This window comes from Streptomyces sp. AJS327, assembly GCF_013450295.1.
Classification (GTDB): Bacteria; Actinomycetota; Actinomycetes; order Streptomycetales; family Streptomycetaceae; genus Streptomyces.
The window spans coordinates 465,001-522,671 of record NZ_SKBR01000004.1 but is presented as its reverse complement, the minus strand read 5'-3'; the positions used below and the strand labels follow the sequence as shown (position 1 = coordinate 522,671).

Below are 57,671 nucleotides of genomic sequence, written 5' to 3'. Positions count from 1 at the left end.
TCCCTGGCGCTGGCGAGCGCGGCGAGTGACACCCCGCTCCCGCAGAACCTGGTGGCGATCGGGGAGGTCGGCCTGGCCGGGGAGGTCCGCAGGGTGACGGGGGTGCAGCGCCGGCTGGCGGAGGCGGCCCGGCTGGGCTTCAGCCACGCGCTGGTGCCGGCGGATCCCGGGCGGATTCCGGAGGGGATGCGGGTGCTGGAGGTCGCGGACGTGGGAGAGGCCCTGCGGGTGCTGCCCGCTCGCACCGCGCGGGGCGGCTGACGCCGCCGGTAGACTTTGGCCTGGTCTCGCCCGTCAACACCCGCACGACCGAAGGAGTGCAGTGGCAGCCAACGACCGGGCAGCTGTTCCCGCCAGGGCCGGTGGGAGTCCCGGCGCCGGTAGCGAGCGCCTGATGCGCGCCTCCCTGAGCGCCGTCGCACCGGGTACCGCGCTGCGTGACGGCCTCGAACGCGTGTTGCGCGGCAACACCGGCGGACTCATCGTGCTGGGCATGGACCGCACGGTCGAGGCGCTGTGCACCGGCGGTTTCGTCCTGGACGTGGACTTCAGCGCGACCCGGCTGCGCGAACTGTGCAAGCTGGACGGTGCGCTGATCCTCGACCGGGACATCGCCAAGATCGTCCGTGCCGGGGTGCAGCTCGTCCCGGACGCCTCCATCGAGACCGAGGAGACCGGCACCCGGCACCGCACCGCGCAGCGGGTCTCGATCCAGACGGGGTTCCCCGTGGTGTCGGTCAGCCAGTCGATGCGGCTGATCGCGCTGTACGTCGACGGTCAGCGGCGGGTTCTGGAGGACTCCGCCGCGATCCTGTCCCGGGCCAACCAGGCGCTGGCCACGCTGGAGCGGTACAAGCTCCGGCTGGACGAGGTGGCGGGCACCCTCTCGGCCCTGGAGATCGAGGATCTGGTGACGGTCCGTGACGTCACCGCGGTCGCGCAACGACTGGAGATGGTGCGCCGCATCGCCACGGAGATCGCGGAGTACGTCGTGGAGTTGGGCACCGACGGCCGTCTGCTCTCCCTCCAGCTGGACGAGCTGATCGCCGGTGTCGAGCCGGAGCGTGAACTCGTCGTCCGGGACTACGTCCCGCAGACCGGCGGTTCCGGCCGCCGTACCCGCAGCGTGCCGGAGGCGCTCGGCGATCTCGACCGGCTGACCCACCCGGAGCTGCTGGAACTCCCCACCGTCGCGCGGGCCCTGGGGTACAGCGGCGCACCGGAGACGCTCGACTCGGCGGTGTCACCACGTGGCTTCCGGCTGCTGGCGAAGGTGCCGCGGCTGCCCGGCACCGTGATCGACCGGCTCGTGGAGCACTTCGGCGGGCTACAGAAGCTGCTGGCCGCGAGCGTCGACGACCTCCAGACCGTGGAGGGCGTGGGCGAGGCGCGGGCCCGCTCGGTGCGCGAGGGCCTCTCCCGACTCGCCGAGTCGTCCATCCTGGAGCGGTACGTCTGACGCTCTGACCGCACCGACGACCGCGCTCCCGGGCGGCGTCGGCGCGGGGGTCAGCCGCCGAGCGTGAAGGAGCCGCGGGCGGCGGACAGCCCCTTCGGTTTGGCCTTCACCTCGTACTTCCCGGCGGACACCGGGGACGGCGAGTCTCCGCACTTCGCGGGGCTGGCGACGCGGTGCCACTCGAAGGTGTGCCGCGTCTCGTCCTCCGCCGGGACCCGCACCCGGTACGGCGTGGCGTCGCTCGCGCAGTCGTCCGAGGCCCAGACCTTCCGGTCGTCGGAGTCGGTGACCGTCACGACGGTGGCCTCCGGCCCGAGGTCGATGAGGCAGGCCGCGTCGCCCGTGTTCTTGGCGGTGAGTTCCAGGGTGGGCCGCTCGTCCGCGTCGTACTTCTTCTTCACGCTGCGCAGGCTGAGGGTGACGTCCGGGGACTCGCAGGCGGGCAGGCCGCTGCCCGCCGGAACGCCCTTCCCGGAACCCCCGCCCGAACCGCCGCTCTCGCTGCCCGGGTTGGCCTCGGACCAGCCCGAACCGCCCTCGGTGCCCGAGCCCTTGCCGTCCGCGCCGTCCTCGTCGTCCGTGCCGGAGCCGCCCGAGCCGTCCTGGTCGCCGTCCTCCGCCTCGTCCCGGCCGCCGGGACGGTCGCTGATCGCGGGTCCGGAGTCGGACGGGCCGGGGGTGATGGTGCTGGGCGGGGCGTTGCCCCCGCCGCCCTGGCCCTGTTCGCCGGAGGTGTTCTCGTCTCCCCCGAAGCTGAAGGCCCAGACGACCAGGAGGACCAGGAGCACGAGGATGGCAACCGCGACGGTCCTCCGACGCCAGTAGATGGAGGAGGGAAGCGGCCCGATCGGATTGCGCAGAGATCCCACGCGGAAACCTTACGAGACGCCACGGGCCCGACAGACCCGTACCCGCCGCAGAACCGGTCATTGTTGTGATGAGCGGCGGTCGGGGTGCGGTTCGCTCCTCATCGCGCGTACGGTTCCTGCGAGTTCGTCAGTGGACATCCCGCTTATCCCGGATCGTTCGGTACGTCAGCACACGCGCTACTTCGTCCCGATCCCGTCCGGCGTCCCTCCGCCGCGGCGTGCTCCGGCTGGTTCCCGGCCCGTTCCGGTCCCCGCGCACCGGCCCGCGCGGGGGCCGCGGGGCCGGTCGGGCCCGTCGGCTGGTCCGTCCGCGCGGGGCGCGCGAGCCGCGCCGCGTGGCCGTTTCCCAGCCGGGGAACCACGTGCCAGGATCGGTCGTGCCATGACTGCCACCACCGAGAATCACCCCGCCGAGCAGACCGCGCTCGCGCTGCACACACCCGTCGTCGAATGGTTCGCGGAACACGCCCGCGACCTCCCGTGGCGCCGCCCCGAGGCGGGGGCGTGGGGGGTCATGGTCAGCGAGTTCATGCTCCAGCAGACCCCTGTCGCCCGTGTCCTCCCCGTCTACGAACAGTGGCTGCGACAGTGGCCACGCCCAGCCGACCTGGCCGCTGAGGCACCCGGCGAAGCCGTGCGCGCCTGGGGGCGGCTCGGCTACCCGCGCCGAGCGCTCCGGCTGCACGGCGCCGCCGCCGCCATAGCGGAACGGCACGGCGGCGACGTCCCGCGGGAGCACGCCCAGTTGCTCGCGCTGCCCGGCGTCGGCGAGTACACCGCCGCCGCCGTCGCCTCCTTCGCCTACGGACAGCGGCACGCCGTGCTGGACACCAACGTGCGCCGGGTGTTCGCCCGCGCCGTGTCCGGCCAGCAGTTCGCGCCGAACGCGACCACGGCCGCCGAGCGCAAGCTCGCCCGGGCGCTGCTCCCCGAGGACGAGGGGACGGCCGCCAGCTGGGCCGCGGCGACGATGGAGCTGGGCGCGTTGGTGTGCACGGCGCGCAGCCCGGAGTGCGGGCGCTGCCCGATCTCGGGGTCGTGCGCCTGGCGACTCGCGGGGTCGCCGGAGCACACCGGGCAGCCGCGCCGTACCCAGAGCTACGCGGGGACGGACCGGCAGGTCCGGGGCCGGCTGCTGGCCGTGCTGCGGGAGGCGACCGAACCCGTCTCGCAGTCCACGCTGGACCGGGTGTGGCACGAGCCGGTGCAGCGCGCCCGCGCGTTGGACGGGCTGGTCGCCGACGGTCTCGTCGAGCCGCTGGAGGGTGGGGCCTACCGGCTGCCGGGCTGAGGCTGGCTCCGGCGGTCCCTGACACCAGGCCGCTCGTCGTAGGTTCGCGGGGCGCTCCGGTTCACCGAGCCGGGGCGCCCCCTCGTGTGTCCGGTACCGTCCTCCCGGTCCCACCGCCCCACACACGGGCCGCTGTTACACGATCGATGGGTGTTCGACGGCGGACCGAGGGGTTACCGCAGACCGGCTCGCAACACCGTCCTCCTATGTTCTGCCGAGACGATCGGCTCGGAGCGGCGCGTGAACGAGGAGGCGGGCATGGCCACAGAGGTGCTGGATTTCGAGGAGTACGTCCGCACGCGCCACGACGTCCTGCTGCGCAGCGCCCGTCGGCTCATCTCGGACCCGGTTGACGCGCAGGACCTGTTGCAGACCGCGCTCGTGCGGACCTACGGGCACTGGGACGGCATCGCGGACAAGTCGCTGGCGGACGCCTATCTTCGCCGGGTGATGATCAACACCCGTACGGAGTGGTGGCGTTCGCGGCGGCTCCAGGAGGTGCCGACGGAGAACCTCCCCGAGGTCGACAGCGTCGAGGACGGCGCCGAGCAGCGCGCCAACCGGGCGCTGCTGATGGAGGTGCTGACGGTGCTCGCGCCGAAGCAGCGGAGCGTGGTGATCCTGCGGCACTGGGAGCAGATGAGCACCGAGGAGACCGCCCGCGCGCTGGGGATGTCACCGGGCACCGTGAAGAGCACCCTGCACCGCTCGCTGGCGCGGATGCGCGAGGAGTGGGAGCGGAGGGCAGTGGGGTGCGCCGTCTGACCGGGGCTCCGTCCCCGTCCGGACCGTGGCCCGCGGCGCGGCTGACGGCCGGTGTCGCGCTGCTGCTGGCGCTCTCGGGCTGCGCGGGCGGTTCCCACGGGGTGCGGGTGGAGGGCGGTCCGGCCTCGTCAGAGGGTCCGCGCGCCGAGGCGTCCGTGGTGTCGACGGCGCCGCCGGGCAGCCCCCGGTCGCGCTCGGCCGGGCCGGGCTCGGGTCCTGCGGTCACCGACGCGCTGCACCTGGTGCGGAGCGATCCGAAGGTCAGCTCGGAGGTCAAACGGCAGCTGCGCAAGCCGTGTTCGGGCGATCTGTGGCCGGTGAGCGTGGCGTTCGGACGGCTGACGGGAGAGGCGAAGCGGGACGCGGTGGTGAACGTGGTGTCGTGCTCCGACGGCCTGGGGCTGGGCAGCTACGTCTACCGCAAGGACCGCGGCGGCACCTACGAGAACGTCTTCACCCGCGAGGACCGCTCGGTCTTCGCGGAGACCGAGAAGGGCACGCTGATCGTCAGCAAGGCGGTGTACGTGGGCGACGACCCGATGTGCTGCCCGAGCGGCGAGGTGACGACGACGTACCAGTGGCGGGACGACAAGTTCCGCGCGCTGACCCGGCAGTACGCGGACCGCTCGCGGAAGCCCACGCAGTCGGAGAAGCCTCCGCGTGGGCAGCCGGGCGAGAAGCCGCGGCCGAGCACCACCCCCACCCCGCGCCCCGGGTCGGGGGCCGGCTCCGGCGGCTAGGCGCGAGGCGCCCGGGGCGGGCGGATGGGCGGGCGCCGTACCGGTTCGTCCGGCGCTCGGCCGGTTCGGCCGTCCCGTGCCGGTGTGGTTCCCGCGCGGCCGGGCAGGGAAGCCGACGGCCACCGGAACGGGGGTGGCCGGTCGCGGGCCGGTCCGGCCGGGCGGAGGGGCCCGCGCGGGTCCGGGGACGGCCGGGAGGCCCCGGGGACGGCGGGATGCGAGAGTCGGCCTGGGACACCGGCCGCCGGGGCGGACCCGCCCGGGACCACCCGCGGCCGGGCGGCGCCCGGCGGGACGACGTGCGATACGGGAGGCTGACACCGCACCATGGCCGACACCCATGTGCTGTTCGTCGAGGACGACGACGTGATCCGCGAGGCCACCCAGCTCACCCTGGAACGGGACGGCTTCACCGTGACCGCCGCGGGGGACGGACTGGCCGGTCTGGAGCGCTTCCGCGCCCACCGTCCGGACATCGCGCTGCTCGACGTGATGCTGCCGGGGCTGGACGGGGTGAGTCTGTGCCGCCGGATCCGGGACGAGTCCACTGTGCCGGTGATCATGGTGTCGGCGCGGGCCGACGCGATCGACGTGGTCCTCGGCCTGGAGGCCGGAGCCGACGACTACGTGACGAAGCCGTTCGACAGCACCGTGCTGATCGCCCGGATCCGGGCGGTGCTGCGCCGCTTCACGCACGCGGGCGGCGGGCGGGCCGGCGGTCCCGGGGAGGGCGGGGCCGAGTCTCCGCTGCGGTTCGGCGATCTGGAGGTCGACCCGGACGGCATGGAGGTGCTGCGGGGCGGGGAGCCGGTGGCCCTCACCCCGACGGAGATGCGGCTGCTGCTGGAGTTCTCCTCGGCGCCCGGCACCGTCCTCTCCCGTGATCGGCTGCTGGAGCGCGTCTGGGACTACGAGTGGGGCGGTGACACCCGCGTGGTGGACGTCCACGTCCAGCGGTTGCGCGGCAAGATCGGCCCGGACCGGATCGAGACGGTCCGCGGCTTCGGCTACAAGTTGCGGGGCTGACCCGGTGCGGCGTGCGGGCGGTGTCGGCTTCCGCCGGAGCGTGGGCATCCGGTGGAAGCTCAGCGCCGCGATCGCCGTCGTCAGCACGCTGGTGACGCTGGCGCTGAGCATCGTCGTGCACAGCGCCACCCGGCAGTCGATGATCGAGAACAGCCGGGACGTGCAGGACGAGCGGCTCCAGTTCGTCCACCGGGTGTACGACTCGACGGCGCGGGCCCCGTTCGGCGCCAAGGTCGACGACCCGAAGCTGCCGGACCCGTTGCGCAGGGCGGTGGAGAGCGGCGAGCGCGCCACCTACGTGCAGCAGACCGACGGGGCGCCGATCGTCTGGGCCGCGACGCCGCTGGGCGACGGCACCGTGCTGTCGCTGCGCACCCGGTTCACCGACAGCTACCCCGTGCTCGCCGACCTCGACCGGGCCCTGGTGATCGGCTCACTCTCCCTGGTGGTGGGCAGCTGCGCGCTGGCCGTCGCGCTCGGCGGCCAGCTCTCCCGGCGGCTGCGCAAGGCCGCGCAGGCCGCGGGGGAGGTGGCCGCGGGCGAGACCAGCGTCCGGGTGCGGGAGGCGGTCGGCGCCCGCGTGCGGGACGAGACGGACGAGCTGGCCGGTGCCGTCGACGCGATGGCCGACGCGCTCCAGGGGCGGCTGGAGGCCGAGCGCCGGGTGACCGCCGATATCGCGCACGAGCTGCGCACCCCCGTCACGGGGCTGCTCACCGCGGCCGAGCTGCTGCCGCCCGGGCGGCCGACCGAGCTGGTCCGGGACCGGGCGCAGGCGCTGCGGCAGTTGGTGGAGGACGTGCTGGAGGTGGCGCGGCTGGACGGGGTGGCCGAGCGGGCCGACCTCCAGGAGGTGCGGCTCGGGCTCTTCGTACCGCGCCGGGTGCGGGCGCACACCCCGGACGCGGTGGTACGGGTCACGGAGGACGCCACGGTGTGGACCGACCCCCGACGGCTGGAGCGGATCCTCGGCAACCTGCTGGGCAACGCGGCGCGCTACGGGCGTCCGCCGGTGGAGGTCACCGTCGACGGCCGCACCCTGCGGGTCCGGGACCACGGGCCCGGCTTCCCCGCCGCGCTGCTCGCGGACGGGCCGAGCCGCTTCCGGACCGGCAGCCGCGACCGCTCCGGCCGGGGGCACGGTCTGGGGCTGACCATCGCGGCCGGTCAGGCCCGGGTCCTGGGCGCCGAGCTGGCGCTGTACAACGCGGATGAGACGGGCGCCACCGCGAGCGGCGACCCGTCGCACGGCGCCAGCGACACCGCCGGGCCGGACACCCCCGGCGAGCCCGGGACGGACGGGACAGACAAGATCGACAAGGCGGACGGGACGGGCGGGGCGAGGCCAGATGGCGGGGCGGACGCGGACGGGCCGCCGACCGAGGACGGCGGCGGCGCGATCGCGGAGCTGCGGCTCCCGGTCACGGCGCCCAGCGAACCGCCGGGCACCCCGCCGGGCGGCGTCCCCATGATCCGCGACCCCGAGACCAGCTGACCCCGGTACCGGACCGCGAACCGCCGACCGGCACAGGCGCAGGCGCGACACAGCCACCGGCATACCGGACCGGCGAACGGCGCCGCCGTCCGGGCGGAGGGGCCGGGGGCCGGACACACGTCCGGCGGCCGTGGCAGAGCCTCGGCCGCCGGTGGACGGGGACACGATCCGGCGCCGTTGCCGGATCGTGGATCAGCGGAACGCCGGGGGGGCGGTTCGCCTGTGTTGTGTGGTGCGGAGTGGTCCGCGTCACCTCGGGACGCGTCCCGGAGCCGTGCGGCTCAGCGGGTCACAGCTTCACGCCGAGGTCCTTCAGCTGGGGCACCGGGTCCTTGCCGGAACCGTAGTCGGGGGTGGTCCGCAGCTCGAAGTGCAGGTGCGGCCCAGAGGAGTTACCGCTGTTGCCGGACTTACCGATCTCCTGGCCGGTCTTCACCTGCTCGCCCGCGCTGACCTTCACGGAGTCGAGGTGGGCGTACTGCGAGTACGTGCCGTTGTTGTGCTTGACCACGACGGCGTTGCCGTAAGCGGCACCGTCGCCACCGCCGTTACCGCCCGCCTTCACGACCGTGCCCTTGTGCACGGACTTCACGGGGGTACCGGTCGGCACACCGAAGTCCTGGCCGGAGTGGCCGCTCTGCCAGCGGTCACCGCTGTTGCCGAAGGAGGCGGTCAGCTCGTAGTCGCCGGATATCGGCGAGACCCAGGACTTGGCCTTGCGCTTCTCCGCGCGGTCGGCCCGCTCCTTCTTCTCCGCCGCACGCTCCTTGGCCTGCTTCCGGGCGTCGACGGCCTCGTTCTGCTGGTCGGACTGACCCTGCGTGGCGGCGGCGAGCTGCTTCGCGGTGCCGGTCGCGAAGGCGTCAACGCCCCCATCCCCACCGGCGGCGAGCGCCACGCCCGTGCCAACGGCCACCGAGAGCCCGAATCCGCTCGCGAGGACGGCGGCCTTGGTACGACGGTTCGTGGTGATCTTCGACATGTGGGTTCTACCTCCGATGTCTGGGTGACTCCCTGCTTCCGTTCTCAGGAAGTGGGGCCATTGGTAACCCCCACACATCCGGACCATCAAGCATGTGACGTACTATCCCGGGCAGTACTCACCACGACGGACATTGACCAATTTGTCCGTTATTGGAATCTCCTTCGGGAGAGGCGCCGCCGGTTCGCCTCGCCACCCCGATCCCGCGCCCTCCTAAACCCGTTCGTAGACCCGAGTTGATCTGTGCGGCAGGTCACCGGGGGCACCCCCGCGCGTGTGGCCCGGGCCACACCGAACGCCCCGGCCGGAGGCGGCACTTCGACCCTCGGTAACGGGAACGCCACCGCCACGGCAGCCCGTCCCCCCTCCCCCGTCGCCCTCCCGCCACCTCTCCCCCAGGCACCTCCCCTGGCGCCTCTCTCCCCCAGGCGGTCCTCCCGCCCCGCGTCCGGCCGCCCCGGACCGACGGGCCAGCGACCGATCAGCCCGAGCCCGGGCACCGGGCAGCCCGCGTCCAACGTCCGCGCCCGGGGGAAAGCCCGGGGAAAGGGGAGGAGGGAGAGGGCGAGCCGGGACGGAGAGACGGGAGTGAGAGGGAGCGGAGACGGGGCGCGAGGGAGGGGCTGGAGGCAGAAGGAGCGGAAGAGAGGGGAGAGGGAGCGGAGGGACGGAGAAGGGGGAAGGAGGGAAGGAGAAAGGGTGGAGGGAGGAGAAGGGGTGCGGGGAAGAAGGGGTGCGGGGTGGGTGGGGTGGTCGGTGCCGTGGGGCGACGGGCGGGAACGCCACGGGGTGAAGCCGACCGTGGGTGCGCGGACGGTTGGTGCCGTGGCCCTGGGGTGGCGTGGCCCTGGGTGGCGTGGGGCACATCCGGACGGTTCGGGGTCCGGGCCGGGTGGGTCCTGGCGGGTTCGGGCCGGGCGGGGAGGTCGGTGACACCCCATACACTGGGCGTGTGGTAACCACCGACTGGCAGAGCGATCTCAGGGCGCGCGGGTATCGACTCACCCCGCAACGCCAGCTCGTGCTGGAGGCTGTGGACGCGCTGGAGCACTCCACCCCGGAAGAGATCCTCGCGGAGGTCCGCCGCACCGCGAGCGGCGTCAACATCTCGACGGTCTACCGCACGCTGGAGCTGCTGGAGGAGCTGGGCCTGGTCTCCCACGCACACCTCGGGCACGGCGCCCCGACCTACCACCTGGCCGACCGCCACCACCACATGCACCTCGTCTGCCGGGACTGCACCGGGGTGATCGAGGCCGACCTCGCGCTGGCCGAGCCGTTCACCGCGAAGCTGCGGGAGACCTTCGGCTTCGAGACGGACATGAAGCACTTCGCGATCTTCGGCCGCTGCCGGAACTGCGCGGAGGGATCGGCCACCGCCGGTGGCTCCGCCGACCCCACGGCCACCCCGTCCACCGAGGGCTAGCGTCGGGTTCCGGCCGACTCCCGGCGGCGGCTCCGGGCGTTCCCACGGGGCGTGCCCCGGGGACGGCCGCCGGTCCCCCACCCGGAACGCATCCCTCCGCCCGTCGGTGACCAGGCCGGGGACGGGCTGTCCGCCGGTCCTCACCGACCGTCAACAGCAGGGGGCGGGCCGGTGGTTGAGACCGCCGGGCGGCGGGGGAGACGGACTGCCGAGCGCCGGCTACGGGGCGCCGACGGCGTCGTAGGCTGGTCGCATGTCCCTCAACAGCCCCCTCCTCTCGCTCCCGGGCGCCGTTCCCGCCGAAGGTCCGGACGAGGGTGTCGCCGCGCACTACGGCGACCTCTTCCGGGAGCAGCGCGCCCTGGCCGACGGCTCCGGTTTCGTCGACCTCTCCCACCGGGGAGTGGTCACCGTCTCCGGGGACGACCGGCTGTCCTGGCTGCATCTGCTGCTGACGCAGCACGTCAGCGAGCTGCCCGCCGGGCGGGCGACCGAAGCGCTGATCCTCTCGGCCAACGGGCACATCGAGCACGCGCTGTACCTGGTGGACGACGGCGACACGGTCTGGATCCACACCGAGCCGGGCGGCCAGTCCGCGCTGATCGCCTACCTGGAGAGCATGCGCTTCTTCTACCGGGTGGAGATCGCGGACCGTACGGCCGAGTACGCGGTGGTGTACCTGCCCGCGGGCTCCATCGCGGAGAACCCCCCGGAGGCGGTGGTCCGGGAGACGCCCGAGGGCCGGGAGCTGTTCCTGCCGCGCGCGGCGCTGCCCGGGTTCGCGGAGGCCAACGGTCCGGCGATCGGGGTGCTCGCGCACGAGGCGCTGCGGGTCGCGGCCCACCGCCCACGGCACGGCCGGGAGACCGACCACCGCACCATCCCGCACGAGCTGGGCTGGCTGGAAACGGCGGTCCATCTGAACAAGGGCTGCTACCGGGGCCAGGAGACGGTGGCGCGGGTCCACAACCTGGGGAAGCCGCCACGGCGGCTGGTCTTCCTGCACCTGGACGGCAGTGAGGTGCACATCCCGGCGCACGGCGACGGGGTGTGGCTGGCGGAGGACGGTCCGGAGGGGCGGAAGCTCGGCTTCGTCACCACCTCCGCCCGCCACCACGAGCTGGGCCCGATCGCGCTGGCGCTGATCAAGCGGAACGTGCCGGTCGACGCGCACCTGATCGCCGGTCCGGACGCGACGGCCGCGGCCCAGGAGACCGTCGTCCAGCCGTGACCTCGCCGGGCCCGCGCTCGGCCGCACGGCGACCGGGGGCCCGCCACCGGCACGGGACAGCCCCGAACGCCGTCCGGCCCGGAACCGGGACGCACCGGACCACGGAGCCCGGACCTCCGCCCGGCCCCCGGCTCCGCACCGGGCCGGGGCCGCCGCGTCGGCCGCTCCTCCGGCGCCACGTCCGGGGGCTCCAGCGCCCCGCGCCTCCTTGTTCCCGGGCTCGCGCGTCGTTCCCCGGGCTCCGCGCCTCCGGGGTCTCCGCTTCTCCGGGGCCACGCGCCTCCGGCCAGGCCCTCCGGGCGGTCCGGTTCAGACCTCCAGCTGGACGGTGAAGGGGCCGTCGTTCGTCAGCGACACCTTCATGTCGGCGCCGAACCGGCCGGTGGCCACCTCGGCGCCCGCCGCGCGCAGCCGGGCCACCACCTCGTCGACGAGCGGCTCCGCGATCTCGCCCGGCGCCGCCGCGCCCCAGGAGGGCCGACGGCCCTTGCGCGCGTCACCGTAGAGGGTGAACTGGCTGATCACGAGAAGCGGTGCCCCGATGTCCGAACAGGACTTCTCGCCGTCCAGAATCCGCAGCGACCAGAGCTTCCGCGCCAATCGCTCCGCCTGCTCCACGGTGTCCTCGTGGGCGACTCCGACCAGCACACACAGTCCCTCGCCGAAGATCTCCCCGACCGTCTCCCCGTCGACGGTGACCCGCGCCCCGTCGACCCTCTGAACCACTGCTCGCATGCGCCCCATCATGCCCGCCGTCCGGGTGGTGCGGCGGTGCGCGGTGCGGGCACACAGTGGCACCATGCGCTCACGCGGTACGGAATCACTCCAACCGCGACGAAAGCAGACCGTAGGGAAAGTAAGCACAGCAAGCGCTGGAAGTGCACATCAGCACAACAAGCGGCGTACGCCTGACAGCGCGGCAAGGGCCACATAGCGTGGCATAGGTCACCAAAGCCCGGCCCCACCGGCCCGGACCGGGGTTCGGGGGCGTTCCCAGCGCTCCGGAAACCCACCGTCCGGCGGCCGCCCGTCCTCCGAGGCGCGGCGGTCCTCCCCGGAACCGGGGCGGGTGGCGCGGGGTGGCGCGAGGCGTCGCCCGGTGTGGCGCCGCCCCGGCGGCGGGAGCGCCCCGTCCGTGTCGGGCGGAGCGTCGCGCGGTGGTGTGGCCTGGTGGCGCGCGGACGGCGGGCGGTCTCGGGTGCGGTGCACGTCCAGCGGTGGCTGGTGCGGATCCAGAGGGGACGAGGGGAAGACGCGTCATGAGCACAGCCGAAGCCGGTCCTTCGCGGCCAGGGGGTTGCCACCGGCATGGGACACCCGAGCGGGAGGAGGCGGGGCCGCTCGGCGAGCCCGTCCAGCCCCCGCTGCACGGGCTGAGTCTGCCGGAGCTGCGCTCGATGCGGCGCTTCGCCCAGCAGCAGGAGGCCGACCTCAGCTACGTGCGGCGGCTGCTCCAGGGCCGGATCGACATCCTCCGCGCCGAGCTGGAGCTTCGGACGGTGCCGGGTTCCCGCTTACTGGAGCTGCTACCGAAGATCCTTGCCGACGGGCCGTCCCGGCACCGCTCCTCGGCCCGCCACGTCACGCTCGGCACCCCGCGCAGCGCGGAGTGCCGGGAGCTGGCCGACGCCATGCTCTCCGAGGTGGAGCTGAGCGATCTCGCCGCCCGGACGGACTCCGAGTTGTACGAGGCGATGCGGCATCTGGTCCGCTGCGAGCGGCAGGTCTCCCAGCACCGGCACTCGCTCCAGCGGACGGCGGACGGCTGCGGCAAGGAGATCGCGCACCGCTACCGGGCCGGGGAGGCCCAGGTGGACGACCTGCTGCCGTGACTGTGCCGCGCGGCGCGCGGGCCGGTCGGCACCCCCGTGGCGCGCCGTCACGGGGTCCGGGCCCGGGCGCCGGGGGCCGCGCGCGGGTGCCCGACCCGGCCGGGGAGGCCCGGTGTGCTCTGGGGCCGGCGTACGCGCGGGGCTACCGTGAGACGTCCTCGTACCCACGGGAACGGCGGTGCCTCACCGGGTCCCGCCTCTCCCCCGTGGCCTCCGCTACCGGAAGGCTCCGATGCCCACCCCCGTCTCCTCGGATCCCGCCGTCTCCGCTCTCCACCCGAGCCCGCACCCGGTGCTCGCCGAGGTGGTGCGCTCCGGTTTCGTCGAGGGGCTGCACCGTGGCTCCCTGGTCGCGCTGGCCGCCGACGGCGGCGTCGAGTGGTCGCTCGGTGAGGTCGCGGTGCCCGTCTTCCCCCGCTCGACGAACAAGCCGGCCCAGGCCGCCGGGGTGCTGCGGGCCGGGCTGGACCTCGCCGGCGAGCGGCTCGCGCTGGCCGCGGCCAGCCACTCCGGGGAGCGGGTCCACCTGGACCTCGTGCACACCCTGCTGAGCGAGTACGGACTGACCCCGGACGACCTGCGGTGCCCGCCCGCGCTCCCGCTGGACCCGGAGGAGTCCGCGCGCTACCTGGCCGCCGGTCACTCCCCCGCCCGTACCGTCATGGACTGCTCCGGCAAGCACGCGGCGATGCTCGGCGCCTGCCGGGTGAGCGGCTGGCCGCTGGAGAGCTACCTGGAACCCGATCATCCGCTCCAGCGGCTGATCCGCACCACGGTGGAGAACGCGGCGGGTGAGCCCGTCGCCCACACCGGGGTGGACGGCTGCGGCGCCCCGCTGCTGGCCCTCTCGCTGACCGGGATCGCCCGGATGTTCCGTACCGTCGCGCTGGCCGCGCCGGAGACCCCGGAGGGGCGGGTGGCGCGGGCGATGCGGGAGCACCCGCTGTACGTGGCGGGGCGGCGGCGGCACGACACCTGGCTGATGCGGGCGCTGCCGGGCGCGCTGGCGAAGGTCGGCGCCGAGGCGGTGCAGGGGTTCGCGCTGCCGGACGGCCGGGCGCTCGCGCTGAAGCTGGACGACGGCGCGGGCCGGGCGCTCGGGCCGGTGCTGGCCCGGGCGCTGGCGCTGCTGGGGGTGGAGGACCCGGTGCTGGAGCGGGTGGCGGAGGCCCCGGTGCGGGGTGCGGACGGGGTGGTCGGGGCGGTGCGGGCCGCCTTCTGAACCGGGGCGGGGGACGAAACGGTCGGGCCTGGGGCCTGGGGCCTGGGGCGGAGGGAAAATCGCGCGCTTCGGGGCGGGACCGCTGCCTAGCATGCCCCCATGACGCTCGCTGTCCGCACCCTCTCCCCCTCCGACGACCTGCACGACTGGCTGCGTGCCGTGGGCACCGGGTTCCTCCGGGGCCCGGACGTCTCGCCGGAGGAGGTCGTCGCGCGCCGTCCCGGTATCGAACTGGCGCGCACCCAGGGCGCGTACGACGGCGCGCGGTGCGTCGGTACCTTCCGCACCATGCCGCAGCGGCTGACCGTCCCCGGGGGCGGCTCGGTCCCGTCGTGCGCCGTCACCAACGTCACCGTCTCCGCGACGCACCGGCGGCGGGGGCTGCTGAACCGGATGATGACGGGGGCGCTGGACGCCGCGAGGGAGCGAGGGGACGCCCTGGCCTCGCTGATCGCCGCCGAGTACCCGATCTACGGGCGGTACGGCTTCGGCCCGGCCGCCTGGTCCACCGAGTACGCGGTGGAGGTGGCGCGCACCGGGCTCGACAGCCGGTACGCGGGCCCGGACGACGGCGGCCGCGTCGACCTCCTCGATCCGGCCGATGTACCGCCGGTGGGCCGGGAGTTCCACGAACGGTTCAGCGCGCTGCCCGACCGTCAGGGCGTCGTCAGCCGGGACGAGCGGTGGTGGCTGCTGGACACGGGGGAACTCACCTACGAGCCGCCGGGGGGCCACCGCCCCTTCCACGCCGTCTACCGCGACGCGAACGGCACCCCGCAGGGCATGGTCAGCTACTCCTGCGAGAACCGCTGGGAGGCGAAGCTCCCGGAGAACATCTGCACCGTCCGCTGGCTGAACGCGGCCACACCGGCGGCCGAACGCGCGCTGTGGCACTTCGTGCTCGCGATGGACTGGATCGCCACGGTCCGCACCGGGCTGCGCGCCCCGGACGACGTGCTGCCGCTGCTGCTGCCCGACCCGCGCGCCGCCCGGATCATCACCCACGCCGACTTCCTCTGGCTGCGCCCGCTGGACGTTCCCGGGATGCTGGAGGCCCGCGCCTACCCGCTGGAGGCGGCGATCACCCTGGAGGTCGCCGACAAGGACGGCTACGCCGCAGGGCGGTTCCGGCTGGCGGCGGGGCCGGAGGGCGCCGAGTGCCGCCCCACCCGGGAGTCCGCCGATCTCTCCCTGGACGTGGGCGAGTTGGCGCCGCTCTACCTGGGCGACGAGTCGGCCGTCCGGCTGCTGTCCCTCGGGCGGCTGGCGGAGCACCGGCCGGGCGCGGCGGCCCGCGCGGATCTGCTGTTCCGTACCTCGCGCCGCCCCTGGTGCCCGGACGTCTTCTAGTCCCGCTCTCCGGCCCAGGCCGGCGCGCCCGGGCCCGCGCTCCGGAGCGGCCCCGCTCCGGTCCGGGCAGTACGGGCGGGGGCGCCCGGGTGCGCGGCGGCGTGCGCCACCCTCGTCGGCGGGGGTCGGCGGGTGGCCGCGTGGCCGGATCGCGGGGGCGGCGCGCGTCCGTAAGCTGGCGGCTCGTGATCGACAGCGCAGCGACGGAGGACGGTTCCGATGACCGACGCGCCCAGCCCACAGAGTGACGAGCCAGCGCACGACCCCGAGGTGCTGGAACTGGCCCAGCGGATCTTCGACCTGGCGCGGGACGGGGACACCGACACCGTCGCCGCCTACGTCGACGCGGGGGTCCCGGTGAACCTCACCAACGACCGGGGTGACTCGCTGGTCATGCTCGCCGCCTACCACGGTCACGCCGACACGGTGCGGGCGCTGCTGCGTCGCTCGGCGGACCCGGACCGGGCCAACGACCGTGGCCAGACGCCCCTCGCGGGCGCGGTCTTCAAGGGCGAGGACGAGGTGGTCCGGGTGCTGGTGGACGGCGGGGCCAGCCCCACCGCCGGTCAGCCCTCCGCGATCGACACGGCGCGGATGTTCGAGAAGCCGGAGCTGCTGCGGCTCTTCGACGCCCCCGAGGCGGACTGACCGCCCCGGCCCCGGCGCACCGGAGCCAACGACCCGCGAGGCAGGGCGTGTTGGAACACCTGGTGGCGGGGCGGGGTGGCGGGGCGGCAACGAGGAGGGGCGGCCCCACACGTCCGGCGCCACCGGAACCGCCGGGCCGCCGGAGACGTCCGGGCCACCGGAGCGATCAGGGACCGTCCGGACCGTCAGCGGGGACCGGCACCGGCCGGGGCCGTCACCACAGCGTCGTACAGGGGGAGTCGTGTTCAGCTCGTACCAGAGGAGTCTCCGCAGGCGGTACTCGCGCGCGCCGGTCATGGCGGCGCCCGCGCCCTGGCGGCCGGTGCTGGACCGCACCACTCCCATCGGGGGTCTGCTCGGCGTCGGCTTCGCGCTCCACCCCGACGACGGGCGGGACCTGGTGATGGTCGTCTCCAGCGACGGCCACGGGCTGTTCGACGCGCGCACCGGGGAGAAGCTCGCCCGGGACCGCGATCCCGACCCGGAGTCCAGCACCCCGGAGGACTCGCCCGAGCTGTGCTGTCCGGGGCTCGGCCCGGTCTCCGGCGTCCCGGTGCGGATCGCCGGGCTGTTCGGCGGTGGCCTGCACAGCTCCGCCCCGACCGGCTGGAGTGTGGACGTGGTCAGCCCGGAGTGGCCGCACGAGCGGGTGATTCTCTCCACCCGGGGCGGGGTGCACCGGGGCGAGCCGGGTGAGACCTGGTGGCACGTCCACCACGCCGACTACTCGGAGTTGCGCGCGGCGGGCTTCTCCCCCTCCGGCCGCACCCTCGCCGTCGCCACCAGCAGCGACCTCACTCTGTGGACCCAGGAGCCCTCGGAGTAGGGGGAGTTCGTCTCGCCGACGGGTGCCGGACGGCGGCCGCCCCGCCGCCCGGCGCCGGTTGACGAAATTGACGAACTCTCCTACCTCAGCGGCTTGTTCATCGCCCACTGGGGCTGAGGCGGTGAACTGAGCGCCGGGGCCAGGGAGATGTTCCAGTACTCGGCGTACCGGCCGTCCTGGCGCAGCAGTTCGTCGTGGTCGCCCTCTTCCACGATCCGGCCGCCGTCCAGGAAGACGATCCGGTCGGCGCCGCGGACGGTGCGGGGGCGGTGGGCGACCATCACCACCGTCCGGCCCGCCATCAGCCGTTCGATCCCCTCGTGGACGGCGGCCTCGTTGGCCGGGTCCAGCGCGGAGGTCACCTCGTCCAGCAGCACGACGGGGGCGTCCTTCAGCAGGGCGCGGGCGATCGAGACGCGTTGGCGTTCCCCACCCGACAGCCGGGCGCCGCCCTCCCCGATGTGCGCCGCCCAGCCGCCGGGCAGCCGCTCGACGACCTCGTCCAGCCGGGCCGCGCTGGCCGCGGCGCGCACCTCGGCCACGTCGGCGTCCGGGCGACCGAGGCGGACGTTCTCCTCGATGGTGCCGTCGAAGAGGTGGACGTCCTGGAAGACGATGGCGAAGTGGGACATCAACTCCTCGGTGCGGACGGCTCGTACGTCCACTCCGCCGATCCGCACCGCGCCCCCGTCCACGTCGTGGAAGCGGGCGAGCAGCCGCAGCAGGGTGCTCTTCCCGGCGCCGGACGGCCCGACGACCGCGAGCCGGCGCCCCTGCGGCACGGACAGCGAAACCCCGTCCAGCACCACGCGGTCGCCGCCGCCGTGGAAGACGACCGAGTCCAACTCCAGGCCGTGTCCTGCGGGTTGCTCCGGCTTGTCGGGTTCGGGCAGTGGTTCGGCGCGCAGTACGGCGTCGAGTCCGGACAACACCGTGCGGGCACCGCGGAGTTGGCCGCCGATGTCGGCGAGCGACAGCAGCGGGTCCGCGCAGCGGGCGGCCAGCACCAGGGTCGCCAGCGTCTCCGCCGGGCCCAGGGTGCCGCCGAGCGCGAGGTGGGTGCCGAGCGTGAGCAGCGCGGTGAACACCGCCTGCACGGTGAGCGCCAGGCCCAGCACGCCGGGTACCGCCGACACCGTGGATCGGCGGGAGGCGTGTTCGAGGTCCCGCAGCGCGTCGTCGAGCAGCCCGAACCGCTCCTGGCTCCGGCCGCCGGCGCGCAGCACGGGCTGGGCCCGGAGGTACTCGATGACGCGGCCGGTGGCCTCGTGTTCGCGTTCGACGCGCTCCGCGTCCCCGGCGGCCGTGGTCCGCCCGGTCCAGAGCTGGATCGCCGCGACGAGGGGGACGGCGAGCAGCGCGGCCAGCCCCAGCTGCCAGGTGACGGCCAGCATCACGACGACGATGGTCAGCGGGGTCACGCAGGCGGACACGAACGGCGCCAGCAGGTGCGCGAGGACGCCCATCGCGTCCAGGACGCCGCGGCTGGCGAGGACGGAGACCTCCCCGAGGCGGGCGGTGCCGTGCCAGCCGAGGGGCAGCCGGGCCAGGTGGTCACCGAAGCGGTGGTAGGTGCCGCGCAGCAGTTCGGCGCCGACCCGGAAGCCGGACAGGTCGCTGAGGTAACGCAGCGCAGCGTAGGCGGCGACGGCGCCGCCGAAGGCGGCGAGCCAGGGCCAGGCGTCCCGGGGTGTGTCCCCGAACAGGGCGCGCAGCACCGGCACGAGCAGCGCGTAGGACAGCCCCTCGGCGATCGCGGTCGTCGTCATCAGCGCCACGGTGCGGCGCGTCGGCCGGGCGTACTCGTGGCCCAGCACTCGCGGCAGGGTACGGATCATCGGGGTTCGTCTCCTCGCCGCGGCGCCCCGGGGGGCGCGGTCCGGTCATCGGGCGGCGCGGTGGTGTGCGTCGCCCAGAACGCGGCGAACGCGCCGCCGCGGTCGAGCAGTTCGGAGGGGCGGCCGCGTTCCGTGATTCGCCCGTCCTCCAGCAGCACGGCGGTGTCGGCCGCGGCGACCGTCTCCAGGCGGTGGGCGATGACCAGGACGGTCCGCTCGCCCGTGAGCCCCTCCAGGGCCCGGCGCACGGCCTGTTCGGTGCGCGGGTCCGCGAAGGCGGTCGCCTCGTCGAGCACGAGGACGGGCGCGTCGGTGAGCAACGCGCGGGCGAGCGCGATCCGTTGGGCCTCGCCGCCGGAGAGTTCGGCGTCCTCCCCGATCACCGAGTCGTATCCGCGCGGGAGTTGACTGATCCGTTCGTGGATCTGGGCGAGCCGGGCGACGCGGACCACCTCCTCGCGGTCGGCGTGCGGCAGGGCCAGCGCGATGTTGTCCGCGACCGGGGCGCGCAGCAGCCGTACGTCCTGGAAGACGAAGGAGACGGTGCGGTGGAGGTCGTGGCTGGCGAGCTGGCGCAGGTCGACGCCGCCGAGGGTGACCGAGCCGTGGGTCGGGTCGGAGAACCGGGGCAGTAGCTGCGCCAGCGTCGACTTGCCGCCGCCGGACGGTCCGACGAGCGCGGTGACCGTGCCGGGTTCCAGGGTCAGGTCGACGCCGCGCAGCACCTCCCGGCCCGGCTCGTAGCCGAACCGGACGTCCCGCAGCTCCACCCGGTGCCCTTGGGGCGCGGCCGGGCGCGCGGGCTCCGGCAGCGGGGGCACCGCCAGCACCTCCCGGATGCGGCCGAGCGCGCGCTGGGCGGCCCGCAGGTCGTCGAAGCCGTGCCCGAGCCCCGCGACCGGGGCGGTCAGGCCCAGTCCGAGCAGCAGGAAGGGCAGCAGGTCGGCGGGGGCGAGCCCGCCGTGGACGATCAGCGCGGTACCGCCGGTCAGGACGGTCAGCAGCACGAACGGCGGGGAGAGCGCCACCTGCATGCCGGCCGCCACCCCGGACACCCCGCGCACCCACCGGCGGAAGGTGTCGACGAAGGCGTCCGCCGCGACTCGGAAGCCGCGGTGGGCGCTGCCGGTCCCGCCGAAGACCTTGACCACCGCGATACCGCGCACGAACTCGACGACGGAGTCGGTGATCCGGCCCATCGCCGCGTCGTACTCCTCCTGTTCGCGCTGCCGGGCGGGCGTCATCAGCAACGGCACCAGCGCCAGGGCCAGCGCCACGGGGATCAGCGTGATCAGCGTCAGCCGCCAGTCGACGGTGAACAGGTAGACCAGCGACACCAGCGGCACCACGAAGGCGGAGACCAGCTCGCCGGGGGCGTGCGCGATGAACGGGTGCACGGCGCTGACGTCCTCGCCCACCACCTTCGCCAGCTCGCCCGTCCGGCGGCGGGAGAACCAGCCGATCGGGGCCCGTCCCAGCCGCGCGGCCAGCGCCCGCCGGAGCGCCAACTGGACCCGGGTGTCGAGGAGATGGCCGATGCCGGTGGAGGCGGCCGTGCACAGCAGCCGGACGAGGAGCCCCCCGGCGCCCCAGACCACCACCGTCCACACGTGACCGTGGTCGGCGGGGCCTGGCGACAGCAGCGCGCGGCCCAGCTCGACGACGGCCAGCAGCGGCGCCAGCCCCGCCACGGAGCCGACGACCTGGAGCAGCACGACGGCGGCGAAGGTCCCGGCGTACGGGCGCAGCAGCCCGGCCGTCGCCACGTCCGCGCCGGAACCCTCGCCGCTGGCGGCACCGGCCCCGGACCCGGTCTCGGGGTTCGTGCCGGTGGCGGCGCCGGGGTTCGCGCCGGTGGGTGGGGGCGGTGCGGACCGCTCCCGTCCGGCGTCCAGCTCGGTGGGGTTCATCGCTCTCCCGTCGTCGTCAGGCTCGTCCGGGGCGGCCCGCGCTCCGCGCGGCTCCCCACCGCCCCGCTCCCCGGCCGTCTCGCCCCGCTCGGTCCCGGGCCCGCCCCCCGGACGGGCCCCCGGAGGGGTCCACGGTGTCGGTCGCTCCGTTCGTCCACCGTGCCGGGGCCGCGCCGTGGGGTCTTGGACGAATGTCGCGAAGTCCCACCTCAACACCCTTGTGCCGCCCGGGAGATGACGTGCGGGGAGGTGCGGGGAGGGTGCCGGGGCCCGGTGTCCGGTGGGTCAGTCCCCCGCCGCCAGGCGGTGGAAGGCGGCGAGCGCCTCGTCGATGGGGTGGGGCCGCGGCACCCCCGAGGCGTCCAGCGCGTTCCAGCGCTGGAGGTTCACCGCGACGGCCACCTGCCGCCGGCCGTCGGCCCGGATCATGGCCAGCGCCCCGGCGCCCCAGACGCTGCCGTCGTGGCCCCAGAAGTCGTCCCGTCCGCTGGCCTCCATCGGGCGCAGGCCGAGCCCGTAGCGGATGGGCCTGCCCTCCTGGGAGATCACCGGGACGGTGCGGCGCATCTCGGCCAGTGACGCCGGGCTGACGATCTCGCCGGCCATCAGCAGGCGGAAGAAGCGGTTGAGGTCCGCGACGGTCGATATCAGCGAGGCCGCGGGCCCGACCCACGACATGTCGTAGACGCTGAAGTCGCGCGGCGGGTCGAGGCGGCCGAACCACGCCTCGTACATCCGCGAGTGCGGCCCCTCGATCCGTGGCTCGGTGGGGAGTTCGGTGTCCGGCAGCCCGGCGCGCTCGATGATCTCCCGGGTGATGTACCGCTCGGCCGTCGTCCCGGTCACGTGCTCCAGAAGGGCGCAGAGCAGCCCGTAGTTGGTGTTGGAGTACACCCCGGGGGTGCCACCCGGAGTGCCGACGGGGGATGCCGCGACCCCCGTCTCGACCAGCTCGGTGGAGTGATAGCGCGCGAGCCGCCGCTCCTCCAGGCTCTCCGGCCAGAGGTCCTGGATGACGGGGTACGCCCGGAGTGACGGATAGGCGTACGGCAGGAACTCGGCGAAGCCGCTGGTGTGGTTGAGCAGCATCCGGACGGTGACCTCCGCGCCCCGGTCGCCGGGGACCAGCCGCGGGAGGTACCGGCCGATCGCCGTGTCCAGCCCGATCTGCCCGCTCTCGACGTGCCGCAGCACGGCGGCGGCGGTGAACGTCTTGGTGACGCTGCCCACCCGGTGCCGCATGTCGGCGGTGACGGGACGGCCGGTGTCGACGTCGGCGACCCCGGCGGCGCCGCGCCAGACCTGGTCGCCGTCCCACGCCTCGGCGAACAGGCCCGGCATTCCGGCGTGGTGGACGTTCTCCAGGGCGGCGTCCAGCGCCGCGGGGTCCAGGGGCTTCGGCACGAGAGGTGTCCTTTCGGCTGGTCCGGACGTGCTCCCCTCGGTCGCCCGGCCCGGGGCAGGGCGCGAGGGGCGTACCGGCCCGGTCCCACCGGGGCCCGGCACGCTCACGCCCTCATTATGCACGCGGTGCGTGCAACACCAAGTGCACGAGTACCCTGAGGGCTTGACGAGAGGGGCGAGATGACGGGCCGACGGCGATGGTCGACGGAGGAGATCCTGGACACCGCGGCGGAGCTGCTGCGCACCGGCGACGCCGGGCAGTTCAGCGTGCGCCGGCTCGCCGCCGCGCTCGGCACCGACTCGTCCAGCCTCTACCGGCACTTCCGCAACAAGACCGAACTGCTGCGCGCGGTCGCCGACCGCATCCTGCTGTCCGCCGTCGACGGCTACCACCCCGAGGGCGACTGGAGGCAGCGCGTCACCGCGCTGGCCCTGCGCCTGCACGACGCGTTCGGCGAACAGCCCCAACTCGCCGCGGTCTGGGGGCGCTACGGCTCCGGCGGCACCGGGTCCCGGCTGATCCTGGAGGAGGCCCTCCGGGCCCTGCGCGCCTCCGGCCTGCCCGACGAGGAGATCCCGGGGCACTACCACCGGCTCGTCGTCCTGATCTCCGCCCTGATCTCCTCCGAGGCCGGCATCAACACCACCGCCCCCACGGAGTACGAGCAGGGCATGGAGCAGTTCCGGGTCGCGGTACTCGGCGCCGACCCCGAACGCTTCCCCACCCTGGCCCACTTCGCCCGCGAGATCCGCCCCCTCGGGGCCGACCGCCGCGCCGCGCTGGAGGAGATCCTCGACGCCCACCTCGACCACATCGCGGCCCGCATCCCCCACGGGACGCCCTGAGTCCACCCCTCGCGACCCCAACCCCCGCCCGTCCGGCCCCCGTTCGCACAGCACCCCGGCCCACGGCGGACGGACGACACCAGCCCCTCCCCCGAACCCCTGAACCCCCGGGCATCCGCGCCCGATCCCGAACCGCCTCGGCGACGCGGAGACCAGCCGGACCGGTAAGACCGGCCCTCCGCGGCCCGGCCGGACCGTGCGGGCTACCCGGCGGCGAGCGACACTGTTGCAAGCGGATGCTTGCAATAGTTAGCAAGCGGGTGCATGCTGGAGCACATGGCCTCCCTCAACGTCGGCAACCTCGGTGAGTTCCTGCGGGAACAGCGGCGTAACGCCGAACTGTCCCTGCGTCAACTCGCCGAAGCGGCCGGGGTGTCCAACCCGTACCTGAGCCAGATCGAGCGCGGGCTGCGCAAGCCCAGCGCGGAGATCCTCCAGCAGCTCGCCAAGGCGTTGCGGATCTCCGCCGAGACGCTGTACGTCCAGGCCGGGATCCTCGACGAGCGGGAGCGGGAGGACCTGTTGCAGGTACCGGCCGCGATCCTCGCCGACTCCGCGATCAGCGACCCGCAGAAGCAGGCGCTGCTCCAGATCTACGAGTCGTTCCGCAAGGAGAACGAGCGGTCCGGCGGCGCCACGCCATCGCCGGACGCGGCCCCCGGCCCCGCCCCGGAGGCGGCCGCCGAGCGCCCCGGCGCGGCCGGCGGCCCGGAGGCCGATACCGGACCGCGGGGCACCGCCCGGCCAACGGCCACCGGAAGCGCGCGGAAGGCCACCGGGGGAACGGGCCGACGGGGCGGGGAGAAGCCCCGGACCTCGAAGAAGACCACCGGCCGCACGTCCGGCCCAGCGGCGGACTGAACCACCCGTTCCGTCCGGAGCCACCAGTTCCATCAGGGAGTTGACCCTCATGCCCATCGCCAACGAACTCCGCAGGACCCTCAGCGACCCGACGCCGCTCTACTTCGCCGCGGGCGTCCTCGACAAGATCCGCGAGGAGGCGCCGGGCCGGGTCGCCGAGGTCCGCGCCACCGACCCCGGGGAGGTGCGGGCCAAGGTCGCCCAGCACGCCCGGGACGCGCAGACCCGGGTCAGCGAGGCGCTGAACGGCATCGACCTGGACATCAGGCGGCTGCGTGAGCAGGCGCAGCACATGGCCCTCCAGGGCGTCGGCGTCGCCGCTGAGTACGCGGTGAAGGCCCGCGAGACCTACGACGAGCTGGCCGACCGGGGGCGCGGCGCGGTCCGGCAGTGGCGCGGGGAGGACGCCCCGGGCACCACGGTGGTGACCGTGGAGCGCGGGCCGGTCAAGGTCGCCGAACCCCCGGCCGAGGAGCCCGCCGACGCTCCGGCCACCGGCGGCCACCGGACCGGCGGCACCCGGAGCACCCGGGCCCGGGGCTCGGCCACCCGGGACACGGCCACCGGCACCTCCTCCGAGGGGGCCGCCACGGCACCCGGCGCCGCGACGACGGACGGGACCGCCGAGGGAGCCAGCTCCGCCCCGTCCACCAGCACGGCGAAGGCGGCCCCCAAGGCCACCGAGTCCGCCAAGGCCGCCAAGGCCGCCAAGGCCGCCAAGGCCACGACGGCGAAGTCCAGCGGGGGCACCGGATCGGCCAGGACCGCCCGGAGCGCCCGGGGCACCGGATCGGCGAAGACCACCGGAACCGCCAGGACGACCGGGACCGCGAAGGGCGGCGGCGTGGCCGCCTCCGGCGAGGGGGCCACGGGAGCCGAGGGAGCCGGGCCCACCGGGGAGACCGGGGGCGCCGGTGACGCCGGGAACGCCTGACCGGACCCGGCCCGGGGGGCCGCCGCCCCGGCGGACGGTTCACCCCGGCCGGGTTCCCCCGGTCCGCTCTCCGTGACCGTGGCGCCCGCCGGGGTGGTGCACGCGCCGGACGGCCGGGGGTACGGTTGCGGCGGAGGCCCCCGCTCGAACGACGAGGAGAGTGAGCACCATGCTGGTGGATAACTTCCAGTTCGGCATGTGGTTGATCATCGACGTCGTGCTGATCGGGCTCGCGGTCTTCACCTTCGTCGACGCCCTGCTGCGCCGTGAGGACGCGTTCCGCGCCGCCGACAAGCAGACGAAGCCGATGTGGCTGATCCTGCTCGGCGTCACGCTCGCGGTGAACCTGCTGCTGCCGGGGATGTTCATCCTCAAGATCATCGGCGCCGTCGCCACCATCGTCTACGCGGTGGACGTGCGTCCGGCGCTCAAGCAGGTGACGGGCAACGGCCCGCGCCGGGGCGGCAGCAGCAGCGACGGTCCCTACGGCCCGTACAACGGCGGCCGCTGAGCCGGGCGGCCCCGCGGCCGCCTCCCGCGCGCCTCCCCGTACGTCCACGCACGCCGCTCGGTCCCCGGACCGGGCGGCGCCGTCGTGTCCGCCACGGGAGACGCGGACACGGGAGACGCGGAGACCGGAACGGAGACCCGGACCGGGCCCCCGACAACCCCCTCCCGGGGTTCCGGAGCGCCCGGGAGTCCGGGCTCCGCGCCTCAGGTGGACGGCGGGGGCGCGGGGGCGTCCCGGGCGAGGAGCAGCACCGCCACGTCGTCGGTCAGCTCACCCCCGTTGAGCCGCCGCACGTCCCCGACCGCCGCGTCCAGCAGCGCCTCGCCCCCGGCGCCCTCGGCTCGTCTGGCGCGCAGCAGTTCGGCGACGCCCTCCTGCCCGAGACGGCCGCGGCCCTCGCCGACCCGGCCCTCCATCAGCCCGTCGGTGTACATCAGCAGGCTCCAGCTGCCCTCCAGCGCGACCCGCGCGCGCGGCCAGCGGGTGCTCGGCAGCAGGCCCAGCGCCGGACCGTGGTCGGCGTCGCGCAGCAGCCGCGGGGTGATCTCGGACTCCTCCAGGAGGAAGGGCGCGGGGTGCCCGGCCAGCCAGACGCTGGCGCTGTTCCCGTCGGCCGCGATGTCGACGGCGCAGAGCGTCGCGAAGACCTCCTCGCTGGCCCGCTCGTGCTCCAGGACCCGTTGCAGGGTGCCCAGCAGTTCGTCACCGGAGAGCCCGGCGAAGGTCAACGCGCGCCAGGCGATGCGCAGTTCCACACCGAGTGCCGCCTCGTCGGGACCGTGTCCGCAGACGTCCCCGATCATCGCGTGCACGGTTCCGTCCGCGGTGCGCACGGTGTCGTAGAAGTCACCGCCCAGCAGGGCGCGGGAGCGGCCGGGGCGGTAGCGCGCGGCGAAGCGCAGCTCGCTGCCCTCCAGCAGGGGCGTGGGCAGCAGCCCACGCTCCAGCCGGGCGTTCTCCTGGGCGCGCAGCCGGCTCTCGGTCAGCTGCCGCTGGGCGAGGTCGGCGCGCTTGCGCTCCACGGCGTACCGGATGGCGCGCCCGAGCAGCCGACCGTCCAGTTCGTCCCGGAAGAGGTAGTCCTGGGCCCCGACGCGGACCGCCTCGGCGGCCCGCTCGGCGTCCGCGCCGTCCGTCAGCGCCAGCACCGCGTGGGACGGGGCGAGCCGGAGGACGTGCCGGAGGATGTGCAGTTCGCCGGGGCCGTGCGCCTCGCCCGCCGCCGCCTCGGACCGCGCGCGGGAGTGCCAGGGCCCGGGTTCGTCGTCCTCTCCCACGCCGTGCGGCAGCGCCAGGTCGAGCAGGATGCAGTGCACGCCGTCGGTCAGCAGCCGCTCGGCCTCGGTGAGGTTCCGCGCGGTGCGCACCCGGATCCGGCCCGAGCCGTCCAGCAGTTCGGGGACGCTTCCGGCGCCGGTCGGGTCGTCCTCGATGACCAGCAGCGTCAACGGCAGGGGCAGCCCGGTGGCCTGCCCCTCGCCCTGGTCCAGCGGCGCGGGCTCCGAACGGGGCTCCCCACCCGCCGGGTTCCCGGCGGGGTCGGGCGGGTGGCCGTCGTGGGGCGCGACACCGCGTCGCGCGGCGTCCGTCGGGGGCGCGGGCTCCGGGTGGGGGTCCATGCCCACCTGGTCTGGCGGCCACCCGGTGGAGCTGCCCCGTTCCACTCCTACGGGCATGATCTTTCCTCTTCCTCCCCCGGAACACGGCGGCGACGGGACCGCCGACGCCACCCCCGCTCACGGCGCGATGGTCGGTCGCCCGGCCGAGGTGTCCGGAGGGACGATAGCGTCCGTACGGCGCACGACGGAATGGGCCACGGGAAGGGCCCATGTCATATGTCCCACAGAACACCGCAGTTCAGGGCCCTGACGGCGACCTCCGGCGCCTGTCATGACCAACATCACGCCCGGTCAGCCAGCCCCCGCGTCCGCGAAGCGGAACGCTGTCGCGGCACGCGTCGCACATCACCCGAACCATCCGGACGTCCCCGGATCCGTCCGCGACGTCCACCGAACCCACCGGCGTCGCCCGGCCACCGAGGGCGCGACGCGGGGGCCGGACGCGTCCCAGCGGGGCGGTGGTCGTCCGTCCCAGCGGACGGCCCCGGCGAGCGGGGCGCGCGGCGTCGGCGGGCGGGCTCAGCTCCGGCTGACGGGCGCGGGGGACACGGGCCGGGGCTCACCTGCCGCACTTGTCGGGCCTGTCGGGGCTCACTTGTCGGGACGCACCACGCCCAGGATCGGCAGCGAGCCCGCGCCCTCCACGGTGATCGTCCGGCCGGTGCGCGGGGCGTGCAGCATCTCGCCCTTGCCGACGTAGATCCCGACGTGGCTGGCGTCCTTCTTGTAGATGATCAAATCGCCGGGGCGCATCTTCTTCAGCGGCACCCTGGGCAGCCGCTTCCACTGCTCCTGCGAGGTGCGCGGGATGGTCTCGCCCGCCGCCTCCCAGGCCCGCAGGGTCAGACCCGAGCAGTCGAAGGTGGTGGGCCCCTCGGCGCCCCACTCGTAGTCCTTGCCGAGTTGCTCCGTCGCGTAGGCGATGGCGCGCTTCCCCGCCCTGGACGCCTTCGCGTTGATCTGCTCCAGCGCCCCGGTCTTCAGCCACTTGGCGTGCCGGGCCAGCGCCTCCTTCTCGTCCAGCTCCCGCATCCGCTTCAACTCGTCGGCCTCCAGGGAGCGTTCCAGCTTCCGCGCCCTCTTCAGCTGAGCGGTGATCTTCTTCCGCGCCGCGGCCTTCCGGGCGCGCTCCGCCTCCAGCGCCTTCCCCTTCCGGGTGGCCTTCGCGGAGTCGTCGTCCAGTTCGGCCCTGGTCTGCCGGAGCCTGGCCAGGAAGCCGCGGGTGGCCTGCTGTCCCTTTCGGGCGATGGTGGCGTTGTGCAGGAAGCGCTCCGGATCGCGGCCGAGCATCAGCCGCGCCTCGTCCGGCAGCCCGCCCCCGCGGTACTGGGCGCGGGCCATCGCCCCGGCGGTGTTGGTCAGTTTGTCGAGGGTGCGCCGGGTGTCCCGGAGCTTTCCGGACAGCTTCCGGACCTGACGGCGCTGCGCCGTGGCGCGCTCGTCGGCGGCGTTGTACGCGTCCGTCGCGGAGCCCGCCCGGTCGTGCAGCTCCTCGATCTCGGCGCGGACGCTCTCCAGACTCCGCTTCTTCGGCGGTTCGTCCGGCGCCGCGTGCGCCGCGCCCGGGCCCGGAGCGGCGAGCAGCCCCAGCGCGCAGACCGTCACCAGCGCCGCGCGGCGCGCTCCGGCGCCCCCGGTGCCGTTCCGTATCCGTTCCTGGCCGCGCACTCCGGCCACCCCCGTCCTCCGCGTCAACTCCCGGCGCTGCTGGGGATGCTGCCATGTGGATGCGGAATACGACAGAGCGATCTGCCGGGACGTCCGCCCGCCACCACCGTCGTCCCGCGCGGGCCCCGCGCCCCACCGCTCCAGCGGAAGCCCCGCCTCCGCCCTGTACCGTCCCCGACCGCTCGCGACCACTCGCGCCGAGCGGTCCGTGCGCGGCGCCCGGGAGCGCCCCTCCACTCAGTCACGGATCGTGACCCATGGCCACCATCCGTGATATCGCAGGGGGACGGAGGGGGTGTGGACGGGGGTGCGTGGGGACCGAGGGGTGGCTACGGGGCCGACCGCCGAGATTCACCTCGCGTTCATCCACCCCCGTCGGCCACTTCACTTGCTCTGCCTAATTTCAGCCTTACTGGCGCGTGCCACCTCCCTCCGGGAACGCACCGCCAGCTGATCACCCGATCTCACCCCGCGCGCCGTCCCCACCGGCGGGCTCCAGGAAGGACCGAACGACAGTGAAGCTTCAGCGCACGAACCGGCTGCGCGCCCTCGCCGTCGGCGCCATCGCGGTAACCGGCGCCCTGGTGCTCAGCGCCTGCGGCTCGGACGACAACAGCGGCAACCCCGAGGGCGGCGGCAGCCAGGCCACGGGCGACATCGCCTGCGCGGGCGACGGCAAGCTACTGGCCTCGGGCTCCAGCGCGCAGAAGAACGCCGTGGACGCCTGGGTGAAGAACTACCAGGCGGCCTGCGAGGGAACGCAGATCAACTACAAGGACATCGGCTCCGGCGGCGGTATCCAGGAGTGGCTCCAGGGCACCACCGCCTTCGCCGGGTCCGACTCCGCGCTCAAGCCGGACGAGGTCGCCGCCTCGCAGAAGAAGGTCTGCAAGGCCGGGGGCGGCAAGGGCATCAACCTGCCGATGCTCGGCGGCCCGGTCGCCATCTCGTACAACCTGTCCGGCGTGGACGACCTGGTCCTGGACGCCCCGACCCTCGCGAAGATCTTCGACTCGAAGATCACCACCTGGGACGACGCGGCGATCAAGAAGCTGAACCCGGACGCCAAGCTGCCGTCCAGCAAGATCCAGGCGTTCCACCGCTCCGACGAGTCGGGCACCACCCAGAACCTCGGCGCCTACCTGAAGGCCGCCGCCCCGCAGCAGTGGAAGTACGAGGACGAGAAGGCGTGGCCCGCGAAGGGCGGCCAGTCCGCCTCGGGCTCCTCCGGAGTCGCCCAGCAGGTCAAGCAGACCGAGGGTTCCATCGGCTACTTCGAGCTGTCCTACGCGACCGCCAACGACCTCGACAGCGTCAAGATCGACACCGGCGCCGGGGAGCCCGTCGAGGCCACCACCGACAACGCCTCGAAGGCCATCGCCGACGCCAAGGTGATCGGTGAGGGCAAGGACCTCGCGCTGGAGCTGAACTACCGGACCGAGGCCGCGGGCGCCTACCCGATCATCCTGGTGACCTACGAGATCGTCTGCGACGAGGGCAACAAGAAGGACACCCTCAAGGCCACCAAGTCCTTCCTGAAGTACACCGCCAGCGAGGACGGCCAGAGCGCCCTCTCCGAGATCGGCTACGCGCCGCTCCCCGAGGAGATCGCCAAGAAGGTCCGCGCGACCATCCCGGAACTCGCCTGACCCCGGCGCGGCCGTCCCCCGCCACCGCGCAGGGACGGCCGCGCCATCCGGTGCACCGCCGCCAGGGGAGACCCTCCCCACCAGACCGGAGTCAGAATGGACACCACCACCACACCAGACCCCCAGCGGGCCCCGCAGTCGCCACCGCCGCCCCGCGGCGGGCCGGTCCGCGCGGGTGACCGGATATTCCGCGCGCTCTCCAGCGCCTCGGGGCTCATACTCCTGCTCATCATGGCCGCGATCGCGGTCTTCCTGACCTACCGCGCCAGCATCGCGCTGTCCGACAACTCGGTCTCCTTCCTCACCGCCTTCGAGTGGAACCCGCAGGGTGACCCGCCCGCCTTCGGTATCGGCGTCCTGGCCTTCGGCACCCTCGTCAGCTCGGTGATCGCGATGGTCATCGCGGTGCCGATCGCCGTCGGGATCGCGCTGTTCATCTCGCACTACGCACCGCGCCGACTGGCCAACCCGCTGGCCTACCTGATCGACCTGCTGGCCGCCGTCCCGTCGATCATCTACGGGCTCTGGGGCGCCCTGGTCCTGGTGCCGTACCTGGACGGTCTCAGCCGCTGGCTGGACCAGTTCCTGGGCTGGACGGTCATCTTCGACATGACCAACCCGGGCAGCCCGGCCCGCTCCATCCTCACCGTCGGCGTCCTGCTGGCGATCATGATCCTGCCGATCGTCACCAACGTGACGCGGGAGGTCTTCCTCCAGGCGCCGAAGGCCATCGAGGAGGCGGCCCTGGCGCTGGGCGCCACGCGCTGGGAGGTCATCCGGATGTCGGTGCTGCCCTTCGGCCGCTCCGGCGTCATCTCCGCCTCGATGCTCGGCCTCGGCCGGGCGCTCGGCGAGACCATGGCCGTGGCAACCGTGCTCTCCCCCGGCTTCCTGTTCTCCTGGCACCTGCTCGACCCGGGCAGCGGCACCTTCGCGCAGAACATCGCGGCGAAGTTCAACGAGGCCAACGAGTTCGGCCGGGACGCGCTGATCGCCTCCGGTCTCGTCCTCTTCGTCATCACCCTGCTCGTCAACGGCGCGGCCCGGTACGTCATCGGCCGCCGCAAGGAGTACTCGGGGGCCAACGCATGACCGAGACCGTCATAGACCGCCCCAGCGGCACCACCGCCACCCCCGACACCCCGCTGGCGCAGCGGCGGCTGCCGCGCTGGGCCCCGCTCGGCGTCGCCGGCGGCTCGGTGGCCCTCGCCGTCGGCCTCGGCCTGGTCGCGGGCTGGGAGAGCCGGGTCCAGTGGGGTCTGCTCGCCGCCCTCTTCTTCGTGGCCGGCACCTACGCGATCACCAGCGCCGTCGAGGGACCCCGGCAGGCCAGGGACCGGATCGCCACCAGCGTCGTCTGGGTCTGCTTCCTGGTCGCGCTGGTGCCGCTGGTCTCCCTGGGATGGACCACCGTCGAGCGTGGACTGCCGCTGCTGGACGGGTACTTCCTCACCCACTCGATGGGCGGGATGACCAACCTGGAGCCCGGCGGCGGCATCTACCACGCGCTGCTCGGCACCCTGGAACAGGTCGGGCTGGCGACGCTGATCGCCGCCCCCGTCGGCCTGCTGACCGCCGTCTACCTGGTCGAGTACGGGCAGGGCGGGCTGGCGCGGGCCGTCACCTTCTTCGTCGACGTGATGACCGGCATCCCCTCGATCGTCGCCGGGCTGTTCGTCCTCGCCTTCTGGAACCTGGGCCTCGGCTTCGGGCCCTCCGGCTTCGCGGGCGCCATGGCGCTGGCCATCCTGATGATGCCGATCGTCGTCCGCTCGACGGAGGAGATGCTCAAGCTCGTCCCGAACGAGCTGCGGGAGGCGTCCCTGGCCCTCGGAGTGCCGAAGTGGAAGACCATCATCAAGGTGGTCCTCCCGACCGCGATCGGCGGCATCACCACCGGCGTCATGCTGGCCGTGGCCCGCATCACCGGCGAGACCGCGCCCGTGATGCTGCTGGTCTTCGGCAACCCGCTGATCAACCCGAACCCCTTCTCGGGCGCGCAGGAGTCCCTGCCGCTGTACGTCTGGAACCAGTACAAGCTGGGCAACGAGGCGAGCATCGAACGCGCCTGGGCCGGAGCGCTCACGCTCATCGCCTTCGTGATGATCCTCAACCTGGTCGCCCGTGGCATCGCCCGCTGGAAGGCGCCCAAGGGAGCGCGGAGTTGACCGGCGCGCACCCCCGATCGCGCCCGCCGCGCGGCGGCGGCCCCACCCCCGGGGCCAGCCGCCCGGCCACGGCGCCACAGCCGACGACCGCAAGCCACCGGGGCGCACCCCCGGCCTCCGGAAGAAAGTGACAGTCCCATGGCCAAGCGCATCGACGTCAGCGGCCTCACCGCCTTCTACGGCGGCCACCGCGCCATCGACGACATCTCCATGACGGTGGAGCCCCGCTCCGTCACCGCCTTCATCGGCCCCTCGGGCTGCGGGAAGTCGACCTTCCTGCGCACCCTGAACCGGATGCACGAGGTCACGCCGGGCGGCCGCGTCGAGGGGAAGGTGACCCTGGACAACGAGGACCTGTACGGCACGGGCGTCGACCCGGTCTCCGTGCGCCGCACCATCGGCATGGTCTTCCAGCGGCCCAACCCGTTCCCCACCATGTCCATCTTCGACAACGTCGCCGCGGGCCTGCGGCTCAACGGCGGCCACAAGAAGAAGGAGCTCGACGAGGTGGTGGAGAGGTCGCTGCGCGGCGCCAACCTGTGGAACGAGGTGAAGGACCGGCTGAACAAGCCCGGTTCGGGCCTCTCCGGCGGCCAGCAGCAGCGCCTGTGCATCGCCCGGGCCATCGCCGTCGAACCGCAGGTCCTGCTGATGGACGAGCCCTGCTCGGCGCTCGACCCGATCTCCACCCTCGCCATCGAGGACCTGGTCGGCGAGCTGAAGTCGCAGTACACGATCGTCATCGTGACGCACAACATGCAGCAGGCGGCCCGGGTCTCCGACCGCACGGCGTTCTTCAACCTCGCGGCCGTCGGTCAGCCGGGGAAGCTCGTCGAGATCGACGACACCGAGCGCATCTTCTCCAACCCCTCGGTCCAGGCCACCGAGGACTACATCTCCGGCCGCTTCGGCTGACCGCCCCGGGGACCTCCCTCACACGTGCCGGGGATCGTCGACGGATCCGGCTCCCCGGCCGCCGCGCGGTGCTGCATGGCGGTGCCACCGCGCGGCAGGGCCCGCCTCCCTCGCGGAGGCGGGCCCACTTCCGTGTGCGGCGGGCCGCTGTGAGGCCGATATCCCCGCGCGGCGGCCCGCGCGCCGCCCGCGCGCCTCCGCACGCTCCCGGGTGCGGAACCGGCGCGGGGACGCGTCAGGCGAAGAGCAGGTAGATGACGCCATAGGTGAGGGCGGCGGAGAAGGCGGCGGCGGGCATGGTGATGAACCAGCCCAGCACGATGTTCTTGGCGACCCCCCAGCGCACCGCGCTCACCCGCTTCGTCGCGCCCACGCCCATGATCGCCGAGGTGATCACGTGGGTGGTGGAGATGGGGGCGTGGAACAGGAACGACGCGGTGTACATCACACCGGCCGCGGTGGTCTCGGCGGCGAAGCCCTGGGGCGGGTCCAGTTCGATGATGCGGCGGCCGAGCGTCCGCATGATCCGCCAGCCACCGGCGTAGGTGCCGAGGGAGAGCATCAGGGCGCAGGAGATCTTGACCCAGACGGGGATGCTGTTGTCGTCCTGCACGTCGGCGATGGCCAGCGCCATCACCACCACGCCCATGGTCTTCTGCGCGTCCTGGAGGCCGTGTCCGAGGGCCATACCGGCGGCGGAGACGGTCTGCGCGATCCGGAAACCGTGCTTCGCGCGGTGCGGGTTCGCCCGCCGGAAGGCCCACAGCAGCCCGCACATCACCAGGTAGCCGAGGCCCAGCCCGACTATGGGCGAGATGAACATCGGCAGGACGATCTTCTCCAGCACCCCGGTCCAGTGGACGGCGATGCCCCCGGCGAGCGCGGCGCCCACCAGTCCGCCGAAGAGCGCGTGGCTGGAAGACGACGGTAGGCCGAAGTACCAGGTGATCAAATTCCAGACAATCGCGCCGAGCAGCCCGGAGAACAGGATCGCCATCCCGCTCGCCCCGTGGGGCGTCTCGATCAGGCCACTGCTGACGGTCTTCGCCACACCGCTGCCCAGGAAGGCACCGGCCAGGTTCATCACCGCCGCCATCAGCAGCGCGGCCCGTGGCGTCAGCGCGCGCGTCGAGACCGAGGTCGCGATCGCGTTCGCGGAGTCGTGGAAACCGTTGGTATAGGTGAAGAAGAGCGCGACCCCGACGGTCACGACCAGCGCGAACGTGTCCACGAGCGGTCAGGACTCCTTGACCGCGATGGTCTCGACGGTGTTGGCCACGTGCTCGAAGGCGTCCGCGGCCTCCTCCAGTACGTCCACGATCTGCTTGAGCTTCATGACCTCGATCGCGTCGTACTTGCCGTTGAACAGGTGCGCCAGCAGCTTGCGGTGGATCTGGTCCGCCTGGTTCTCCAGCCGGTTGACCTCGATCCAGTACTCGGTGAGATTGTCCATCGTGCGCAGGTGCGGCATGGCCTCGGCGGTCAGCTCCGCCGCGCGCGCCAGCACCTCGATCTGCTGCTCGATGCCCCGGGGCAGCTGCTCGACCTGGTACAGCACGACGAGGTCGACGGCCTCCTCCATGAAGTCCATGATGTCGTCCAGGGACGAGGCCAGTTTGTAGATGTCCTCACGGTCGAACGGCGTGATGAAGGAGGAGTTCAGCTGGTGGAAGATCGCGTGGGTCGCGTCGTCCCCGGCGTGCTCCGCCGCCCGCATCCGTTCGGCCAGTTCGGCCCGCGCGGAACTCTCCGCCCCGAGCAGTTCCATGAGGAGCTTGGAGCCCGTCACGATGTTGTCCGCGGAGGCCGCGAACATGTCGTAAAAGCTCGTCTCCCTGGGGGTCAGACGAAAGCGCACTGGGGTTCCTCGGAATGCGTCGATGACGGTCTCGATGATGCTAGGCGCATCATCCGGCCACGGCGAACCGGCGTCACCCAGTGTCGCGCATGGAGGTTTCCACGCCACAGGGCCCTCCAGCCGATCCGGTACCATATACCCATGAGGGGTATAGATCACCCCTTCTTTGCCCGATTTGGGAGGACCCATGACGACGGCTGAGACCAGCGCCCCCGCCGACGCTCCGCCGGAAGGGTGCTGCTCGGCGCACGCCAGCACCGGCCAGCACGGCTACACCCAGGACAAGGACGCCTACCTCAAGCGGCTCCGCCGGATCGAGGGGCAGATCCGGGGCCTCCAGCGCATGGTCGACGAGGACGTCTACTGCATCGACATCCTCACGCAGGTCTCGGCCTCCACCAAGGCCCTCCAGTCCTTCGCCCTCCAACTGCTCGAACAGCACCTGCGGCACTGTGTGGCGCACGCCACGACGGAGGGCGAGAGCGAGATCGACGCCCGCGTCGCCGAGGCGACGGCGGCGATCTCCCGGATGCTCCGCACCTGAGGGTCCGCGGCCCACCTCCCCGGCCCCGCCCCGGTCACCACCGGCCCCCGCCCGGCGACGCCGATCGCGATCGCGCCTGACCACGGTCCCCGGCGAACCGTGCTCGCGCCTGACCGCGATCGAGGAAGCCCCGGGGCGGACGGAGGCGGCCCGGGAGGCGTTCCGCCGACCGGGCGCCGGTACCCGGGCCCCGTACCCCGCCCCCGGCTTCTCCCGACCCTGCCCCCGGCACCCGGTTCTCCCCGGCACCACCCGCACGGGACCGGTACCGATCGCCCGTATGGGAACGATGTCGAGGACGCGGGCGACCGCCTGGCGGGCCCGGATCAGCCCGGATCAGCCCGGGACACAGCCGGAACAGCCGGAGCGGTGAGACCGGTCGGCGCGCCCTCGGACCAACCGTACGGCCAGCACAGCGGACGGCCCGGTTCCGGGAGGCCGCCGGTCTCCGGACACGGCGGAGGGTCAGCTCAGCGGCAGGGCGGGATCGTCCGGATCAGCCGTGGCCCGGCGCAGCACCTCGTCGATACGGGCCACGCTCAGCCGTTCCTCCCCGGCCGCCTCGGCCGCGGACGCCGCGATCATCAACTCTCCGCACAGCTCTATCTCGGCGAGGGCCACGTGGTCCTGGACCAGCGACCCCTTCCTCGAAGGCACACGCACCACCCTCCTCGTGCTCACATCGAGACATCGCCATGCCGCGCGGCTCCTGGCGTCCCCACCCCAGAGTAGGGACGGCCACACCCTCCGCGCATGGCACTTCCGAACCATTTCCGGCCCGTCCAGGAACCCCTTCCCGGCCCCTCCGTGGGCTCCGGACGAGTCAGCGGACCGCCTCGCCGGTGCTACGGCTGGGCGATCCTGCCCAGGTGGATCTCGCCCTCCGGTGGCATGGTCACGTTCACCGGCTCACCGAAGCCGAACAGGACCGTGGTCGAGGTGACGCCACCCGCCATCCCCGCGACCCGGAATCGGTACTGGACCTTCCGGAGGCGCCCCTGCCCATCCAGGTACGCGTCAAACGGGACCGAGCGCTCCGAGAACCCCTTGGCCGCCGAGGCCAGTTGGGCGCGCCAGGCGGGATAGGCGGTCGCCGCCGCGCGCTCCAGGTCGACCACCCCCGAGTAGCCCCAGACCCGCTCGCCGCTCAGCCGCCGCGCGCTCTGGAACCGCACCTGCCGTGCGCCACGCAGCAGTTCGGAGGCGCTCACCGGGTCGGTGGCCCCGCCGGTGACGAGGTTGCCGTCACGTAGTTCGGCGGTCCGCACCCGCACCCACTTGTCCGGCGGGACGCCGCCGCCTCGGTTCTTGAGGTACAGCGCGCCGGGCGTCACCAGTTCCCGCACCACCCGGCGCTCGCCGGGCCGCGCCCCGGAGGTTCCCACCGGCAGGCGGAGGGTGAGGCGGCCGGTGCGCTTCCGGAAGTCGAAGGCGCCCTTCCCGTCGACGGTGACGCGGGTGCCGCCGCTGACCGTCCGGACCGCCGTCCGGGTCCGCGAGGTGCCGGCGCGGGTGAGGGTGTCCGCGGCGTCCCGCACCGCGGTGCGCGACGGGGCCGCTCCGGCGGGTCCCGGCTGCCCGGGGGAGGCACCGCGGCCGTCGGGCCCGCTCGCCGCGTCGCTGTCGGAGCAGGCGTTGAGCGCGACCGCGCAGACCACGGCGCCGAGCGCCGCCCCGGCCGAGGTCGCCCGTGGCCGCCGCCCGCCGAGTCGCCGCACCGCCACCATCGCCGCTGACCTTCGTTCGCCTGCTCACCGCCCGTGGCACCCTGGCGTCCACGGGGCTCTGCCAGCCGAGCCGGTCGAGCCCTCCCCGCGCTCGCTGGACGAGATGTCCGGCCCCGGGAGCCCGTCACTCCGGCGGGGCCAGAACTCGCGGACCGTCCGGGGACACCCCGGGAACGGCCCGGCTATCCCGAACCAACGAGGCCCCGGGGCCGCCCGTAACGGGGCGGGTAGCGTGGTCATGTGCGCGAACCCGCCCCCGAAGGCCCGCCGCCCGAACGCCCGCCCCCCGCCCCGAGCGGCGCGGGCCGCGAGGGAGACGGCGGGATCTGCACCCCGGCCGGGAGCCACGACGCGGCGCTCCCGCCGCGTCCCCACCCCACCCGGGTGCGGGAGAAGGGGCCGTTCGCCTTCGCGGAGTGCGGCTGTGGCTGGCGCGGTCCGGCCCGGCGGGCCCGGGACCGCGCGCGCACGGACGCCGCGGGCCACCCCTAGCCGACGGCGAGCCCCCGGCCGCGGAGCGCGGACCGGGGGCGAACGGGCGTTGGGGGCGCGGGAGTTCCGGCGCGGTGGGTCAGGCGGCGAGGTCCCGGTTGCGCTCGCCCTCGCGGGGCGAGGCGGAGGAGCCGCGCCGTCCCGGTCCGGGAAGGTCCCGGGGGCCGACCCAGACGAGCGGGCCCAGCTTCGAGGAGTTCGCGAGGGCGCGGGCGAGCGGGGTGAGGAGCCAGAGCGCGACGGGCGCGAGCAGCAGGGCGACGGCCGTTCCGAGCGCCAGGCCACCGATCACGTCCGTCGGGTAGTGCACGCCCATGTAGACGCGGCAGAAGCCGGCGAACACCGCGAGGACGATACCGACCAGCCCCATACGCCGGTTGACCATGAAGAGACCGACCGCGATCGCCATCGCCAGGGTGGCGTGGTCGCTGACGAAGGAGTAGTCGGTCTTCCCCTCCACCAGGACCTCCAGCCCCTTGTGGTCGAGGAAGGGCCGGGGTCGCTCGACGAGTTCCCGGATCGGGTAGTTCACCGCCACCGCCACCACGGCGGCCAGGGGGGCCCAGACCAACCCCGCGAATCCGGCGACGCCCTCCTCGCGGGTCTCCCCACGGCGGCTCACCCGCCACCAGTACCAGAGTCCGAGGAACGCCAGGGCCAGCAGCGTGCCGTACTCACCGACGTACTCCATGGTGTGGTCCGCCCAGGTCGGCGCGGACTCGGCGAGCCCGTTGATGTCGTAGAGCAGGTCGACATCCGGGTTGTCCCATACAGCCATGGTGGTGCGGCCCCTTCACTCTGCGGTGCTTCATCGCGACGTGCGCGCTGTCGACCCCGTTGTGGTCGCATTGGGACATCCCGCCCCGAACTGGAGAACGCGCCTCGACCCGCGGTACGTTCCGGCCTTACCCGAACGATCACTCTGCCGTTACCGAAGGGAGACCCCGCGCCACCGGCACGGACGTTCCTCCCGGCCGGGGCGGTGACCCCGGGTCCCCCGCGCGGTCAGTCACCGTCGGCGGTGGGCCGCGTGGCCCCGAAGTAGTTCGGGGTGTCGATCGGATCGAAGCGGATCTTCGCCCCGGTGTACGGCGCGTCGATCATATGGCCACCGCCCACGTAGATTCCGACATGGTCGATGGAGCGCGAATCGTTCAAATCCGTACCGAAAAATACCAAATCACCTGGGAGTAGTTCGTCCCGCTTCGGGTGCGGGCCGGAGTTCCACTGATCGTTGGCGACCCGGGGCAGTTCGATGCCCACGCTCTTGTACGCCGCCTTCGTCAGCCCCGAGCAGTCGAACCTGCCGCCCTGCTCCGGGGTGCCGTTGCCGCCCCAGAGGTAGGGGGTGCCCAGCTTCTTCTGGGCGTAGTAGATCGCGCCCGCCGCCTGCTTGGACGGCTCGACCCGGCTCTTGGAGGACGCGAAGGACTTCTCCATCTTCCGGATGGTGGAGACGTAGTTCTGGGTCTCGCGGTACGGCGGTATCCCACCGTGCTTGATCACCGCGTAGGCCCCGGCGTTGTAGGCGGCGAGCATGTTCTCCGTGCGGTCGCCCGGCGCGTCCTTCACGTACTTCGCCAGCTTGCAGTCGTAGCTGGCGGCGGAGGGGATCGCGTCCTTGGGGTCCCAGACGTCGCGGTCGCCGTCCCCGTCGCCGTCGACGCCGTGGGCGGCCCAGGTGCCCGGGATGAACTGCGCTATGCCCTGCGCCTCGGCGTGGCTCTGCGCGTCCGGTTTCCAGCCGCTCTCCTGGTACAGCTGCGCGGCCAGCAGCGCCGGGCTGATCTCCGGGCAGAGGTTGCCCCACTTCTGCACCAGCGCCTGGTACTTCGACGGCACGGCGCCCTTCGCGAGGCCCGCGGACCGGCCGCCGCCCACCCCGGCCGCCCCGCCCATCAGATGGGCGGCGGCCACGTAGGTGCCGACGACGAGCAGCGAGACGAACAGGGAGATGAGGCCGAGCACTCCGCCCACGCCCAGCAGCCACAGCTTCTTCGTCCGCACCCCTCAACTCTGCCCGATCCCGCACGGGTTCACCTCCGCTTTCGGCCAGTCTCCGCCCCTTCCGCATCGCTTTCCGTCACTCTTCGCCCTCTTCGCCACCGTTCCCGACCCGTTCACCACGGCCACCTCCGGCCCACGCCGAGCGGCCCGCGCCACGGGCCACAGGGGGCCACGGCGCGGACAGGCGCGGGGACGGCGCGGAGGAGGCGCACACCGCCCGGAGCCGCGCCGTGGACCACCATTCCGTGGCACAATCCGGGAGAGACAACACTCGACCCAGGGCGGTGAGTTCAGGATGTTCCTCGGTGCCGAAAAGGGCGACATCACCACCATCATCGGCGGCATCGCCCCGGACTGGGGCCCGTTCGGCTCGCTCGGACGCGAAGCCCGCGTGATGATCGAGGTCGTGATGGCCGTCGCCATCCTCATCTGCCTCGGCATCGCGATCTGGGGCGCGGCGAAGCAGCGGATCGGCGTCACCGCGATGCGCGACACTTTCAGCGCGGAGCAGGGTAAGGGGCTGATCGTCGCCGGGCTGACCGGCGTGTTCATCATCGGCTCCCTCGGTACCCTCTTCACCATCGTCTACGGCATGGCCGTCTAGCTGTCTCCACACCAACTCCCGGCCAAGCACCGCTGGTTGGCGGACACATGCCGCGCGCCCGGCGGGGCCGCGCCCGGTCGCCCCCTCAGTTCCCGCTGGAATTCGCTGGGTTGACGGCGCGGAGCTGCCGGGCGAAGCGGCGGACGGCGTCGCTGAAGGCAGCCGGATCGTCGAAGTTCATGAGGTGCCGGGCGCGCGGGATCAGTTCGACGCGAGCCTCCGGATGCGCCCGGGCGAACCGCACCTCGTCCGACCGGAACACGGTGTCCTTCTCGCCGTTCAGGATCAGCACGGGCGCCCGCACCGCGCGCATCGACTCCGCGTCGAAGCGTCCCAGCACCTCTCCCCAGGCCGCGGGCAGGGTGTGGAAGGCGTACCCGGCCCGGATCGTCGCCTCCACCACCTCCCGCGGATAGAGGCGCCGCAGCAGGCGGTCGTTCCAGCGCGTCAGCCGGTCCGCCGGAACCCGGGGCACCAGCCCGGCGATCCACCGGTACGGCGCCACCCGGGCCCCCCGAGTGGCGAAGCTCGCACCCGCCAGCACCAGCCCACGGGTACGTTCCGGACGGCGGCGCGCGAACTCCAGCGTGACGTAGCCACCGAGCGAGTGGCCGACGACCAGGGCCGGTCCGTGCCCGAGGGCGTCCACCGCGTCCGCGATCACGTCCGTCGCGGCCCGCAGGCTCCAGGGCTCGGCCGAACGCTCCCCGTGGCCGGGCAGGTCGATCGCGGTCACCGGGAACTCACCGTCGAGCGCCGCCAGTTGCATGCTCCACTGGCCCGCGCTGAACCGCGTCCCGTGCACGAGGACGATGGGCACCCCGTCCGCCGTCATCAGCTCTCCCCCGCTCGCTCACCGGGTCACGCGCCGTCCACAGCGGACCCTACCCACCCGCGCCGGACCCGCCGGACCCACCCACGGCCGGTGCGTCCGGGCTCCGCCGGGTCACGAACTCCCGCCGCACGCAGGGCAGTCGAGCCCTCGCGGCGCTGGCGGGGCGGCGGGGCCCGCGCCCTAGCCGGCGGGCCGCCCGTGCCGAGCCGCGTCAGGTCGTGCCCGGCCGCGTCAGACGGGCCGTGGGAGGCCGTCCGCGCCGCCTAGCGGGGGAACACCTCGCCGCCAGGGGCGAGTTCCGGCCCTGGCGGGCCTGGGCGTCCCTCGCGGCGCGGCCACCGCCTGTGCCACCATCCGGCGGGCACGGCGGTAGCCGGTCGCCCCGGCCGTCACCCGGGCCACCCGGTCCGCCCCGCGCCACTCTCGCCCGGCGGCCACCCCCGGACGGTCCGCCGTGGCACGCTGCACCGTACGCGCACCGCCGCGCCCGGCCCGGCCCACCCCGCACCGGAGGAACGGCCCCGGGGGCGGGCCGGTTCATCCGCATCCGCACCGCGCCGGACCCGCGAGCCCGGCGCCCATCCGTACCGGAGCACCCATGGACATCGTCAACCCGGACCTCGACGAGTACCTGCTGGCCCACTGCACCCAGCCCGACGACCTGCTGCGCGAACTCGCCGCCGAGACCCAGCGCGAAGTGCCCGGCACCGAGATGCAGATCTCCCACGACGAGGGCGAACTGCTCGCCATGCTCGTCCGGTTGACCGGCGCCCGGTACGCGGTGGAGGTCGGCGTCTTCACCGGGTACTCCTCGCTGTGCGTGGCCCGCGCGCTGCCCACCGGCGGCCGGTTGCTGGCCTGCGACGTCTCCGAGGAGTGGACAACGATCGCCCGCCGCTACTGGGATCGCGCGGGCGTCAGTGACCGGATCGACCTACGGATCGCGCCCGCCGTCGACACCCTCCGCGCGCTCCCCGGGGACCCGGCCATCGACTTCGCCTTCATCGACGCGGACAAGACCGGCTACCCGGACTACTACGAGGAGCTGGTGCCCCGCGTGCGCCCCGGCGGCCTGCTGGTCCTCGACAACGTGCTGCGCCGGGGTGACGTGGTGGACCCGGAGGCGCGGGACGAGTCGGTGACCGCCATCCGCCGGACCAACGACCTGATCGTCGCCGACGAGCGCGTGGAGTCCGTGATGCTGCCGGTACGGGACGGGGTCACGCTGGTCCGCAAGCGCTGAACACGCCGTCCGGCCCCGGCACACCGAGCGGTTCGACTCCGCGTCGCCCTGCCCGCCTCCCCGGGCGGGCAGGGCACCGGCAGGGGTCGGACCGCACGGGCAGCGGAACACGGACCGGACCCACCAGCCGTGAACCGGACGGCGGTTGGCCACCTCACTCGACCAGCGCCTCCGGCTCCCGCGCCTCGGCGCCCTCCAACTGGCCCGGCACCGGCGTCAGTCCGGTCACGGCCACCGCCGCGGCCACCGAGACGGACAGCAACACCCCGGTGACCACCACCGGATCGGGGGCGAAGGTGGCCGCCAGCACGGCCACCGCGCACGCGGGGAAGATCCAGCGCAGCAGCCCGGGCCGCTGGTACGACCGCAACTGGAGGAACTCGACGGACAGTACGTACAGCGCCACCGGGATGGTGACCGCCGCCCCGGCCGCCCTCGGGCCCAACTCGTTCTCCCCCAGCACCTGGTGGGCCGCCACGACGAGACCTGGGCCGACCGCGGCCACCGCGGCGAAGAGGAACAGGTGCCCGTAGCCCCACAGCAGGGAGTGGCTGAGCCGCCGCGATCGCCTGGTCACCAACTCGTGTGCGGGGACGGAGAAGTACTGCCACCACATGGCGAAGACGATCAGCAGCCCGCCGATCACCACTCCGGTCAGGTCACCCAGCCCACCGCCGCCCTGCCAGTCGACCACCGACTGGATGCCCAGCGTCGCCGCCGTGACGCTCTCCCCGAGCACGATGATGGTGAACAGCCCGTACCGCTCACCGATGTGTCCCGGGTGCCAGGGGGTGCGGTGGTACCACTCGGCGAAGAGCGGCACCGCCAGCTCCACACAGGCGAACATCACGAAGCAGCCCAGCCGCCAGCCCTCCGGCACGAACAGCCAGGAGATCCAGCAGACTTCAGCGACCGCGATGCCCAGCGCGTACCGCAGACAGGTCCGCCGTCTCCCGCTCGTCGTCTCCTGCACCGCGGCCCGCAGCCACTGCGAGATCAGCGCCGTGCGCATCACCGCGTACCCCAGGATCGGTACGGTGAAGTCGAGTTCGGTCAGCGCGTGCGGAACCCCGGAGGCGAGGATGAGCACGCCGCTGATCTGCACCAGGGTCGCGACGCGGTAGGGCACGTCGTCCGTGTCGTAGGCGGAGGCGAACCAGGTGAAGTTCATCCACGCCCACCAGATCGCGAAGAAGATCAGCAGGAATCCGACGATGCCGCTCTGGAAGTGCGTCGTGCCGATCGCGTGCTCCAGCCGCGACCCCGCCTGCGCGATCGCCACCACGAAACACAGATCGAAGAAGAGCTCCAGCGGGGTCGCGGCGCGGTGCGCCTCCCGTGGCCGCCGACCCCGCATCGGGCGGTACCAGGCCGCGAACCGCGACGCGTCAACCGGTACCCGACTGTCTCCGGTGCTGCTCCCGCTCATGATCCGATTTCACGGCCTCCCGGCGCGGAGGACGAGCGGTGCCGGGCACACGGGTGAGCCAGCCCCCTCATCAGCCCCCACCGGCCCCACCACGGGCTCTCCGCGCGGCACCGGCCGAGCCCCGCCCGCGCGCCCGACCATCCACACGCTGTGGACAACCGTTCCGTACGCGCCCACCGTCCCGGGCCAGCGGCTCGCCACCAGCGCCGTGGCCGAAGACGCCGGGTGGATCTCAGCCATGTTCAGCCGCCCGCCGTCCTCCGCGATTGTCGGCGCGCGCTCCGGCCACCCCGGGGACGACGCCCCCTCCCGGCCCCGAACGGCGCGCCCCATCGCCCCGTCGGACGCCCCCGCACCCCCCGCGGACCCCGCTCCCGCCCCGGCCACTCCGGGCTCCCGAATGATCAATAAGCGCCCCCCGGGGCCGCGGCACCGCTACCGTGGGCCCCTCGCGTCGCCGAGCCCCCCACGTCCCCCGGACGTCCCCAGCGACCGCCGTACGGACGAACGGGCTCGCGGCTGCCCCCGCGGAACCGGGCACACCGGCGCTCCGCGACCGAGCGAACCAACCGACTCACCGTGTTCGCGCCTCACCGGAGTGCGCGCGAGGGGACTGCACCATGACGGGGCCCACGCTCGTCATCTTCGTCATCGCCCTGTTGATGCTGCTGTACATCCTGTTCGGCGACGCGCACTGGCTCCGGCGGAGAAAGGACCGCGACCACCGGCCCTCCGGGACACCGGCGGAGCCGACCCTCCGGGGCACGGACCGCCACTGACCCTCCGGGGACCGCCAGGGCCCGCCCCCCGAGATCGGCGCCCCCGGGCCCGCCCGGGACGCTGGCCCGCGCGGAACCGGCACGTGTCCGGAACTCCCCTTGTGGACACGGCATCCCTGCGTCCAGGGCCCCGGTGGACGCCCCGTACGCTACTTCGACCGGATGACCCGCTGACATGGCCGGGACAGCGACCGGAAGCTCACCGAAGCCGGTCGGAACGCGGGAGAGAAAAGGGGAGCGGCGTGCAGGCGTTGGCAGCTGAGGATCCACGCGAGATAGCGGGGTACACCCTGCGCGGGCGGCTCGGTGCCGGAGGCATGGGCGTGGTCTACCTCTCCTACACCCCCGGCGGTCAGCCCGTGGCCCTCAAGGTCATCCGCCGCGAGTACGCCGAGGACGTCGAGTTCCGACGCAGGTTCACCCGCGAGGTCAACGCGGCCCGCCGTGTGCAGGGCGCCTACACCACGCCGGTGCTGGACAGCGACACCGAGGGCGCCCAGCCCTGGCTCGCCAGCGCCTACGTCCCCGGCCCGTCCCTCGCGCACGCGGTGCGCACCCACGGCGCGCTGCCGACGGGCACGGTGCTCTCGCTCGTCGCGGGCACGGCCGAGGCGCTCCAGTCCATCCACCGGGCCGACGTCGTCCACCGCGACCTCAAGCCCACCAACATCCTGCTGGCCGCCGACGGGCCCCGCGTCATCGACTTCGGCATCGCCCACGCCACCGACGCGACCGCCCTCACCGGCACCGACGTCCGGCTGGGCACCCCCGCCTACATGGCGCCGGAACAGGTCACCCGACACACCGAGGCCGGTCCCGCGGTGGACGTCTTCGCGCTCGGCCTGATCGCGTACTTCGCGGCCACCGAGGGCCACCCCTTCGGCGAGGGCGCCGGATACGCGCTGCTCTACCGGATCGTCTCGGAGGAGCCCGACCTCTCCGGCTGCCCACCCCAGCTGCACGAGCTGATCAGCCGCTGCCTGGCCAAGGAGGCGGCCGCCCGGCCCACCCCCGCCGAGGTCATCCGCCTCTGCCACGCCAGCGGAGAGGGGGTGTCCCTGGAGCGGACCGACGGCTGGTGGCTGCCCAGCCCGGTCGCCGAGGACGTACGCCGCACCGGCGTGACGGGCGGCGACAGCGCCTCGGGCCCGGCCGGGCCCGAGGCCCAGGACCCCACCCCCACCTCGGCCACCGCCCACCCCGCGAGCCCGCCCGGAACCCAGCCCCCGCCGCCCGGAGTACCGGGGCCCCACCACGGCTTCGGCGCGACCCCACCGTCCGACCCGCACCAGGCGCCCACCTCGACCGCGCCCCTCGGCACACCCCCGCCCGGCACCCCGCCACCGACGGCCACCCCGACCGACGGCACGCCCAACACCCCGGGCACGCCCGGCGGTTCGGCCACCTGGCCCACCGGTACCGGCGGCTCGACACCCACCGCGCACCTCACCGCGCCGGGGACGCCCACGCGACGGCTCACGAACCCGTCCGACACCGCCGCCCCGTCGGGCCCGGGCGGGACCGGCGGCGGGCGGCGCGACGCGTCCGGACAGGGCGGACGCGGACGCGGGCGCGTCCTGATCGCGGTCTCCGCGGCGCTGGCCGCCGTGCTGGCCGGAGGCGGCATGTGGTTCGCCGCCACCCAGTTCCAGGACAACCCGCCAGGGGCCAGCGACCCCGTCGACCGGCCCAAGGAGGAGGACGGCTGGCGGCTCACCGCGGACGACGAGCCCCTGGTCATCAGCGCCCCCACCAAGGAGGGCGACGCCTTCGCCAGTTGCGCCAGCGCCCCCTCCACCTTCGTCGACCTGGAGACCCTCAAGGTGACGACGGAGAGCAACCACGGCAACCACATCGCCGACTCACAGTCACTGGAGTACATGAACTGCGGGAAGGGGGGCTCCGCCCCCGGCAGCGGCTTCAAACTGCTGGACGGCAAGGGGATCATGGGCGAGGTCGACCGGCGGGACGTCACCCCCGGCGAGTGCCGCACCACCGCCCGCTCCGCCAACATCCCCAACCCCGTCTCCATCAAGCAGATCCAGCGCGGCAAGACCCTGACCAAGGACATGGGGCTCTGCGTGGAGACGGCGAGGAAACGCGTGGTGCTGCTCTGGATCGAGCGCGCCGACAAGCACCCCGACAACCACAACCTCCGCACCTACCTGGTCAAGGCCACCCAGTGGGCCCGCAAGGGCTCCTGACGGCCCGGCGGCGGAGCCGACACCGGCGGCCCGACACCGCCCACCGGCCACCCCCGGCCGCCCGGACGGCCCCTCCCCGCCGAGCGCACCGGGGCCCCGCGCGCGGATACGGCGTCAACTCCCTTGCCGTACCGGCTCCGTAGCGCCCCTCGTCCGGCTACCGTCGTGTTTGTACAGTAGACGTGGCGAGGGAGCGCTCCCGGCATGAGCATCGGTGGAGACGAGTACGGCGAGCACGGTCGCCTGGGCGAGACGGGCCCCGGACGCGGCCCCGGAGAGCGCGGCCTCACCACCCGTACCCACCTTCCCGGAGACGAGGGCGGCGGCAGACCGCCCGCCCGCCCCGGCAGGAACCTCATCACCGTCATCGGCGTCGTCGTCCTGCTGATCGCCGCCATCGCCTTCGCCAACAAGGGCGACGGCGGTGACACCGAGGCGGGCGGCGACGACAAGGGCGACGCCCAACCCACCGCCCCGAGCGGGGAGAAGCCCGTCGAGGACAGCGCGAACGGCATCGCCTCCGGCTTCCCCCGCACCGAGCAGGGCGCCCAGAGCGCCGCCGCCAACTTCGCCGTCGCGCTGGTGTCAGACAAGATCGTCCAGCCGGAGGAGCGGCAGCGGATCGTCAGTCAGGTGTTCGTCCCCAGCCGGGTCGACGAGATGCGCACCAAGATGGACAAGGCGTACTCCACCACGTTCCTCGACGGAATGGGGCTGGACGAGGACGGCAAAGCCGCCGCCAAGGGCGCGACCTACGTCTCGCGCACCGCCCCGGTCGGCACCACGGTGGTCACCTACGAGAACCGCTCGGCCAAGGTCGACGTCTGGTGCACGGGCGTGTTCGGCATGGCCGGTGAGGACACCACCAATCCCGTGACGAGCGATTGGTTCACCATGAAACTCGATCTGCGCTGGGCAGACGGAGAATGGAAGGTGCACGGGTTCACGCAGAAGCAGGGACCCGCGCCGGTGAACGGAGACAACAGGGCCTCCACCGCCGACCAGATCGCCGAAGCCGTCCGGAAGTTCGGAGGGTTCACCTATGCGCGCTGACCTCAGGAGCCGCGCCCTCGCGACACTCGCGCCGCTCACCGCCGTGGGTGCCGTCGGAGCCGTCTTCGCCCCCTCCGCGCACGCGGCCCCGGAGGACGACTGCGACCTCATCGTCGGCCCCGCCAAGGACTACTGCGAGAAGGAGGACGACGGCGGGGGCTCCGGTGGAGACGGTGGCGGTGGCGGAGGCGGGGGGAACCCCGCCGACGAGCCGCTCTCGACCCTCGACCCGCTGTCGTCGCTCGCCAAGGGCTGCGCCGAGGCGGCCTCGTGGACCGTCGACAAGCTCTCGGAACTCGTCAACTCCACCACCACCGTGGACTTCACGAACGCCGAGTTCCTCCGCCAGTACGCGGTCGTCTTCGCCGCCTCGTCGATTCTCACGCTGACGCTGTGGCTGCTGGCGGTGGCCAAGCGGGCGATCCGCGGCGTCCCGTTCACCGAGGCGATGACCGAGGCGATCGGTTTCCTCTGGCTGACGGTCATCGCCTCGGCGTTCACCCCGCTGATCCTGTACACCGTGGTCTCCGCGACGGACGCGGTGACCGACGTGGTGGCCTCGGGCACCTCGGACAAGACCGACCAGTTCTTCGGCACCTTCTCCGAGGCGCTGAAGAAGGGCGAGGACATCGGCGGCGGCCCGATCATGCTGATCGTGGTGTCGCTGATCTCGGTACTGGCGGCCGGAGTCCTCTACCTCGAACTGGTCATCCGCGCGGCGCTGCTCTACGTCGGGGCGCTGCTCGGCACGGCCGTCTACGCCGGCCTGGTGGACAAGAACCTGTGGAGTCACGTCCGGCGCTGGGCGGGCATCATGATCGCGGTGATCCTGGTCAAACCGGTCATCGTGATCGTCCTCGGGCTGGCCGGAGCGCTCTCCTCCTCGGACGGGCCGAACGCGTTCTCCGCCATCGTCTCCGGACTGGCCATCATCATCCTGGCGATCTTCGCGAGCGCGATGATCTACCGGTTCGTGCCCGGCTTCGGTGACGACATCGTCAACCAGCGCAACGCCAGCCGGGATCCGGCGTCCCGCTCGGCCGCGGCGATCGTCTCCTCCCCGGCGGCGCTCGTCCGGCAGGGCATCAACACGCACAGTGCCCGCGGCGGCGGAGGCGGCGGGGGCGGCGGTGCCTCGAACACGAACAGCAAACCGGCGAACCCGGTCAGCGGCGGGGTGGCGGCCCACAGCTCCCGTGGCGGCGAGACCCGCCAGCCCCCGGCGCCCCGGGCGCCCACCCCCCCGTCCCGCACCGGTACGCCACGCGGCGACGGGACGAACACCGGCCGCTGACGCCCGAAGCCGCCCGGGACGCCCCCGGGCGGCGGGCCCCGCCGAGGCCCTTCGCACGCGCCCCCGGGGCGATACCCCGCACGCCCCGGGTACGTCCAGCACTCCGGCGCCGCGCCCCGGCGGACCGTATCCTGACGGGGTCCTGGTCTGCGTCCGCGTCCAGTCCGGGCGGGGCCCACCCTCAGTCACATCACGCCGCACCAGGAGGAGTTGACGGTCATGACGACACCGGCACACACCGCCGACGCGCCGCAGGCCGTACCGCAGCGCCGCACCTACCTCATCGGCCGCCCCCGGCCGAACGCGATCGTCGGCAAGAACCGGGAGACCGGTGAGATCGGGCTGATCATCGCCGGAGCCTTCGTCGGCATGATGAGCGGCCTGCTGATCCCGACCCTCTCGCTGCGCATCCCCGCGCTGGTCGGCTTCCCGATGCTGGCGCTCGCCGCCGTCTACGTCCCCTACAAACAGCGCACGTTCTACCGCTGGTACGAGATCAACCGCTCGTACAAGAGGCTCCTCCGGCGCGGCACCACCTACCGTTCCGACGCCAGGGAAGCGGGTACCCGGCTCGACGGCCGCGAGGTGGAGATCGGCCCGCCGCCGGGCGTCGGCCGCACCACCTGGCTCTCCGCCCCCTTCGGGCCGGACGAGATCGCCGTGCTGCTGCACGCCGACCGCCGCACCGTCACCGCCGCGATAGAGATCGAGGGCCCCGGTGTCGGCCTGCGCGACAGCGAGGACCAGGAGGCCCTCGTCGACCGGTACGGCACGCTGCTCAAGCACGTCGCCAACGGCGACGGCTACGTCTCCCGGCTCCAGATGCTCGCCCGCACCCTCCCCGCCGACCCGGACGCGCACGCCAAGGACGTCGAACAGCGCGGGGACGAACGGGCCGACCCCTGGCTGCGGCGCTCCTACGACCAACTCCAGTCCATGGTCTCCACCTCCAGCGAGCAGCACCGCGCCTACCTCGTCGCCTGCATGCGGTACGGCCGTGAACTCGCCAGCGAGGGCGCCACGCTGGCCAAGGCGGCCCGGGACTCCGCAGGCCGCAGGCTCTCCAAGGACGAGGGCCTCGCCATCGTCATGGCCCGCGAACTCACCGACATCTGCGCCCGGTTGGCGGAAGCCGACATCCGGGTGCGGCAGCCCCTCGGCCAGGCGCGACTCGCCTCCCTCGTGCACTCGATGTACGACCCGGACCACCCCATCGACCACATCCAGGCCATGTCCAAGCGGAACGCCTGGCCCGCCGAGCTCGACGCCCGCGAGTCGACCTACCTCCAGGCCAAGACCCGCGAGTCCGCCACCCGCGAGCCCTGGTGCCACTCGACGGCCTGGGTCAAGGAGTGGCCGATGACCCCCGTCGGCGTCAACTTCCTCGCCCCCCTCCTCGTCCACACCCCGGACGTGATCCGCACCGTTGCCGTCACGATGGACCTCGAACCGACCGAGCTGGCCATCGAGCGCATGCTCAGCGAGAAGACCAACGACGAGGCGGAGGCCAGCCGTTCGGCCAAGATGAACCGCACCGTCGACCCCCGGGACGTCGCCGCGCACGGCCGGATCGACCAGCGCGGCGAGGACCTCGCCTCCGGAGCCGCCGGCGTCAACCTGGTCGGCTACATCACCGTCTCCTCCCGCAACCCGGAGGCCCTCGCCCGCGACAAGCGCACCATCCGCGCCTCGGCGGGCAAGAGTTACCTCAAACTGGAGTGGTGCGACCGAGAACACCACCGTGCCTTCGTGAACACCCTGCCCTTCGCGACCGGCATCCGCTGACCCCACACCCGCCGCGCCACCACCGCACGGCCCGGGCGCCACTCCGGACACCCGGGCGCGGACTGACCCACACAGACGCGTGGCTACGCCACCTTTTGTCCCATGGCCGCCCGCGCCGCACTGCCCCACAGTGGTCCCCAGACCGCGAAGCGGCACGGCTCCCACCTCCGTCCCCCGGCCCGCGAAGGCCCAACTCCGGGGAAAGGAACGGGATTCCGACGGTTCGGTGCGCTCGCCGCACCCCACGCCGCATACGCTGGTAGCGCGCCGCACACCAGAGGGAGGAACCGCTGTGGCCGGGCTCGATCCACTGACAGCCATCACCGACGCCTTCACCAGCTTCCTCTTCGGCAAGACCGAGACGACGCGGCTTCCGGTACGCACCTCGACGGGCCAGGCCCAGGCGGTCTACCTGCCCACCGCGGCCCCCGGGCTGGGAGACTCCGGGGTCATCATCGGCCGCGAGGTCTACAGCGGGAAGGGCTACATCTACGACCCCTTCCAGCTCTACGGCCAGCAACTCCCCGCCCCTCACTGGCTGGTGCTCGGCGAGTCCGGCAACGGCAAGTCAGCGCTGGAGAAGACCTACGTCCTGCGCCAACTCCGGTTCCGCGACCGCCAGGTCGTCGTGCTGGACGCCCAGGGCGAGGACGGCGTGGGCGAGTGGAACCTGATCGCCGAGGAACTCGGCGTCACCCCCATCCGGCTCGACCCGACCGCCGCGCTGGACCAGGGCATCCGCCTCAACCCGCTCGACCCGGCCATCACCACCACCGGCCAACTCGCCCTGCTGCGCACCATCATCGAGGTGGCGCTGGGCCACGGCCTGGACGAGCGCTCCGGCTTCGCCCTCAAGGTGGCACACGCCTACGTCAACGCGACCATCGCGGACCGCCAGCCGATACTCACCGACATCGTCGACCAACTCCGCCACCCCAAGCCGGAGTCGGCGGAGGCGATGAATGTCCGGCTGGACGACGTACGGGAGTGGGGACTGGACGTCGCGCTGGTCCTCGACCGTCTCGTCGACGGCGACCTGCGCGGCATGTTCGACGGCCCCACCACGGTCGGCATCGACCTCGACGCGCCCCTCACCGTCTTCGACCTCTCCCACATCGACCGCAACTCGATCGCGATGCCCATCCTGATGGCCATCGTCGGCGTCTGGCTGGAACACACCTGGATCCGCCCGGACCGCAAGAAACGCATCTTCCTCGTCGAAGAGGCATGGCACATCATCAACAGCCCCTTCGTCGCCCAGCTCTTCCAGCGTCTCCTCAAGTTCGGGCGCCGACTCGGCCTCTCCTTCGTCGCCGTCGTCCACCACCTCTCCGACGTGGTGGACGGAGCCGCCGCACGCGAGGCCGCCGCGATCCTGAAGATGGCCTCCACCCGCACCATCTACGCCCAGAAGGCCGACGAGGCGCGAGCCACCGGCCGCGTCCTCGGCCTGCCCCGCTGGGCCGTCGAGATCATCCCCACGCTCTCCCCGGGCATCGCGGTGTGGGACGTCAACGGCAACGTCCAGGTCGTCAAGCACCTCGTCACCGAGGCCGAACGCCCCCTCGTCTTCACCGACCGCGCCATGACGGAGTCCGCTATGGCCGCCGACGAGGCCGCCCTCCAGGCCGCGCTCGAAGTCGACCTGGAGGCGGAGTCCGAGGCCCGCGCCCTCGCGGTCGAACGCGCCCACGGCTCCCCGTCCTCCAACTCCACGGTCGCCTGAGCCCGTCCGCACGGGACGGCTCACCGGTGGAGCCGGGACCCCCGGCTCCACCCTCCGGCCGCCCCGCCCACCCCACAGCCCGAACCCACCGGCGAGAGAACGATGACCGCTGACAAGCGCTCCCCCCAGCCCCCCGCCGGCCCCAACCGACAGGGCGGCAACGGAATCCCGGACGGTCTGCTCGTCGGCGCTCTCGGCCTGCTCTTCGGCCTGACCCTCTTCACCTGGACGGCCACCGGCCTCTCCGGCCTCCTCAGCAAGGGCGCCTGGCCACCCGACGTCACCTTCACCAGCAGTCCCCTGGCCATTCGCGCCCTGATGAGCGAACCCCACGACCTGGCCGCGGCCTGGCCGGACACCCCGCCCGAGGCGCTCTCCGGCTGGGGACTCTTCTGGGGCATCTTCATCAGCCAGCTCCTCGTCCTCATCGTGCTGACGATCTTCACCCTCGGCACCCTCGCCCGGGCCCGCGCCGTACGGGCCGCGCGCCGAGCCGAGAAGCAGAACGCCGCCACCACGGCGGCTCCGCCCGCCGAGCCCGCGCCGTCCCCGGCCGAGCCCGAGCGGACCGCCCCCGCACCCCCACCGCTCGTCAAGGAACCGGCCCCACAGGCCCCCACCGAGCAGGCCCCCGAACCCACACCACCCACACTCACATCCACAGTCGCGGCCGCAGCCACACCACCCTCCGCCCTCCCCTCGGCCACGCAACGACTACGCGAAGCCCCCGGCGCCGCCCTCATCGCCACCGACGACCCCCGCGTCTGGGCCGAAACCAAGGACACCCGCGCCACGTTGGGCCCCATCCACCTCTACGACCCAGGCCACAGCTGCGACGCCTCCGAACGCCTCCGCTGGTCGCCCCTCCACGGCTGCGCTGACCGCACCGTCGCCGCGGGACGAGCCGCCGCCCTGCTCGAACCCCTCCGCTCCCCCCGGCCCATAGACGCCACCACCCACTCGGCCGCGGAAACCCTCCTCCGCTGCTGGCTCCACGCCGCGGCTCTCGACGACCGGCCGATCCGGGAACTCCAGCGCTGGCTGCTCTCCCTCTCCCCCGGCGCCTCCGGCGTCCGCCCCGGCAACGCCTGGGCCCGAACCACCGGCAAGTCCAGCGCCTCTGACGCGGTCCGGATCCTCCGCACCCACCCCCGAGCGGCGTCGGGCACCGCAGGAGAGCTGGAGGCCACCCTCACCGGCCACCCACGCCTCCGCCAGGACGCCACCGCCCTGATCCGCCGCGCCCTCACCCCACTCGAACAACTCCACGTACGAGACGCCTGCACAGCCACCCGAGCCGATCGCATCGCCCTGGACTCGTTCATCAACGAAACCGGGACGCTGTACGTCGTCGGAAACGACCCCGCGCTGCTGCCCTTCCTCAACGCCCTCGCGCAGAGCGTGGACGAGCAGGGCCGTCAGAGCGTCACACAGTCCCCCGGCGGACACATCGATCCGCCCCTCACCACCATTCTCGAACTCCCCCTCACCTCCCCCCAGCAGTAGCCAGCCAGACAAACCCCGCAACCCCACCAGCAACCGCATACCGAACCGGAAAACCCGTCCACAAAGGCCCCTCCCCTCCCCGGCCCCAACACCTCCCCGGCCCCACCCAGAACGACAAGTACCCAACGCGAAAAAGGGCAGCGGCCCTCACGGGGACACCCCCATGAAAACCACTACCCTCCAAAACAAAAAACAACGGCGCCACAAACGCGAAGAGGCCCTGGAACCAGTGCTCTCACACCGGCCTCCAGGGCCTCAACCACACAAAGTTCGGCGGTGACCTACTCTCCCACGAGGTCCCCCTCGCAGTACCATCGGCGCTGGCAGGCTTAGCTTCCGGGTTCGGAATGTAACCGGGCGTTCCCCCACCGCTATAACCACCGAAACACACCCACACCAACAACCCACCCCCCACAAACAAGGGCATGAGCCACATCGGCATGGAAAACACGCAACACACTCTTCAAAAATAAACAAAGAAGAATAGTCGTTGTCTCAGAAACCACACAGTGAACGCGAGCACCTACGGACAAGCCCTCGGCCTATTAGTACCGGTCAACTCCACCCATTACTAGGCTTCCATATCCGGCCTATCAACCCCGTCATCTCCAGGGAGCCTTAACCCCACAAAGGGGGTGGGAGTCCTCATCTCGAAGCAGGCTTCCCGCTTAGATGCTTTCAGCGGTTATCCCTCCCGAACGTAGCCAACCAGCCATGCCCTTGGCAGAACAACTGGCACACCAGAGGTTCGTCCGTCCCGGTCCTCTCGTACTAGGGACAGCCCTTCTCAAGACTCCTCCGCGCGCAGCGGATAGGGACCGAACTGTCTCACGACGTTCTAAACCCAGCTCGCGTACCGCTTTAATGGGCGAACAGCCCAACCCTTGGGACCGACTCCAGCCCCAGGATGCGACGAGCCGACATCGAGGTGCCAAACCATCCCGTCGATACGGACTCTTGGGGAAGATCAGCCTGTTATCCCCGGGGTACCTTTTATCCGTTGAGCGACGGCGCTTCCACAAGCCACCGCCGGATCACTAGTCCCGACTTTCGTCCCTGCTCGACCCGTCAGTCTCACAGTCAAGCTCCCTTGTGCACTTACACTCACCACCTGATGACCAACCAGGCTGAGGGAACCTTTGGGCGCCTCCGTTACCCTTTAGGAGGCAACCGCCCCAGTTAAACTACCCACCAGACACTGTCCCTGATCCGGATCACGGACCCAGGTTCAGGCATCCAGCACGACCAGAGTGGTATTTCAACAACGACTCCACCAACGCTGGCGCGTCAATATCACAGTCTCCCACCTATCCTACACAAGCCGAACCGAACACCAATATCAAGCTATAGTAAAGGTCCCGGGGTCTTTCCGTCCTGCTGCGCGAAACGAGCATCTTTACTCGTAGTGCAATTTCACCGGGCCTATGGTTGAGACAGCCGAGAAGTCGTTACGCCATTCGTGCAGGTCGGAACTTACCCGACAAGGAATTTCGCTACCTTAGGATGGTTATAGTTACCACCGCCGTTTACTGGCGCTTAAGTTCCCAGCCCCGCCACCCCCAAAAGAGCAGCTCACCGGTCCCCTTAACGTTCCAGCACCGGGCAGGCGTCAGTCCGTATACATCGCCTTACGGCTTCGCACGGACCTGTGTTTTTAATAAACAGTCGCTTCTCGCTGGTCTCTGCGGCCACACCCAGCTCACACCGAAAAGGTGATCACCAAACATGGCCCCCCTTCTCCCGAAGTTACGGGGGCATTTTGCCGAGTTCCTTAACCATAGTTCACCCGAACGCCTCGGTATTCTCTACCAGACCACCTGAGTCGGTTTCGGGTACGGGCCGCCACACACCTCGCTAGAGGCTTTTCTCGACAGCACAGGATCATCCACTTCACCACAATCGGCTCGGCATCAGGTCTCACCCCTATAACGGTGCACGGATTTCCCTGCACACCGGGCTACACCCTTACCCCGGGACAACCACCGCCCGGGCTGGACTACCTCACTGCGTCACCCCATCACTCACCTACTACAGACTTGGACCGTCGGATCCACCCTCAAGCCTCCGAAGAGAACAAGAAGACTTCACGGACTTAGCATCACCTGATTCAATGCTTGACGGTGCATAGCGGGTACCGGAATATCAACCGGTTCTCCATCGACTACGCCTGTCGGCCTCGCCTTAGGTCCCGACTTACCCTGGGCAGATCAGCTTGACCCAGGAACCCTTAGTCAATCGGCGCACACGTTTCTCACGCATGTATCGCTACTCATGCCTGCATTCTCACTCGCATACCATCCACGGCTCGCTCACACGACCGCTTCACCCGGCACACGACGCTCCCCTACCCACCCACACACCCGTTAAGGCACACATGTGAGTGACACGACTTCGGCGGTGTACTTGAGCCCCGCTACATTATCGGCGCAGAATCACTTGACCAGTGAGCTATTACGCACTCTTTCAAGGATGGCTGCTTCTAAGCCAACCTCCTGGTTGTCCCTGCGACTCCACATCCTTTCCCACTTAGCACACGCTTAGGGGCCTTAGTCGATGCTCTGGGCTGTTTCCCTCTCGACCATGGAGCTTATCCCCCACAGTCTCACTGCCGCGCTCTCACTTACCGGCATTCGGAGTTTGGCTAAGGTCAGTAACCCGGTAAGGCCCATCGCCTACCCAGTGCTCTACCTCCGGCAAGAAACACACGACGCTGCACCTAAATGCATTTCGGGGAGAACCAGCTATCACGAAGTTTGATTGGCCTTTCACCCCTAACCACAGGTCATCCCCCAGGTTTTCAACCCTGGTGGGTTCGGGCCTCCACACGGTCTTACCCGCGCTTCACCCTGCCCATGGCTAGATCACTCCGCTTCGGGTCTAGGACACACTACTCAACGCCCTTATCGGACTCGCTTTCGCTACGGCTCCCCCACACGGGTTAACCTCGCAACATGCCGCAAACTCGCAGGCTCATTCTTCAAAAGGCACGCAGTCACGACCACCAGTGCAAAAACACCAGCAGCGACGCTCCCACGGCTTGTAGGCACACGGTTTCAGGTACTCTTTCACTCCGCTCCCGCGGTACTTTTCACCATTCCCT

The 57,671-nt window shown here is 72.5% G+C and carries 49 protein-coding genes and 2 rRNA genes (2 of these 51 only partly in view); 33 read left to right on the top strand and 18 right to left on the bottom strand.

Annotated features, from left to right (window positions below; all coding sequences use genetic code 11):
- Together radA and disA are read left to right on the top strand one after the other, a co-directional pair.
- Window positions 1–261, top strand: partial view of a DNA repair protein RadA gene (gene radA, locus E0L36_RS24075; protein ID WP_180931365.1) — the final stretch only. It extends 1,128 nt beyond the left edge of the window; 261 of the gene's 1,389 nt are visible here — the last part of the coding sequence; its start codon lies beyond the left edge, outside the window; its stop codon occupies window positions 259–261.
- A 61-nt stretch (window positions 262–322) separates the two neighbouring features.
- Window positions 323–1,459, top strand: a complete 1,137-nt coding sequence (gene disA, locus E0L36_RS24070) for a DNA integrity scanning diadenylate cyclase DisA (RefSeq protein WP_180931364.1) — start codon at window positions 323–325, stop codon at window positions 1,457–1,459.
- A 50-nt stretch (window positions 1,460–1,509) separates the two neighbouring features.
- Here disA and E0L36_RS24065 read toward each other — a convergent pair whose 3' ends face one another.
- Window positions 1,510–2,328 (bottom strand): hypothetical protein, encoded by an 819-nt coding sequence (locus E0L36_RS24065; protein WP_180931363.1) that lies wholly within the window; start codon window positions 2,326–2,328, stop codon window positions 1,510–1,512.
- A gap of 382 nt (window positions 2,329–2,710) precedes the next feature.
- Between E0L36_RS24065 and E0L36_RS24060 the strand changes: the two genes are divergently transcribed.
- The 5 genes from E0L36_RS24060 (at window position 2,711) to E0L36_RS24040 (ending at window position 7,645) form a co-directional block, all read left to right on the top strand.
- A complete protein-coding gene (locus E0L36_RS24060) occupies window positions 2,711–3,619 on the top strand; it encodes an A/G-specific adenine glycosylase (RefSeq protein WP_180931362.1) in 909 nt (302 codons plus the stop codon).
- A 258-nt stretch (window positions 3,620–3,877) separates the two neighbouring features.
- Window positions 3,878–4,384: a SigE family RNA polymerase sigma factor gene (locus tag E0L36_RS24055; RefSeq protein ID WP_180931361.1), complete on the top strand. Its 507-nt coding sequence runs from the start codon at window positions 3,878–3,880 to the stop codon at window positions 4,382–4,384.
- Entirely contained in the window at window positions 4,372–5,124 is a 753-nt protein-coding gene (locus E0L36_RS24050; RefSeq protein ID WP_180931360.1) for a hypothetical protein, read from the top strand. Before E0L36_RS24055 ends, E0L36_RS24050 begins: the two co-directional genes overlap by 13 nt.
- Before the next feature lie 327 nt (window positions 5,125–5,451).
- Window positions 5,452–6,150: a two-component system response regulator CseB gene (gene cseB, locus E0L36_RS24045; protein WP_180931359.1), complete on the top strand. Its 699-nt coding sequence runs from the start codon at window positions 5,452–5,454 to the stop codon at window positions 6,148–6,150.
- Between the two features lie 40 nt (window positions 6,151–6,190).
- On the top strand, window positions 6,191–7,645 hold the full coding sequence (locus E0L36_RS24040; protein WP_180931358.1) for a HAMP domain-containing sensor histidine kinase: 1,455 nt from the start codon (window positions 6,191–6,193) through the stop codon (window positions 7,643–7,645).
- A gap of 289 nt (window positions 7,646–7,934) precedes the next feature.
- On the opposite strand, the gene E0L36_RS24035 is transcribed toward E0L36_RS24040, so the two are convergent.
- Window positions 7,935–8,627 (bottom strand): M23 family metallopeptidase, encoded by a 693-nt coding sequence (locus tag E0L36_RS24035; RefSeq protein WP_180931357.1) that lies wholly within the window; start codon window positions 8,625–8,627, stop codon window positions 7,935–7,937.
- A 952-nt stretch (window positions 8,628–9,579) separates the two neighbouring features.
- On the opposite strand from E0L36_RS24035, the gene E0L36_RS24030 reads away from it, so the two are divergent.
- Entirely contained in the window at window positions 9,580–10,053 is a 474-nt protein-coding gene (locus E0L36_RS24030) for a Fur family transcriptional regulator (protein ID WP_180931356.1), read from the top strand.
- A 253-nt stretch (window positions 10,054–10,306) separates the two neighbouring features.
- Window positions 10,307–11,284: a folate-binding protein YgfZ gene (locus E0L36_RS24025; protein WP_180931355.1), complete on the top strand. Its 978-nt coding sequence runs from the start codon at window positions 10,307–10,309 to the stop codon at window positions 11,282–11,284.
- Window positions 11,285–11,593: 309 nt separating this feature from the next.
- Here the strand turns inward: E0L36_RS24025 and dtd are convergent, their stop codons facing one another.
- Window positions 11,594–12,019, bottom strand: coding sequence for a D-aminoacyl-tRNA deacylase (dtd, locus tag E0L36_RS24020; protein ID WP_180931354.1), 426 nt, complete (start codon window positions 12,017–12,019; stop codon window positions 11,594–11,596).
- 524 nt (window positions 12,020–12,543) lie between these two features.
- Between dtd and E0L36_RS24015 the strand changes: the two genes are divergently transcribed.
- The 5 genes from E0L36_RS24015 to E0L36_RS23995 all read left to right on the top strand — a co-directional run bounded on the left by E0L36_RS24015 (window position 12,544) and on the right by E0L36_RS23995 (window position 17,162).
- Complete coding sequence (locus E0L36_RS24015; protein ID WP_180931353.1) at window positions 12,544–13,116, top strand: ABC transporter substrate-binding protein; 573 nt, start codon at window positions 12,544–12,546, stop codon at window positions 13,114–13,116.
- Window positions 13,117–13,348: 232 nt separating this feature from the next.
- Window positions 13,349–14,338, top strand: a complete 990-nt coding sequence (locus tag E0L36_RS24010) for an asparaginase (RefSeq protein WP_180931352.1) — start codon at window positions 13,349–13,351, stop codon at window positions 14,336–14,338.
- A gap of 99 nt (window positions 14,339–14,437) precedes the next feature.
- Window positions 14,438–15,688, top strand: coding sequence for a GNAT family N-acetyltransferase (locus E0L36_RS24005; protein WP_180931351.1), 1,251 nt, complete (start codon window positions 14,438–14,440; stop codon window positions 15,686–15,688).
- Window positions 15,689–15,907: 219 nt separating this feature from the next.
- Window positions 15,908–16,336, top strand: coding sequence for an ankyrin repeat domain-containing protein (locus tag E0L36_RS24000; RefSeq protein WP_180931350.1), 429 nt, complete (start codon window positions 15,908–15,910; stop codon window positions 16,334–16,336).
- A gap of 295 nt (window positions 16,337–16,631) precedes the next feature.
- Complete coding sequence (locus E0L36_RS23995; protein WP_219637066.1) at window positions 16,632–17,162, top strand: hypothetical protein; 531 nt, start codon at window positions 16,632–16,634, stop codon at window positions 17,160–17,162.
- Between the two features lie 80 nt (window positions 17,163–17,242).
- Here E0L36_RS23995 and E0L36_RS23990 read toward each other — a convergent pair whose 3' ends face one another.
- The 3 genes from E0L36_RS23990 to E0L36_RS23980 all read right to left on the bottom strand — a co-directional run bounded on the left by E0L36_RS23990 (window position 17,243) and on the right by E0L36_RS23980 (window position 22,314).
- A complete protein-coding gene (locus E0L36_RS23990) occupies window positions 17,243–19,000 on the bottom strand; it encodes an ABC transporter ATP-binding protein (protein ID WP_180931348.1) in 1,758 nt (585 codons plus the stop codon).
- Window positions 18,997–20,910 carry an ABC transporter ATP-binding protein gene (locus E0L36_RS23985; protein WP_180931347.1) on the bottom strand — a complete coding sequence of 638 codons (1,914 nt, stop codon included), beginning with the start codon at window positions 20,908–20,910 and terminating at the stop codon, window positions 18,997–18,999. Before E0L36_RS23985 ends, E0L36_RS23990 begins: the two co-directional genes overlap by 4 nt.
- A gap of 285 nt (window positions 20,911–21,195) precedes the next feature.
- Window positions 21,196–22,314: a serine hydrolase domain-containing protein gene (locus tag E0L36_RS23980; protein ID WP_308416909.1), complete on the bottom strand. Its 1,119-nt coding sequence runs from the start codon at window positions 22,312–22,314 to the stop codon at window positions 21,196–21,198.
- Between the two features lie 180 nt (window positions 22,315–22,494).
- On the opposite strand from E0L36_RS23980, the gene E0L36_RS23975 reads away from it, so the two are divergent.
- The 4 genes from E0L36_RS23975 to E0L36_RS23960 all read left to right on the top strand — a co-directional run bounded on the left by E0L36_RS23975 (window position 22,495) and on the right by E0L36_RS23960 (window position 25,466).
- Window positions 22,495–23,160 carry a TetR/AcrR family transcriptional regulator gene (locus E0L36_RS23975; protein WP_180931346.1) on the top strand — a complete coding sequence of 222 codons (666 nt, stop codon included), beginning with the start codon at window positions 22,495–22,497 and terminating at the stop codon, window positions 23,158–23,160.
- Between the two features lie 276 nt (window positions 23,161–23,436).
- Complete coding sequence (locus tag E0L36_RS28035; RefSeq protein WP_258016599.1) at window positions 23,437–24,021, top strand: helix-turn-helix domain-containing protein; 585 nt, start codon at window positions 23,437–23,439, stop codon at window positions 24,019–24,021.
- 49 nt (window positions 24,022–24,070) lie between these two features.
- Window positions 24,071–24,955, top strand: coding sequence for a hypothetical protein (locus tag E0L36_RS23965; RefSeq protein ID WP_180931345.1), 885 nt, complete (start codon window positions 24,071–24,073; stop codon window positions 24,953–24,955).
- Window positions 24,956–25,124: 169 nt separating this feature from the next.
- A complete protein-coding gene (locus E0L36_RS23960; protein ID WP_180931681.1) occupies window positions 25,125–25,466 on the top strand; it encodes a DUF2516 family protein in 342 nt (113 codons plus the stop codon).
- A gap of 203 nt (window positions 25,467–25,669) precedes the next feature.
- On the opposite strand, the gene E0L36_RS23955 is transcribed toward E0L36_RS23960, so the two are convergent.
- Window positions 25,670–27,085 carry a PP2C family protein-serine/threonine phosphatase gene (locus tag E0L36_RS23955; protein ID WP_374705589.1) on the bottom strand — a complete coding sequence of 472 codons (1,416 nt, stop codon included), beginning with the start codon at window positions 27,083–27,085 and terminating at the stop codon, window positions 25,670–25,672.
- Between the two features lie 591 nt (window positions 27,086–27,676).
- Window positions 27,677–28,753 (bottom strand): NlpC/P60 family protein, encoded by a 1,077-nt coding sequence (locus tag E0L36_RS23950; RefSeq protein WP_308416908.1) that lies wholly within the window; start codon window positions 28,751–28,753, stop codon window positions 27,677–27,679.
- 515 nt (window positions 28,754–29,268) lie between these two features.
- Here E0L36_RS23950 and pstS point away from each other — a divergent pair.
- The 4 genes from pstS to pstB all read left to right on the top strand — a co-directional run bounded on the left by pstS (window position 29,269) and on the right by pstB (window position 33,485).
- Entirely contained in the window at window positions 29,269–30,402 is a 1,134-nt protein-coding gene (gene pstS / locus E0L36_RS23945) for a phosphate ABC transporter substrate-binding protein PstS (protein WP_180931343.1), read from the top strand.
- Window positions 30,403–30,498: 96 nt separating this feature from the next.
- Window positions 30,499–31,494: a phosphate ABC transporter permease subunit PstC gene (gene pstC, locus E0L36_RS23940; protein WP_180931342.1), complete on the top strand. Its 996-nt coding sequence runs from the start codon at window positions 30,499–30,501 to the stop codon at window positions 31,492–31,494.
- Window positions 31,491–32,570, top strand: a complete 1,080-nt coding sequence (gene pstA, locus E0L36_RS23935) for a phosphate ABC transporter permease PstA (RefSeq protein WP_180931341.1) — start codon at window positions 31,491–31,493, stop codon at window positions 32,568–32,570. Before pstC ends, pstA begins: the two co-directional genes overlap by 4 nt.
- A gap of 138 nt (window positions 32,571–32,708) precedes the next feature.
- The gene (pstB, locus tag E0L36_RS23930) at window positions 32,709–33,485 is read left to right on the top strand and encodes a phosphate ABC transporter ATP-binding protein PstB (protein ID WP_180931340.1); all 777 of its coding nucleotides are present in this window, start codon (window positions 32,709–32,711) and stop codon (window positions 33,483–33,485) included.
- Window positions 33,486–33,720: 235 nt separating this feature from the next.
- Here pstB and E0L36_RS23925 read toward each other — a convergent pair whose 3' ends face one another.
- Both E0L36_RS23925 and E0L36_RS23920 read right to left on the bottom strand, forming a co-directional pair.
- Window positions 33,721–34,716 (bottom strand): inorganic phosphate transporter, encoded by a 996-nt coding sequence (locus E0L36_RS23925; RefSeq protein ID WP_180931339.1) that lies wholly within the window; start codon window positions 34,714–34,716, stop codon window positions 33,721–33,723.
- A gap of 6 nt (window positions 34,717–34,722) precedes the next feature.
- Complete coding sequence (locus E0L36_RS23920) at window positions 34,723–35,343, bottom strand: DUF47 domain-containing protein (protein WP_180931338.1); 621 nt, start codon at window positions 35,341–35,343, stop codon at window positions 34,723–34,725.
- Window positions 35,344–35,530: 187 nt separating this feature from the next.
- Between E0L36_RS23920 and E0L36_RS23915 the strand changes: the two genes are divergently transcribed.
- Window positions 35,531–35,887 carry a metal-sensitive transcriptional regulator gene (locus tag E0L36_RS23915; RefSeq protein ID WP_180931337.1) on the top strand — a complete coding sequence of 119 codons (357 nt, stop codon included), beginning with the start codon at window positions 35,531–35,533 and terminating at the stop codon, window positions 35,885–35,887.
- A gap of 465 nt (window positions 35,888–36,352) precedes the next feature.
- Here E0L36_RS23915 and E0L36_RS23910 read toward each other — a convergent pair whose 3' ends face one another.
- A complete protein-coding gene (locus E0L36_RS23910; protein ID WP_219637114.1) occupies window positions 36,353–36,544 on the bottom strand; it encodes a hypothetical protein in 192 nt (63 codons plus the stop codon).
- 188 nt (window positions 36,545–36,732) lie between these two features.
- Window positions 36,733–37,614, bottom strand: coding sequence for a hypothetical protein (locus tag E0L36_RS23905; protein WP_180931335.1), 882 nt, complete (start codon window positions 37,612–37,614; stop codon window positions 36,733–36,735).
- A 240-nt stretch (window positions 37,615–37,854) separates the two neighbouring features.
- Here E0L36_RS23905 and E0L36_RS23900 point away from each other — a divergent pair, with 240 nt between their 5' ends.
- On the top strand, window positions 37,855–38,106 hold the full coding sequence (locus E0L36_RS23900; RefSeq protein WP_180931731.1) for a hypothetical protein: 252 nt from the start codon (window positions 37,855–37,857) through the stop codon (window positions 38,104–38,106).
- A gap of 79 nt (window positions 38,107–38,185) precedes the next feature.
- Here the strand turns inward: E0L36_RS23900 and E0L36_RS23895 are convergent, their stop codons facing one another.
- Window positions 38,186–38,884: a phosphatase PAP2 family protein gene (locus tag E0L36_RS23895; protein WP_180931334.1), complete on the bottom strand. Its 699-nt coding sequence runs from the start codon at window positions 38,882–38,884 to the stop codon at window positions 38,186–38,188.
- Between the two features lie 227 nt (window positions 38,885–39,111).
- Entirely contained in the window at window positions 39,112–40,113 is a 1,002-nt protein-coding gene (locus E0L36_RS23890) for a bifunctional lytic transglycosylase/C40 family peptidase (RefSeq protein WP_180931333.1), read from the bottom strand.
- Window positions 40,114–40,408: 295 nt separating this feature from the next.
- Between E0L36_RS23890 and E0L36_RS23885 the strand changes: the two genes are divergently transcribed.
- Complete coding sequence (locus E0L36_RS23885) at window positions 40,409–40,717, top strand: hypothetical protein (protein WP_180931332.1); 309 nt, start codon at window positions 40,409–40,411, stop codon at window positions 40,715–40,717.
- Window positions 40,718–40,802: 85 nt separating this feature from the next.
- Here E0L36_RS23885 and E0L36_RS23880 read toward each other — a convergent pair whose 3' ends face one another.
- The gene (locus E0L36_RS23880) at window positions 40,803–41,552 is read right to left on the bottom strand and encodes an alpha/beta fold hydrolase (RefSeq protein WP_180931331.1); all 750 of its coding nucleotides are present in this window, start codon (window positions 41,550–41,552) and stop codon (window positions 40,803–40,805) included.
- A 598-nt stretch (window positions 41,553–42,150) separates the two neighbouring features.
- Here E0L36_RS23880 and E0L36_RS23875 point away from each other — a divergent pair.
- Window positions 42,151–42,795 (top strand): O-methyltransferase, encoded by a 645-nt coding sequence (locus tag E0L36_RS23875; RefSeq protein WP_180931330.1) that lies wholly within the window; start codon window positions 42,151–42,153, stop codon window positions 42,793–42,795.
- A gap of 154 nt (window positions 42,796–42,949) precedes the next feature.
- Here E0L36_RS23875 and E0L36_RS23870 read toward each other — a convergent pair whose 3' ends face one another.
- The gene (locus E0L36_RS23870) at window positions 42,950–44,224 is read right to left on the bottom strand and encodes a low temperature requirement protein A (protein ID WP_258016536.1); all 1,275 of its coding nucleotides are present in this window, start codon (window positions 44,222–44,224) and stop codon (window positions 42,950–42,952) included.
- A gap of 620 nt (window positions 44,225–44,844) precedes the next feature.
- On the opposite strand from E0L36_RS23870, the gene E0L36_RS27190 reads away from it, so the two are divergent.
- The 7 genes from E0L36_RS27190 to E0L36_RS23840 all read left to right on the top strand — a co-directional run bounded on the left by E0L36_RS27190 (window position 44,845) and on the right by E0L36_RS23840 (window position 54,571).
- A complete protein-coding gene (locus E0L36_RS27190; protein ID WP_219637008.1) occupies window positions 44,845–45,003 on the top strand; it encodes a hypothetical protein in 159 nt (52 codons plus the stop codon).
- Window positions 45,004–45,254: 251 nt separating this feature from the next.
- The gene (locus tag E0L36_RS28030; protein ID WP_258016535.1) at window positions 45,255–47,207 is read left to right on the top strand and encodes a serine/threonine-protein kinase; all 1,953 of its coding nucleotides are present in this window, start codon (window positions 45,255–45,257) and stop codon (window positions 47,205–47,207) included.
- Between the two features lie 204 nt (window positions 47,208–47,411).
- Window positions 47,412–48,260 carry a hypothetical protein gene (locus E0L36_RS23860; protein WP_180931328.1) on the top strand — a complete coding sequence of 283 codons (849 nt, stop codon included), beginning with the start codon at window positions 47,412–47,414 and terminating at the stop codon, window positions 48,258–48,260.
- A complete protein-coding gene (locus E0L36_RS23855) occupies window positions 48,250–49,554 on the top strand; it encodes a hypothetical protein (RefSeq protein WP_219637007.1) in 1,305 nt (434 codons plus the stop codon). Before E0L36_RS23860 ends, E0L36_RS23855 begins: the two co-directional genes overlap by 11 nt.
- 219 nt (window positions 49,555–49,773) lie before the next feature.
- Window positions 49,774–51,339: an SCO6880 family protein gene (locus E0L36_RS23850; RefSeq protein ID WP_180931327.1), complete on the top strand. Its 1,566-nt coding sequence runs from the start codon at window positions 49,774–49,776 to the stop codon at window positions 51,337–51,339.
- A 292-nt stretch (window positions 51,340–51,631) separates the two neighbouring features.
- A complete protein-coding gene (locus E0L36_RS23845) occupies window positions 51,632–53,065 on the top strand; it encodes an ATP-binding protein (protein ID WP_180931326.1) in 1,434 nt (477 codons plus the stop codon).
- A gap of 102 nt (window positions 53,066–53,167) precedes the next feature.
- Window positions 53,168–54,571, top strand: a complete 1,404-nt coding sequence (locus E0L36_RS23840; protein WP_180931325.1) for a hypothetical protein — start codon at window positions 53,168–53,170, stop codon at window positions 54,569–54,571.
- Window positions 54,572–54,839: 268 nt separating this feature from the next.
- On the opposite strand, the gene rrf is transcribed toward E0L36_RS23840, so the two are convergent.
- Window positions 54,840–54,956, bottom strand: a 5S ribosomal RNA gene (rrf, locus tag E0L36_RS23835).
- A 140-nt stretch (window positions 54,957–55,096) separates the two neighbouring features.
- Window positions 55,097–57,671 (bottom strand): 23S ribosomal RNA (locus E0L36_RS23830) (it continues 552 nt past the right edge of the window).

Coding starts and splice junctions, on each gene's coding strand:
- E0L36_RS24060 (WP_180931362.1), top strand. CDS start 2,711: ATGACTGCCACCACCGAGAATCACCCCGCCGAGCAGACCGCGCTCGCG.
- E0L36_RS24055 (WP_180931361.1), top strand. CDS start 3,878: ATGGCCACAGAGGTGCTGGATTTCGAGGAGTACGTCCGCACGCGCCAC.
- cseB (WP_180931359.1), top strand. CDS start 5,452: ATGGCCGACACCCATGTGCTGTTCGTCGAGGACGACGACGTGATCCGC.
- E0L36_RS24035 (WP_180931357.1), bottom strand. CDS start 8,627: ATGTCGAAGATCACCACGAACCGTCGTACCAAGGCCGCCGTCCTCGCG.
- E0L36_RS24025 (WP_180931355.1), top strand. CDS start 10,307: ATGTCCCTCAACAGCCCCCTCCTCTCGCTCCCGGGCGCCGTTCCCGCC.
- dtd (WP_180931354.1), bottom strand. CDS start 12,019: ATGCGAGCAGTGGTTCAGAGGGTCGACGGGGCGCGGGTCACCGTCGAC.
- E0L36_RS24015 (WP_180931353.1), top strand. CDS start 12,544: ATGAGCACAGCCGAAGCCGGTCCTTCGCGGCCAGGGGGTTGCCACCGG.
- E0L36_RS24010 (WP_180931352.1), top strand. CDS start 13,349: ATGCCCACCCCCGTCTCCTCGGATCCCGCCGTCTCCGCTCTCCACCCG.
- E0L36_RS24005 (WP_180931351.1), top strand. CDS start 14,438: ATGACGCTCGCTGTCCGCACCCTCTCCCCCTCCGACGACCTGCACGAC.
- E0L36_RS24000 (WP_180931350.1), top strand. CDS start 15,908: ATGACCGACGCGCCCAGCCCACAGAGTGACGAGCCAGCGCACGACCCC.
- E0L36_RS23995 (WP_219637066.1), top strand. CDS start 16,632: ATGGCGGCGCCCGCGCCCTGGCGGCCGGTGCTGGACCGCACCACTCCC.
- E0L36_RS23990 (WP_180931348.1), bottom strand. CDS start 19,000: ATGATCCGTACCCTGCCGCGAGTGCTGGGCCACGAGTACGCCCGGCCG.
- E0L36_RS23985 (WP_180931347.1), bottom strand. CDS start 20,910: ATGAACCCCACCGAGCTGGACGCCGGACGGGAGCGGTCCGCACCGCCC.
- E0L36_RS23975 (WP_180931346.1), top strand. CDS start 22,495: ATGACGGGCCGACGGCGATGGTCGACGGAGGAGATCCTGGACACCGCG.
- E0L36_RS28035 (WP_258016599.1), top strand. CDS start 23,437: ATGGCCTCCCTCAACGTCGGCAACCTCGGTGAGTTCCTGCGGGAACAG.
- E0L36_RS23965 (WP_180931345.1), top strand. CDS start 24,071: ATGCCCATCGCCAACGAACTCCGCAGGACCCTCAGCGACCCGACGCCG.
- E0L36_RS23960 (WP_180931681.1), top strand. CDS start 25,125: ATGCTGGTGGATAACTTCCAGTTCGGCATGTGGTTGATCATCGACGTC.
- E0L36_RS23955 (WP_374705589.1), bottom strand. CDS start 27,085: ATGGACCCCCACCCGGAGCCCGCGCCCCCGACGGACGCCGCGCGACGC.
- pstC (WP_180931342.1), top strand. CDS start 30,499: ATGGACACCACCACCACACCAGACCCCCAGCGGGCCCCGCAGTCGCCA.
- pstA (WP_180931341.1), top strand. CDS start 31,491: ATGACCGAGACCGTCATAGACCGCCCCAGCGGCACCACCGCCACCCCC.
- pstB (WP_180931340.1), top strand. CDS start 32,709: ATGGCCAAGCGCATCGACGTCAGCGGCCTCACCGCCTTCTACGGCGGC.
- E0L36_RS23915 (WP_180931337.1), top strand. CDS start 35,531: ATGACGACGGCTGAGACCAGCGCCCCCGCCGACGCTCCGCCGGAAGGG.
- E0L36_RS23905 (WP_180931335.1), bottom strand. CDS start 37,614: ATGGTGGCGGTGCGGCGACTCGGCGGGCGGCGGCCACGGGCGACCTCG.
- E0L36_RS23895 (WP_180931334.1), bottom strand. CDS start 38,884: ATGGCTGTATGGGACAACCCGGATGTCGACCTGCTCTACGACATCAAC.
- E0L36_RS23885 (WP_180931332.1), top strand. CDS start 40,409: ATGTTCCTCGGTGCCGAAAAGGGCGACATCACCACCATCATCGGCGGC.
- E0L36_RS23880 (WP_180931331.1), bottom strand. CDS start 41,552: ATGACGGCGGACGGGGTGCCCATCGTCCTCGTGCACGGGACGCGGTTC.
- E0L36_RS23875 (WP_180931330.1), top strand. CDS start 42,151: ATGGACATCGTCAACCCGGACCTCGACGAGTACCTGCTGGCCCACTGC.
- E0L36_RS23870 (WP_258016536.1), bottom strand. CDS start 44,224: ATGAGCGGGAGCAGCACCGGAGACAGTCGGGTACCGGTTGACGCGTCG.
- E0L36_RS27190 (WP_219637008.1), top strand. CDS start 44,845: ATGACGGGGCCCACGCTCGTCATCTTCGTCATCGCCCTGTTGATGCTG.
- E0L36_RS23860 (WP_180931328.1), top strand. CDS start 47,412: ATGAGCATCGGTGGAGACGAGTACGGCGAGCACGGTCGCCTGGGCGAG.
- E0L36_RS23855 (WP_219637007.1), top strand. CDS start 48,250: ATGCGCGCTGACCTCAGGAGCCGCGCCCTCGCGACACTCGCGCCGCTC.
- E0L36_RS23850 (WP_180931327.1), top strand. CDS start 49,774: ATGACGACACCGGCACACACCGCCGACGCGCCGCAGGCCGTACCGCAG.
- E0L36_RS23840 (WP_180931325.1), top strand. CDS start 53,168: ATGACCGCTGACAAGCGCTCCCCCCAGCCCCCCGCCGGCCCCAACCGA.